44 protein-coding genes, 3 pseudogenes and 1 riboswitch (1 of these 48 running past the window's edge) are annotated in these 57,671 nt (G+C 63.6%); of the genes and pseudogenes, 28 read left to right on the top strand and 19 right to left on the bottom strand.

Translation table 11 applies throughout. The features are described from left to right. The 3 genes in view from HU766_RS22825 to HU766_RS22815 are tightly spaced (at most 25 nt apart) and all read left to right on the top strand, a layout consistent with a single transcriptional unit that may run on beyond the window. Positions 1-547 carry the 3' portion of a methionine synthase gene (locus HU766_RS22825; RefSeq protein ID WP_186660842.1) on the top strand. Its footprint begins 485 nt before the window's first position, so 547 of the gene's 1,032 nt are visible here — the last part of the coding sequence; the start codon falls outside the window, past its left edge; its stop codon occupies positions 545-547. A 25-nt stretch (positions 548-572) separates the two neighbouring features. Continuing rightward, positions 573-1,082 carry a flavin reductase family protein gene (locus HU766_RS22820; protein ID WP_186660840.1) on the top strand — a complete coding sequence of 170 codons (510 nt, stop codon included), beginning with the start codon at positions 573-575 and terminating at the stop codon, positions 1,080-1,082. A 16-nt stretch (positions 1,083-1,098) separates the two neighbouring features. Next, positions 1,099-2,013: a LysR family transcriptional regulator gene (locus tag HU766_RS22815; protein ID WP_186660839.1), complete on the top strand. Its 915-nt coding sequence runs from the start codon at positions 1,099-1,101 to the stop codon at positions 2,011-2,013. Positions 2,014-2,419: 406 nt separating this feature from the next. Here HU766_RS22815 and HU766_RS22810 read toward each other — a convergent pair whose 3' ends face one another. Next, a complete protein-coding gene (locus HU766_RS22810; protein ID WP_033698671.1) occupies positions 2,420-2,653 on the bottom strand; it encodes a hypothetical protein in 234 nt (77 codons plus the stop codon). 214 nt (positions 2,654-2,867) lie between these two features. Here HU766_RS22810 and HU766_RS22805 point away from each other — a divergent pair, with 214 nt between their 5' ends. After that, positions 2,868-3,773 (top strand): alpha/beta hydrolase, encoded by a 906-nt coding sequence (locus HU766_RS22805; protein ID WP_186660837.1) that lies wholly within the window; start codon positions 2,868-2,870, stop codon positions 3,771-3,773. Positions 3,774-3,789: 16 nt separating this feature from the next. Here the strand turns inward: HU766_RS22805 and HU766_RS22800 are convergent, their stop codons facing one another. From HU766_RS22800 to HU766_RS22785, 4 genes are read right to left on the bottom strand one after another with little or no spacing between them, the layout of a single operon-like run. Next, a complete protein-coding gene (locus tag HU766_RS22800) occupies positions 3,790-4,809 on the bottom strand; it encodes an iron ABC transporter permease (RefSeq protein WP_186660833.1) in 1,020 nt (339 codons plus the stop codon). Then, complete coding sequence (locus HU766_RS22795) at positions 4,806-5,774, bottom strand: ABC transporter substrate-binding protein (RefSeq protein WP_186660831.1); 969 nt, start codon at positions 5,772-5,774, stop codon at positions 4,806-4,808. The genes HU766_RS22800 and HU766_RS22795 overlap by 4 nt, the downstream gene beginning before the upstream one ends. Then, on the bottom strand, positions 5,771-6,556 hold the full coding sequence (locus tag HU766_RS22790; RefSeq protein ID WP_186660828.1) for an ABC transporter ATP-binding protein: 786 nt from the start codon (positions 6,554-6,556) through the stop codon (positions 5,771-5,773). The genes HU766_RS22795 and HU766_RS22790 overlap by 4 nt, the downstream gene beginning before the upstream one ends. 46 nt (positions 6,557-6,602) lie before the next feature. Next, positions 6,603-8,741: a TonB-dependent receptor gene (locus HU766_RS22785; protein WP_186660826.1), complete on the bottom strand. Its 2,139-nt coding sequence runs from the start codon at positions 8,739-8,741 to the stop codon at positions 6,603-6,605. 107 nt (positions 8,742-8,848) lie between these two features. Beyond that, a riboswitch (cobalamin riboswitch) is annotated at positions 8,849-9,056 on the bottom strand. A 149-nt stretch (positions 9,057-9,205) separates the two neighbouring features. Between HU766_RS22785 and HU766_RS26300 the strand changes: the two are divergent. After that, a pseudogene (locus tag HU766_RS26300) lies at positions 9,206-9,507 on the top strand (sodium:proton antiporter); the annotation flags it as partial. Between the two features lie 45 nt (positions 9,508-9,552). Here the strand turns inward: HU766_RS26300 and HU766_RS22780 are convergent. The 4 genes from HU766_RS22780 to HU766_RS22765 all read right to left on the bottom strand — a co-directional run bounded on the left by HU766_RS22780 (position 9,553) and on the right by HU766_RS22765 (position 12,394). Next, positions 9,553-10,359 (bottom strand): DUF3618 domain-containing protein, encoded by an 807-nt coding sequence (locus tag HU766_RS22780; RefSeq protein ID WP_033698680.1) that lies wholly within the window; start codon positions 10,357-10,359, stop codon positions 9,553-9,555. Next, on the bottom strand, positions 10,356-10,784 hold the full coding sequence (locus HU766_RS22775; protein ID WP_186660824.1) for a phage holin family protein: 429 nt from the start codon (positions 10,782-10,784) through the stop codon (positions 10,356-10,358). Before HU766_RS22775 ends, HU766_RS22780 begins: the two co-directional genes overlap by 4 nt. Next, on the bottom strand, positions 10,784-11,383 hold the full coding sequence (locus HU766_RS22770; protein ID WP_186660822.1) for a hypothetical protein: 600 nt from the start codon (positions 11,381-11,383) through the stop codon (positions 10,784-10,786). The genes HU766_RS22775 and HU766_RS22770 overlap by 1 nt, the downstream gene beginning before the upstream one ends. A gap of 240 nt (positions 11,384-11,623) precedes the next feature. Next, positions 11,624-12,394, bottom strand: coding sequence for an IclR family transcriptional regulator C-terminal domain-containing protein (locus HU766_RS22765; protein WP_186660820.1), 771 nt, complete (start codon positions 12,392-12,394; stop codon positions 11,624-11,626). Between the two features lie 172 nt (positions 12,395-12,566). On the opposite strand from HU766_RS22765, the gene HU766_RS22760 reads away from it, so the two are divergent. The 4 genes from HU766_RS22760 (at position 12,567) to HU766_RS22745 (ending at position 16,987) form a co-directional block, all read left to right on the top strand. Then, positions 12,567-13,376, top strand: a complete 810-nt coding sequence (locus HU766_RS22760) for a shikimate dehydrogenase (RefSeq protein ID WP_186660818.1) — start codon at positions 12,567-12,569, stop codon at positions 13,374-13,376. 86 nt (positions 13,377-13,462) lie between these two features. Next, on the top strand, positions 13,463-13,783 hold the full coding sequence (locus HU766_RS22755; protein WP_095065537.1) for an NIPSNAP family protein: 321 nt from the start codon (positions 13,463-13,465) through the stop codon (positions 13,781-13,783). 32 nt (positions 13,784-13,815) lie between these two features. Next, positions 13,816-15,495 (top strand): FAD-dependent oxidoreductase, encoded by a 1,680-nt coding sequence (locus HU766_RS22750; RefSeq protein ID WP_186660816.1) that lies wholly within the window; start codon positions 13,816-13,818, stop codon positions 15,493-15,495. 166 nt (positions 15,496-15,661) lie between these two features. Beyond that, positions 15,662-16,987 carry an MFS transporter gene (locus HU766_RS22745; RefSeq protein WP_033698689.1) on the top strand — a complete coding sequence of 442 codons (1,326 nt, stop codon included), beginning with the start codon at positions 15,662-15,664 and terminating at the stop codon, positions 16,985-16,987. Between the two features lie 111 nt (positions 16,988-17,098). Here the strand turns inward: HU766_RS22745 and HU766_RS22740 are convergent, their stop codons facing one another. The 3 genes from HU766_RS22740 to HU766_RS22730 form a co-directional block, all read right to left on the bottom strand. Further along, complete coding sequence (locus tag HU766_RS22740; protein WP_186660814.1) at positions 17,099-17,914, bottom strand: sugar phosphate isomerase/epimerase; 816 nt, start codon at positions 17,912-17,914, stop codon at positions 17,099-17,101. A 55-nt stretch (positions 17,915-17,969) separates the two neighbouring features. Beyond that, positions 17,970-19,022, bottom strand: coding sequence for a Gfo/Idh/MocA family oxidoreductase (locus HU766_RS22735; protein WP_186660812.1), 1,053 nt, complete (start codon positions 19,020-19,022; stop codon positions 17,970-17,972). Between the two features lie 154 nt (positions 19,023-19,176). Beyond that, positions 19,177-19,953: an IclR family transcriptional regulator gene (locus HU766_RS22730; protein ID WP_033698693.1), complete on the bottom strand. Its 777-nt coding sequence runs from the start codon at positions 19,951-19,953 to the stop codon at positions 19,177-19,179. Between the two features lie 184 nt (positions 19,954-20,137). Here HU766_RS22730 and HU766_RS22725 point away from each other — a divergent pair, with 184 nt between their 5' ends. From HU766_RS22725 to HU766_RS22715, 3 genes are all read left to right on the top strand, one after another. Continuing rightward, positions 20,138-21,838, top strand: coding sequence for an FAD-dependent oxidoreductase (locus HU766_RS22725; RefSeq protein WP_186660810.1), 1,701 nt, complete (start codon positions 20,138-20,140; stop codon positions 21,836-21,838). 90 nt (positions 21,839-21,928) lie between these two features. Next, complete coding sequence (locus HU766_RS22720) at positions 21,929-30,562, top strand: glucoamylase family protein (protein ID WP_186660809.1); 8,634 nt, start codon at positions 21,929-21,931, stop codon at positions 30,560-30,562. A gap of 75 nt (positions 30,563-30,637) precedes the next feature. Further along, positions 30,638-31,369, top strand: coding sequence for a Crp/Fnr family transcriptional regulator (locus tag HU766_RS22715; protein WP_186660807.1), 732 nt, complete (start codon positions 30,638-30,640; stop codon positions 31,367-31,369). A gap of 199 nt (positions 31,370-31,568) precedes the next feature. On the opposite strand, the gene HU766_RS22710 is transcribed toward HU766_RS22715, so the two are convergent. Beyond that, a complete protein-coding gene (locus HU766_RS22710; protein ID WP_033698701.1) occupies positions 31,569-31,817 on the bottom strand; it encodes a hypothetical protein in 249 nt (82 codons plus the stop codon). A 187-nt stretch (positions 31,818-32,004) separates the two neighbouring features. On the opposite strand from HU766_RS22710, the gene HU766_RS22705 reads away from it, so the two are divergent. From HU766_RS22705 to HU766_RS22695, 3 genes are all read left to right on the top strand, one after another. After that, positions 32,005-32,526 carry a sigma-70 family RNA polymerase sigma factor gene (locus HU766_RS22705; RefSeq protein WP_186660805.1) on the top strand — a complete coding sequence of 174 codons (522 nt, stop codon included), beginning with the start codon at positions 32,005-32,007 and terminating at the stop codon, positions 32,524-32,526. Further along, positions 32,523-33,497 (top strand): FecR family protein, encoded by a 975-nt coding sequence (locus HU766_RS22700; protein ID WP_186660803.1) that lies wholly within the window; start codon positions 32,523-32,525, stop codon positions 33,495-33,497. Before HU766_RS22705 ends, HU766_RS22700 begins: the two co-directional genes overlap by 4 nt. Before the next feature lie 199 nt (positions 33,498-33,696). After that, positions 33,697-36,012: a TonB-dependent receptor gene (locus HU766_RS22695; RefSeq protein WP_238338654.1), complete on the top strand. Its 2,316-nt coding sequence runs from the start codon at positions 33,697-33,699 to the stop codon at positions 36,010-36,012. A 40-nt stretch (positions 36,013-36,052) separates the two neighbouring features. On the opposite strand, the gene HU766_RS22690 is transcribed toward HU766_RS22695, so the two are convergent. The 3 genes and pseudogenes from HU766_RS22690 to HU766_RS22680 form a co-directional block, all read right to left on the bottom strand. Beyond that, complete coding sequence (locus tag HU766_RS22690) at positions 36,053-38,152, bottom strand: EAL domain-containing protein (protein ID WP_033698706.1); 2,100 nt, start codon at positions 38,150-38,152, stop codon at positions 36,053-36,055. A 112-nt stretch (positions 38,153-38,264) separates the two neighbouring features. Then, positions 38,265-38,786 (bottom strand): annotated as a pseudogene (locus tag HU766_RS26595) (hypothetical protein). 209 nt (positions 38,787-38,995) lie between these two features. Then, complete coding sequence (locus tag HU766_RS22680) at positions 38,996-39,625, bottom strand: glutathione S-transferase (protein ID WP_033697216.1); 630 nt, start codon at positions 39,623-39,625, stop codon at positions 38,996-38,998. A 191-nt stretch (positions 39,626-39,816) separates the two neighbouring features. Between HU766_RS22680 and HU766_RS22675 the strand changes: the two genes are divergently transcribed. Next, positions 39,817-41,136 carry an FAD-binding oxidoreductase gene (locus HU766_RS22675; RefSeq protein ID WP_186660799.1) on the top strand — a complete coding sequence of 440 codons (1,320 nt, stop codon included), beginning with the start codon at positions 39,817-39,819 and terminating at the stop codon, positions 41,134-41,136. A gap of 12 nt (positions 41,137-41,148) precedes the next feature. Further along, positions 41,149-41,919: an NAD(P)-binding domain-containing protein gene (locus HU766_RS22670; protein WP_186660797.1), complete on the top strand. Its 771-nt coding sequence runs from the start codon at positions 41,149-41,151 to the stop codon at positions 41,917-41,919. A gap of 7 nt (positions 41,920-41,926) precedes the next feature. Here the strand turns inward: HU766_RS22670 and tssM are convergent, their stop codons facing one another. The 3 genes from tssM to vasI are packed head-to-tail and all read right to left on the bottom strand — an operon-like array spanning position 41,927 to position 47,633. Beyond that, positions 41,927-45,526, bottom strand: a complete 3,600-nt coding sequence (gene tssM, locus HU766_RS22665) for a type VI secretion system membrane subunit TssM (RefSeq protein WP_186660793.1) — start codon at positions 45,524-45,526, stop codon at positions 41,927-41,929. Beyond that, a complete protein-coding gene (tssA, locus tag HU766_RS22660) occupies positions 45,523-46,995 on the bottom strand; it encodes a type VI secretion system protein TssA (RefSeq protein WP_186660784.1) in 1,473 nt (490 codons plus the stop codon). Before tssA ends, tssM begins: the two co-directional genes overlap by 4 nt. Then, positions 46,983-47,633 carry a type VI secretion system-associated protein VasI gene (gene vasI, locus HU766_RS22655; RefSeq protein ID WP_186660774.1) on the bottom strand — a complete coding sequence of 217 codons (651 nt, stop codon included), beginning with the start codon at positions 47,631-47,633 and terminating at the stop codon, positions 46,983-46,985. Before vasI ends, tssA begins: the two co-directional genes overlap by 13 nt. Before the next feature lie 340 nt (positions 47,634-47,973). Between vasI and tssB the strand changes: the two genes are divergently transcribed. The 11 genes and pseudogenes from tssB to HU766_RS26290 form a co-directional block, all read left to right on the top strand. Then, positions 47,974-48,477, top strand: coding sequence for a type VI secretion system contractile sheath small subunit (gene tssB, locus HU766_RS22650; RefSeq protein ID WP_186660765.1), 504 nt, complete (start codon positions 47,974-47,976; stop codon positions 48,475-48,477). 17 nt (positions 48,478-48,494) lie between these two features. Next, the gene (gene tssC, locus HU766_RS22645; RefSeq protein ID WP_186660756.1) at positions 48,495-49,985 is read left to right on the top strand and encodes a type VI secretion system contractile sheath large subunit; all 1,491 of its coding nucleotides are present in this window, start codon (positions 48,495-48,497) and stop codon (positions 49,983-49,985) included. Further along, positions 49,982-50,392 carry a type VI secretion system baseplate subunit TssE gene (tssE, locus tag HU766_RS22640; RefSeq protein ID WP_186660747.1) on the top strand — a complete coding sequence of 137 codons (411 nt, stop codon included), beginning with the start codon at positions 49,982-49,984 and terminating at the stop codon, positions 50,390-50,392. Before tssC ends, tssE begins: the two co-directional genes overlap by 4 nt. A gap of 3 nt (positions 50,393-50,395) precedes the next feature. Next, positions 50,396-52,162, top strand: a complete 1,767-nt coding sequence (gene tssF, locus HU766_RS22635) for a type VI secretion system baseplate subunit TssF (protein ID WP_186660745.1) — start codon at positions 50,396-50,398, stop codon at positions 52,160-52,162. Beyond that, entirely contained in the window at positions 52,126-53,142 is a 1,017-nt protein-coding gene (gene tssG, locus HU766_RS22630; protein ID WP_186660736.1) for a type VI secretion system baseplate subunit TssG, read from the top strand. The genes tssF and tssG overlap by 37 nt, the downstream gene beginning before the upstream one ends. Further along, positions 53,139-53,702: an FHA domain-containing protein gene (locus HU766_RS22625; protein ID WP_186660734.1), complete on the top strand. Its 564-nt coding sequence runs from the start codon at positions 53,139-53,141 to the stop codon at positions 53,700-53,702. The genes tssG and HU766_RS22625 overlap by 4 nt, the downstream gene beginning before the upstream one ends. Continuing rightward, a complete protein-coding gene (gene tssJ / locus HU766_RS22620; RefSeq protein WP_186660732.1) occupies positions 53,699-54,493 on the top strand; it encodes a type VI secretion system lipoprotein TssJ in 795 nt (264 codons plus the stop codon). The genes HU766_RS22625 and tssJ overlap by 4 nt, the downstream gene beginning before the upstream one ends. A gap of 55 nt (positions 54,494-54,548) precedes the next feature. After that, positions 54,549-55,886 (top strand): type VI secretion system baseplate subunit TssK, encoded by a 1,338-nt coding sequence (gene tssK / locus HU766_RS22615; protein ID WP_186660730.1) that lies wholly within the window; start codon positions 54,549-54,551, stop codon positions 55,884-55,886. A 43-nt stretch (positions 55,887-55,929) separates the two neighbouring features. Beyond that, positions 55,930-56,730, top strand: coding sequence for a type IVB secretion system protein IcmH/DotU (gene icmH, locus HU766_RS22610; protein WP_186660869.1), 801 nt, complete (start codon positions 55,930-55,932; stop codon positions 56,728-56,730). Between the two features lie 134 nt (positions 56,731-56,864). Beyond that, positions 56,865-57,389 (top strand): Hcp family type VI secretion system effector, encoded by a 525-nt coding sequence (locus HU766_RS22605; RefSeq protein ID WP_186660720.1) that lies wholly within the window; start codon positions 56,865-56,867, stop codon positions 57,387-57,389. Positions 57,390-57,463: 74 nt separating this feature from the next. Beyond that, a pseudogene (locus HU766_RS26290) lies at positions 57,464-57,671 on the top strand (type VI secretion system tip protein VgrG); the annotation flags it as partial.

Here is a 57,671-nt window from a genome sequence, read left to right as displayed (position 1 = left end):
GGAAGCCCGGGAGCTAGAGGCTGCCGGTGTGGACATCATCCAGTTCGATGAACCCGCCTTCAATGTCTTCTTCGACGAAGTCAATGACTGGGGTGTGGCCACGCTGGAAAGGGCCATTGAAGGCCTCACGTGTGAAACGGCCGTGCATATTTGTTATGGCTATGGCATCAAAGCCAACACCGACTGGAAAAAGACCCTGGGCAGCGAGTGGCGCCAATATGAAGAAGCGTTCCCCAAACTGCAAAAATCCAGCATCGATATCATCTCGCTGGAATGCCACAACTCGCACGTCCCGCTGGACCTGATGGCGCTCATTCGCGGTAAGAAAGTGATGGTAGGCGCCATTGACGTGGCGAACCACACCATTGAAACCCCCGAGGAAGTCGCCGCTACCCTGCGCAAAGCACTGCAATTTGTAGATGCCGACAAACTCTACCCGTGCACCAATTGTGGCATGGCCCCCTTACCCCGCCAGGTCGCCAGGGGCAAGCTGAATGCGCTGAGTGCAGGCGCAGACATCGTGCGCAGAGAACTCCTGGCCCATTAAAGGCCCCCTCACGTCAGGACCTACCATGTCACTTCCCAGTACTGCCATCGCGCCATCGAGCTTTCGCGAAGCGCTCGGGCACTACGCGTCCGGTATCACGGTGATCACCTCGCTCATCGATGGCGCGCCGATTGGCTTCACCTGCCAGTCGTTCTATAGCGTGTCGATGAGCCCGCCGCTGGTGTCATTCAGCGTGATGGCCAGTTCGGCCAGCTACCCCGGCATTCGCCAGGCGGGCCGCTTCGCGGTCAATATCCTTTCAGGTGAACAGGTGGGGATTTCCAACCAGTTCGCCCGCAGAGGCGCGGACAAATGGCATGGGGTCAAGTGGCAGGCGTCGCCGCTGGGTAATCCGGTCATTGCCGGCAGCCTGCACTGGCTGGATTGCGAGATTCACGCCGAACACGCAGCCGGTGACCACGTGATCGTGATTGGCGAAGTGAAAGCGCTGAACGTGCAGGACGCCGCAGCGACGCAACCCTTGCTGTATTTCAAAGGACAATATTGCAACCTCGCCGCGCATTGCGCGGTTTGAGCGTTGCGCTCTTCTCATGATCGACTTGAGACACCTACGCACCCTTCATGCCCTGCGCGAAACGGACAGCCTGCCCGAGGCCGCCGAGTTCCTGCACCTGACGCAATCGGCGCTCTCGCACCAGTTCCGGGAGCTGGAAAGTCGCCTCGGCATGCCCGTGTTCGTGCGCAAGTCCAAGCCGGTGCGCTTCACCACGGCCGGCCTCAAACTGCTGCAATTGGCCGACCAGGTGCTGCCACTGATTCGCACCACGGAGCGCAAGCTGAGCAAACTGGCTGGCGGTACGGCCGACCGGCTGCACATCGCCATCGAGTGCCACAGTTGCTACCAATGGTTGATGCCCTCGGTGGACGATTTCCGCGAGGCATGGCCAGAGGTTGAACTGGACCTGGCCTCAGGGTTGTCGTTCGCGCCACTGCCGGCCCTGGAACGGGGGGACCTCGACCTGGTGGTGACCTCCGACCCGGTGACCGTGCCAGGTATCACCTACGTGCCGCTGTTCGGCTACGAGGCAATGCTGGCCATCGACAAGCACCACCCCCTGCGCGAAAAGCCCTACCTGGAACCCGCCGACATCGCCAGCCAAACCCTGATCACGTACCCGATCGAGCGCAACCGCCTGGACATTTTCACCCGCTTCTTCGACCCCGCCGACCTCGAGCCCGCCCAGGTACGCACCGCCGAGATGACCGTGATGATGATGCAGCTGGTGGCCAGCGGCCGCGGGGTTTGCTGCCTGCCGAACTGGGCGGTGCATGAATACACCTCGCGCGGCTATGTCATTGTCAAGCGCCTGGGCGAGAAAGGGCTGCAAGCCACGCTATTCGCGGCGGTTCGCAGCGATATGCTGGAAATGCCTTACATGAGGGACTTCCTGCTTACAGCAAAAGACATTTCCTTTGCGACTTTGGAGGGTGTCAATGCGGTGTAAGGCCCGTTGCCTGATAGCTATGGCTCGTAAGCTGTTGCTCAACACAGGCTAGTGTGGTGTTTCAGAAATACCAATTAAGATTACTTACCTAGGGCCCGTTCCGCACGGGCGACTGAGGCCAAAATGACCTCGGCTTTTTTATGGTCTTCACGGAATGTTGGGGAAGTGGGGCTGCCATGTGCTTGTCGGGGTATAGGGTGAGGGCAGCTAGGTGCCCTCACCCTATACCCCGACACGGCTCACCATCGGCAGTCCATTTTGTGGGAGCGGGCTTGCCCCGCGAAGAGGCCGAGCCAGAAAATGGAGTTGACTGGCACGGGCTACGCCCGTGTTCGCGGGGCTAGCCCGCTCCCACAGACGGCAGGAAGAACGACTATGGCCAGGCGTAGGCAGCATGTGAGCCGCCCTAGCTGTCACCCTCCTGCACAGTAACCCTCACCCCCGTGCTTGCAATTTCGTACTCGGATTCAGAAATCCTACGCACCGCCCCACCAAACTGCATCTCGAAATGCTTCAGCCCTTCATGCCGAATCATGCCGTTTGGCGAGCGTTCAATCGTCTCGTCCTGATAAATGTTGATCACGTAGACCACGTTGTCCGTACCCACCCCGACGATCTTCCCAACATATTTATCTGCCATGTCCGCACTCCCTGAGTAAACCCCACAGTTGCTGCAACTGAGATGCTGACTGTTCAAGGATGTGCGCAATGGCGGTAGGGTCTGTACGCTACCGAACAGACCCCTCACGTCATTCTGCCAGCCGACGCCGAAGACGCAGGGCTGGATGTTATCCTCGACACTTCAACCCGTTTGGCGGTATTGGACGGCGAACGAAGGACAAAAGGAAAATGTCATGCGCACACGCACCCTCCTCGCGGCAATCGGTACCGCTTTCACCTTGATCTCAGCCCCGGCATCAGCCACCCAGCCCGCATCGCAGGCGTCGGCAACGTTGAGCAAAGACCGCATCTCGGTAACCGTTGAGGGCGCCGGCCCGGATGTCATCCTGATCCCAGGCTTGGCGTCTTCCCGCGAAGTGTGGCAAGACTTGGCCGCCAGGCTAAAGCATAGCTACCGCCTGCACCTGGTGCAGGTTGCAGGCTTTGCTGGAGCACCGGCCGTCTCCAACCCGCAAGGCAACGTGGCCGCCCCAACGGCCGAGGCCATCGCTGACTACATCCGCACCCAGCACCTCAAGGCCCCGGTGATCATTGGCCACTCGCTGGGTGGCGAGGTGGCGCTGATGCTCGGTGCGCGTCATCCCGACCAGGTCGCACGCCTGATGATCGTCGATGCCCTGCCCTTCTACACCCTGCTGATGGACCCCACCGCCACTCGCGAAACTGCCGCACCGCATGCGGCGGCGTTCCGTGATGCGCTGCTGGCGTCACCGCCGGCGCAAACCGAGGCCATGCAGCGCGCCTCCATAGCCCGCCTGGCAAAAAGCGAAGCGGCCAGGCCTGCACTGCTCGCGGCGGCATTAGGCTCGGACCGGCAGACCACGGCCGATGCCACCTATGAACTGATGACCACCGACCTGCGCCCTGAGCTCGGTCGCATCCAGGTGCCGGTAGAAGTCGTCTATGCCTACGACCCTCTCTACGGCATACCCGCTGCCAACGTCGAGGCCACCTTCCGAAACGCCTATGCCACCACCCCGCACATCCGCTTCAAGCGCATCGACGACAGCTTCCACTTCGTCATGCTCGACCAGCCACAGGCGTTCGCCAACGCGGTCACCGATTTTCTGAAACCGTAGCGTTTGCCGCAGCCGTTCAGCGCTTGAGCAGGGCAATGAAAAACAACCCGCCAAGCGCTGCGGTGGCAATGCCGATGGGCAAGTCTTGCGGGGCGATCAAGGTGCGTGCAGCCACATCCACCCAAACCAGAAAAATCGCCCCCAGCAGTGCACTCACCGGCATCAGCCGGCGGTTTTCCGCACCCACCAGCGCCCGCGCCATGTGCGGCACCATCAGGCCGACGAAGCCGATGGCGCCCGACAGCGATACCAGTACGCCGGTCAGCAGCGAGGTGCAGGTGAACACCTGCAGGCGCAGGCGTCGGCCGTTGAAACCCAGGCTCAGCGCCGTCTGCTCACCACTCATCAGCGCATTCAGGCCGCGCCCCAACATTTGCAGCGTGACCAGCCCCAGCACCACGCACAGCGCCGGCAGCCAGATGACATGCCAGCGCGCCGCGCCCAGGCCACCCAGCATCCAGAACACCACCGAAGCGGCGGCATGCTGATCGCCTGTGTACAACAGCAGGTTGACCACCGCCATCAGCACGAACGACACGGCGACGCCCGCCAGCAGCAGGCGGTCGGTTTCCATGCGGCCATTGCGCCGGGCCACGCCGATCACCAGCAACATGCTCGCCGCCGCGCCCATGAACGCCGCCAGTGGCAAGCTGAAGACCCCGATGAATTCGCCCAGGTAGAGCATCACCAGCACTGCCCCCAGCGCCGCCCCCGAGCTGACACCCAACAGGTGCGGGTCTGCCAGGGGGTTGCGGGTCACGGTTTGCAGCGCGCTGCCGACCAGCGCCAGGCCGGCACCCACCAAAGCCCCCAGCAACACCCGGGGCGCGCGGATCAGCCAAACGATATGGGCCTGGCTCTGGCTCCACTCACCCGGCATGTCGATGCCCAGTTGCTGGCCGACAATACCGGCAACCTTGGCCAGCGGCACCGACGCGGGGCCAAAGGCAAGCGCGATCAGGCACGACAGCAGCAACACGACACTCAGCAGCACGATCAGCCACCGGTACGCCGCAGTGCTGTGCCCGACCCTCATCGGGCAGCACCTTGGAGCAACGGGGGGTGCAATGCATCGGCAAGCTTTTCGATGGCCACTGCGTTCTCCACGGACGGTGTCACCTCTAGGTAGGTCAGCACAATGAAGCGCTGATCACGAATCGCCCGCACGTCTTTCAACGCAGGTTGGCGCAGCAGGAAGTCGCGCTTCTGCTGCCAACTGCTGGGGCCGTAGTCGACGATCAGAATGACCTCCGGGTCGCGCTCTACCACGCTTTCCCAGTTCACCTCGGTCCAGCTGGCGGCCACATCGTCCATCACGTTGCGCCCGCCGGCGGCTTCGATCAGGGCCTGGGGCACGCCAAGCCTTCCCGAGGTGGTGGGGCGGTCTTCGCCAGTGTCGTAAAGGAACACCCGTGGCATGTACCCCGCCTGCCCGACCCGATGCTGCACTTCACCGATACGCGCGCGCATGCTGGCGATCACGCGGTCGGCCTGGGGCTCGACCGAGAATATCCGCCCCAGGTTGCCCAGGTCGCGGTAGACATCGTCCAGGCTGGCCCGCTGCTGGGCCATGACCCACGAGCACGACTCGCTCAGCTCGTACACCGGGATGGCAAATGGCGCGAGGGTGCTGGGGGTCACCGGGCCGCCAACCTGCATGCCGTAGTTCCAGCCGGCAAAAAACAGATCGGCTTCAGCCGCCAGCAAGGTTTCGATGGCCGGGTAGCGGCTGGCCAGCTGCGGCACGCCCTGCAGCGCCGTGTCCAGCCACGGGTCGCGGTGCTTGCGGGCGCTGAAACCGGTGTAGCCGACGATGCGCTCGCGCAGCCCCAGGTGCAGCAGCATGGCGCTCATGTTCACATCGTGCACCACCACTCGCTGCGGTGCCTGGGTGAACGTCACGTCGCGGTCACAGCTGCGCACGCTCAAGGGGTAGTCGCTGGCCGTGGCAGGCAGCGCGGTCAGGATCGACAGCAAGCCGATCAGGTAGCGAAGGGTCATGGTCGTGTGATCCAGGTAATACGTGGGTAAGGGTGCAGAGGGTGGCGGTCGACCAGCGCCTCGACACCGAAGACCTGCCTGAGCAGGCCGGGGGTCAGCACCGCTTGCGGCGTACCGCTGGCAACAAGGCGCCCGCCGTCGATGACGTACAGCCGATCACAGAACGCGGCCGCCAAGTTAAGGTCATGAAAGCTGGCCAGAATGCTCAGGCCCAGGCTGCGCAGGTGCTGGAGCAGCTCCAGCTGGTAGCGTGGGTCCAGGTGGTTGGTTGGCTCATCGAGCATCAGCAACTGCGGTGCCTGCACCAAGGCCCGGGCCAGCAGCACGCGCTGTTTCTCGCCCCCGGACAGGCTGGCAAACGCTCGCTCGGCCTGCTCGGCAAGGCCCACCTGCGCAAGTGCCTGCACCACGTGCCGGGCATCCTCGGCACTGTCGCCATCGAACAGGCCCTTGTGCGGCGCGCGGCCCATGGCAACCACCTCGGCAACGCTCAAGCCGAACTCATCGGGAAACTCCTGCAGCACCACCGCGATGCGTTGTGCGCACCATCGCGCGCTGCGCTGCCAGATGTCATCCGCGCCAAGGCTCACCCGGCCTTGGTCAGGTGGGTTGGCGCGGTAGGCGCAGCGCAGCAGGCTGGTCTTGCCGCTGCCATTGGGGCCGATCAGGCCGACGAACTCACCCGGCCCCACGTGCAGGTCCACGCCTTGCAACAGCGGGCGCGGTGCCCGCCCCCGTTCCTGCGGGGCCCAGGCGAGGGCCTCGATGTGCAGTTGCGTCATGGGCATCACCTCCAGGAGGCACCGGCCAATGACCGGTGCGACAGGCTCAGAAGCTGTAATCAGCCGTGACGAAGAATGAGCGCGGCTCACCCAGGTACCACTGCCGGCCGTTGTTGCCGGTGGTGATGGCGTACTGGCGATCGAACAGGTTGTTCAACTGCAGGCCCAGGGTCAGGTCCGGTTGCACGTGCCAGTCAACAGTGGCGTCGACCACGGTGTAGCTGGGCACCTGAACGGTATTGGCATTGTCGGCGTAACGGCTGTCGACATAACGCGCCCCGGCACCGGCACTGAAGCGTTGGCCGAAATCCTTGCTCAACCACAGGTTGGCGGAACGGCGAGGCACCTCGGTGGGCTGGTTGCCGGAGTAGTCGTCGGTACCATTGGTAAATTCGTCATACTCTGCCCGCACCCAGGCGGCGTTGGCGGACAGCTGCACGTCGTAGGGCAGGCGCAGTTCGAGGGTGGCTTCGATACCGTCCGACGACTGCTGGCCGACCTGCTGTTGCAGCGTCGGGTTGAGCGGGTCGGTGCTTAGCAGCTTTTTCTTGACGATATGGTACGCCGCCAAGGTCCACTCCCCTCGCCCCTCGGGCAGCATCTGCTTGATGCCCACTTCGGTTTGCTTGGCGGTGCTCAGGTCCCACTGCTGCTGAGCGGCGTCGAGGGTCAGCAGGTCGCTTACGCCTTCGGTACTGGTGGCGTACTGGCCGTAGACCGACAGGTCCTCGGTAACCGCGAACACCAGCCCGGCGCGCCAGTTGTTGCCGGACAAGCTGCGGTCGGTGCGGGTATCGGTATCCAGGTCGTCGCTGTGCAAGTGCACCTGGTCGCGGCGCACGCCGGTGATCAGCGACAGGCGCTCGGTCAACTGCGTGCGGTTTTCGGCAAACAGCGAAAACTGCTTGGCCTGGTTGGCTTCGCGCGAGCGGAAGGGGTCGTTGCTGATGTATTCGCCACCCCCCGAACCCGACAACGGCACCGTATCGGTCAGGGTGTTGCCGAAGTCGTGTTTGCGCACGAAGCGGATCGTGTTGTAGTCGGCGCCCACCACGGTCTGGCTGTCCAGGCCGAACAGCGAGTGTTGCAAGGTGAACGACTGGCGGCCACCGAGCTGTTCCTGGGTCTGTTTGATGCTGATGAAGCTGCTACGGCGCACCTGGTCACCTGGCAACCAGGTGTAGGTCTCGGCGTTGCGCCAGCGACGCTGGGCCTTGAGGAAGTACAACTGGTTGCTGGCGGTCAGGTTGTCGTTGATCACCCAGTCGGTCACCAGGCGCGTGGACTGGTCGTTGTAATGCAGCTCGGCGTTGTCGACGTTGTAGTTGTGGTCGCGCAGCGACTCGCGGTAGTGCCCACCCACCAGCGGCGTACCCATGTACTGCTGCGGGTTCTGGTCACCGTAGTCGTGGCTGAGGGTGAAGCTCAGCTCATCACTGGGCTGCCAGCGCAGCGCGCCGCTGATGGCGAAGCTCTGCGAGTCGCCGCGGTCGACCCAGCCGTTGCTGGCCTGTTTGTTCAGGTTCAGGCGATAGCTCAAGGTATCGGTCAGCGAACCGCCGCTGTCCAGGGCCATCTGCCGGCGGTCATCCGAGCCGTAGCCCAGGCGCAGGTGGTTGCGGATTTCACCCTCGAACGGCTTCTTCGGCACCACGTTGATCACCGCGCCGGTGGCGCCCTCCCCGTACAGCACCGATGCCGGGCCACGCAGCACATCGATGCGTTCTACCGACCAGGTGTCCACCGGGAAGGTCACCGTGCCGGCGCCTACGTACAGCCGGGTGCCGTCGTACAACTGCATGGTCGAACTGTGCCCGGTAAAACCGCGGGCCGACAACGCCGTGCCGCCGTTGCCGGGGGTACCGATGAAGGTGATGCCGGGCGAACGGGTCACCGCGTCCTGAACCGTTGCGTTGTTGCGCTTGAGGATTTGCTCGGCACTGATGCTGGTCACGCTGGCGGGTGTTTCCAGCGGCGTCAGGCCAAGCCGCGAGCCACTGGTGCCTGGGGTATGCAGGTCGGGCTGCGGGTTACGCTCGGCCGTGCCGGTAATGTCCGTGGCCGGCAGCGCCAGGGCGTTGTCCGCCTCGGCGGCGTGGGCGGCAACGCTAAGGAAAACACAGGGCAGCAGGCTTGCATGCAACAGCGAGCCTGGCAGAAAACTGAACAGCGAATAACGGGACATGTCGTTCCACTTGAAGCAGGAATGAGAGAATCCCGGGGGAACAACGCAAAGGGGCAGCGCAGGCGCACACGCCTACGGAAACCGGCCTGCGCCCGCCCACCGCGGGTTTGCCAAACGATGCTTCAGGCCGGTCTCCGGGCTCGCGAGGGGCATGAAGCATTCACCTTCCCATGCCGAGGCACAGTGGTGTCTTGAATGCTTCTCTCGCATACCGTTGCGGGGGCAGCGCCGGACTGATCATCGCGCGATGACGAACCGGCTTCCCGTTTCACCCCATGCACGGCGGCAGGGGGCACCTGAAACAGGCGCGCAGATGACCATCAAAATGCCGCTACGTCAACCGCCCTGTGCAGCGCAAAGGCGCCGCTACGCGACAGCAACGGCTAGACTGGCTGTCTGTACCCGCGTCACAACCCGACTCGCTGGCGGCACCTGCGCACATGAGTTTCATTGTCTGGGTGGCCATGCTCGGCGACATGCTCTCTTTTGGCGGGCTGGTGGAGCGGGCGATGGAGGTCTTTCTGGTGACCTTGCTCGGGGTCGTGTTGATCGAGCACTGGGACTGGCGAGCGCTGGTCGTCGGCGCGGCATCGGTAGCCTCTACTGCCTGTTCTACGCGCTCAATCACCAGATGCTGCCCAGCGTTGCCGCGTCGAGTACCAACCTCACGTTGTCGGTGGTGGCGCTGAGCATCGTGGCGCATGGGCTAAGCGTCCAGCCCCTGCTGGCGCGCTACGAAACCGGCCGAAAACGCCGCGGCCAATAGCCCCTCAGGGGCGTCGCCCGCTGGCAGCGACGCCCCCTGAGGTTTTCAGGACGGGAAGCCCAACCCCGAAGACAAGTCAGTGTCCGCTGTTCGATGCGTGCCCGTGGGCGCCTCTTTCGCGGTGGCTTCCCTTACCGACTCTTTTACCGCCTCCTTGGCTTGCTCACCCTTGGCCTTCAGCGTGTCGGTCAAGCGGTCACTGCTGGCGCCCATCAGCTCATCCTCTTTACGGGTGCCGGGCAATGCCGCGCCCAAGGCTGCACCCAAGGCGATGCCTAGCGCCGCCAGCACCAAAGGCTGCTCCTTGAGCAACTGATCGAACTGGCCTTTCAGAGCGGTGGCCTGGTCACCGATCTGCTGGGCGCTGCCGCGCAGGCTGTCAGCCGACCCGTGTACCGTATCGCGCGCGCCCTGCCCCAGCTCGCCAGCCCGGTCACGCAGGTCATGGGCCTTGCTGCTCACCGCGTGGCCGGCATCGTGCAGCGCCTCTGTGGCATGGGCAAAAGCCCCCTTCACACTGTCGACCGCATCACCCAGTTTTTCGCCCAGGCCTGGGCCGGTGTGCGCAGGGCCAGGGTTGAACGGGCGATTCTGATTGAAGCCAAGCCACGCCAGGCCAAGCACCGTGAGGGTGGTCGGCACCGGGTTGTTTTTCAAGGTGGTGCCCAGGTTATGGAAGAACTCCCCGCCGCTGCCCTTGCTGTAAGCCAGCACCTGGTCCATCAGCTGGCCCGGGCTCAGGCGCTGTTCCAGGGCATCGACCAGGTCACTGATATGCTCGCGCTTGGCATTGATCTGTTGCTCGAGCAGGTCAGGGTCTTTCTGCGTTTCTTGTTCGAAAGAAGTGCTCATGGCAGTTTCCTCTTCAGCGCATCCTTGTCCTGCTGCAGGGCATGCAGCGTGCGATCCGGGGCCAGTTGAGCGGGCTCGAACTGCTTCTTGCCGGCCTGCAGCATGATGAACCCGATGATCACCGTTACCGCACCGACGATAAGCGCTGCAAGCCAGGGCACGAGCACCATCGACAAGGCATACACCGCTGCCAGCAGCAGGATGATGAAGCCCGCCAATAGCACGATGGCGCCTACCGCCACCGCTGCCGTACCGGCCTTCACGGCGTTGAGATTACGCTGCAGTTCGGCCTTGGCCAGGGCCAGCTCCTGGGTGAACAGCTCTGGGATTTCGCGCATCAACTGACGCAGCAAACCGCCCACCCCGACCGTGTCCTCTGCCGGGGTATGTAGCCCCGGCGCAGGTTGTAGAGGGTCTTTGTTCATCATTCACCTCCTTTGAGCGGGTCACGCTCCAATGGGCCACCGCTTACCGGCGTGCCGCCGCCCATGCCGACAGGGTCGACCGGGGTGTAGGGTTTGTGCGTGGACACGTCGCTGGCGCGGTCCGGCATCGGCGCAGCGGCGTGCCTGGGCTCGCTGCTGCCTTGCCCTGGCACCGGCGACGGCGCCGTAGTGGCGTGGCTGGCGCTGGCGCGCAGAAAGCGGGACAAGGCAAACCCTGCCGCCACACTGCCAGCCAGGAACAGCGCCGGGTTGTCCCGCGCCAGGCGAGACCCTCGGTGCAGCAGGTCCTCAGCACTTTCATGGCGGATTTGTTCGGCAAAATTGCCCATCCACTCGGCAGCTTCGCCCAGGTAGTGGGAAAGCCCCAGGCTGTCGTTGCCCTGCAACGCGGATGCAGCCGAGCGTGCACCTTGTTGCAAGGAGTCAAGTTGCTCGGCGGCTGTGGTGCGGTAGTGCTCGTACTGCTCGGTGCCCTGGTGCTTTGCCTCGCTCAGTAGGGCGCCGGCCTCGTCGGTAATGGCGTGCAGGTGATCCTGGGGGCTGCTCGGCGGTGCCGCCGAGCCTTGATTGCGTTCCATGGTCATATCCCTCGCAAATGAACAACCGGCAGGTGCCGGACTGTGTGCCTTCATTCGGGGGACGTAGCGCTGGGGCCGGGAGTTCAGTCAGAGTGATCGGCAGCCATTGCCCTCTGCACCAATGGCCTGCACGGGGTTTACTGGGGGGCAAAGCTTAAGTTTGTCTGGGCCGCCAGGTGCTTGGCTTGGTTTATCCGCCCCCCTGAACAAACCAAGCCAAGCACCTAGTCAGACTGCAGATCAACCAACCACTGGCCTCAACAACACCTGCGCTTCATACAGCGGCGGCAAATAGCGCAGCCGTATCTCGTCAACGCTCAACCGTGAGGCGTGGGTGGTGACCGTCAGGGTCGCCTTCAATTCACCGCTGCGGTCCAGCAGCGGCACGCCCAGCACACGCATGCCGACTTCATACTCCTGGTCGACGATGCAGAAGCCCTGCTGGCGTACCCGTTGCAGCGCTTGCTCCAGTAGCGCCCTGTCTGTCTGCGTGTAGGGCGTGAGCTGGCGTAACGGGTTGCGCGAGAAATACGCGTCGCGCGCTGCCTCGCTCAGCGCGGCCAGCCAGATTCGCCCCCCGGCCGTGCAGTACATTGGCACCCGTGAACCGGGCCTGATCGACAACGAGGCGATGTGGCTGTAGCGGCTGCGCACCAGGTGGATGATTTCATCGCCGTCTCGGGTGCCGACCGAGACATGTTCCTGGGTCTGCCGGGCAACCTGCTCGACGATGGGCCGCAGCATGCGCGGCAGTTGCGCCGAATCCACGTAGGCCTGGCCAATGCGCAGCGCCTTGGGCGTGAGCCAGTAATGGCGGCTGTCGGTGTCGGCAAAGCCTTCGTGTACCAGGGTCAGCAGGAAGCGCCGCGCAGCGCTGGGGGTAAGGCCTGACTGACTGGCCGCCTGCGGCACGGTCAGGCGCGGCTGATCGACGCTGAACAGCTGCATCAACGCCAGGCCTTTCTGCAAGCCGGCGATCAGGTCGCGGGGGTGGATCTGCGGTTTGTCCATGCCTTCACCTCGTGCGGTCTGTCGTGATCCGGGCTGTACATTGTTCAGCACTCTGGTTCGATAATCGCCAGGCCACTGCGATTATCGCACTACTTGCCCGACAAGCGCATTGTCCCCCATCCCCTCGCACGCCACCCTTGCCTGCACAACAACAGCAAGCACGGAGGTCAGCATGATTCGGGGTTCGACAGAACTGGTCGCCATCGTCGGTTCACCCATCGCCCAGGTGAAATCGCCTGAAAACTTCAACACCTGGTTCGCCAGCCATGGCTGCGACCTGGCGATGCTTCCCATCGACTTGCAGGAAACGGCGCTGGACGCCTTCGTCGACAGCCTGCGTGGCTGGCGCAACCTGCGCGGTTGCGTGGTCACCGTGCCCTACAAACAGGCGCTGGCCACGCGCCTGGACGGCCTGAGCGAACGCGCTGGCGCACTGGGCTCGGTCAATGTGGTGCGGCGTGGCAGCGACGGGTGCCTGCTGGGCGACAACGTCGACGGCGCAGGCTTCCTCAGCGCCGCGCGCAAGCAGGGCTTTCAGCCGGCGGGCAAACGCGCACTGGTGATCGGCTGTGGTGGGGTCGGCAGCGCCATCGCTTATGCCCTGGGTGAGGCTGGCGTGGGCCAGGTCACCCTGAGCGACCCCTGCTCGGCACGGGCGGGCGCGCTTTGCGAACTGCTTGGCAACACCTTCCCCAACCTCGAAGTCGCTACCCAATACCACTCGCTGGAGGCGTTCGACCTGCTGGTCAACGCTTCGCCCATCGGCATGGGCGGCAGCGACGAACTGCCTGTGCCTGGCGCCCTGCTGGACACCCTGCAGCCCTGCACCCTGGTTGCCGACGTGGTCACCTCGCCAGAGATCACCCCCTTGCTGCACAGGGCACGCCAGCTCGGTTGTGCGATCCAGACCGGGCCACAGATGGCCTTTGCCCAACTCGGACTGCTCGGCGCCTTCATGGGCGTCACCCCGCTGGAGATCTGAGGCACTGCCCTCACCGTCGGCTGGCTCGTCGCCAGCCCTATTGCCGAACGCCTGCAGGCGTCGGCCCCTCACCCGGAGACTGTCGCATGTACTTTGAACTGAGAACCTACACCCTCGACCCGCTGAAAATGGCCGACTGGCTGGCCCTGTACCAGAGCCATGCGCTGGCGGTGCAGAGCGAACACCTGGGCAACCTGGTCGGCTTCTTCACCAGCGAATTCGGCGAGGTCAACCAGGTGGTGCACCTGTGGGGCTATGCCAGCCTCGACGAGCGCATGCAGCGCCGCGCAGCGATGGCTGCGGACCCGCGCTGGGCGGAGTTCTCCAAGCGCAATCGCGAACTGGGCGCCGTGCTGCGGTTGCAATCGCGGCTAATGCGCCCGACCGGCTTTTCGCCGCTGCAGTGAATGCCTTGCCCCCACCTGACCGGAGCGCACCCATGCAATCCCTGGAATGTGACGTACTTGTCCTCGGCTCCGGTGCCTCTGGCCTGGCTGCCGCAGTAACCGCCGCGCATCATGGCCTGAAGGTGATCGTCGCCGAAAAGGCCAGCCAGTTCGGCGGCACCAGCGCCTGGTCGGGGGGCTGGTTGTGGATACCCCGCAACCCGCTGGCCATCGCCGAAGGCTACGTCGAAACCGACGATGCGCCCGAACGCTACCTGCGCGCGCAAACCCACGTCGCCGAGCTGGACTTGCGCCAGCAGGCGTTCTTGCGCCATGGGCCGGAAATGGTGGCGTTCTTCCAACAGCACACCGCTGTGCAGTTCCAGTCCGGCACAAAGATGCCCGACATGCACGAGGGCGACGGCAGCGCACCGGGTGGGCGCTCCCTGTGCGCGCGGCCATTCGACGGGCGCCTGCTCGGGCACTGGGTGCACCGCCTTCGCCCCCCTTTGGACATCGTCAGCCTGGCCGGCATGGGCATCGCCGGTGGGGCGGACATGGCCGCGTTCTTCAATGCCAGCCGTTCGCCCAAGGCCGCCTGGCACGTCGGCAAGCGCCTGCTGCGCCATGGGCGCGACTTGCTGCTGCATCGTCGCGGCCTGCACCTGGTCAACGGCAATGCGCTGGTGGCGCGCCTGCTGCGCAGCGCCCTCGACCTGGGCGTGACGCTGCTGCATGCGCGACAGGCCACAGGGTTGCTCAGGGATGGGCGCATCACTGGCGTTCAGTTCAGCGATGGTCAGGTGATCCACACACGACGCGGTGTGGTGCTGGCCTGCGGCGGATTCCCGCATGACCGCCAGCGCATCGCGCAACTGATACCCCATGCGCCCGAAGGCGATCGCCACTACTCCGCTGCACCCTTACAAAACAGCGGCGACGGCCTGCGCCTGGGCGAGCAGGTTGGCGCACAAGTCGCCACCTCGGCGGCCCACGCCGGGGCCTGGGCGCCGGTGTCACAGGTGCCACGAAGCGACGGTAGCCTCGGCCATTTTCCGCACCTGATCGACCGTGCGAAGCCCGGTTTCATTGCCGTGCGCCGTGACGGCCGGCGGTTCGTCAACGAGGCCGACAGCTACCATGCCTTCATGAATGCGCTGTTCGCGGCCACGCCGCCAGGCGAGGCACCTGAGGCCTGGCTGATCTGCGATCACGCCGCGCAGCGCCGCCATGGCATCGGCTGGGCCAAGCCGTTCCCCTTCCCTACCGGCTTCTATGAACGGCGTGGCTACCTGTTCAGCAGCCCTAACCTGGCGCAGTTGGCCGCACGCTGTGGGATCGACGCCCAGCAACTGCAGCGCAGCGTGGCCCGTTTCAACCACTACGCAACGCAGGGCACAGACCCGGACTACCAGCGCGGCGCCTCGCGCTACAACCGCGCGCAGGGCGACCCGCTGCAAGCGCCCAACCCGTCACTGCGGCCCCTGCTGCACGGCCCCTTTCATGCGGTGAAGCTGCTGCCGGGCAGCCTGGGGACGTTCGCCGGCCTGTGCACGGAGGCGTCTGCCCAGGTCCTGGACAGCGAACAGCACCCGATACCCGGCCTCTATGCAGTCGGCAACGATATGCACAGCATCATGGGCGGGCACTACCCAAGCGGCGGCATCACCCTTGGCCCCGGCATGACCTTCGGCTACCTGGCGGGCAAAGCGCTGTGCGGCCCCGCAACTTAGCGCAGCAGCACTTTTGTTCGATCAGCGAACAGTAGCCCCATCTTTGAATTGACGCTCAATCATTCACTGCTCACCATTAAATGACCTTGCGTGCCCATCCTTGCCATGGGCAAAACCGCATTCCAGACGCACTGCCGTTCAAAACAATTTCAAGAAACGACCTCACATGACCCCTTCCAAGTTCAACACTGCCACCCCCCGCCTCGCCCATGGCTCCATCGGCGACAAGGTGCGTGGCGCCTTCGCCGTCGGCAAGACCCGCTGGGGGATGCTGGCCCTGGTGTTCTTCGCCACCACCCTCAACTACATCGACCGCGCCGCCCTCGGCATCATGCAACCGGTCCTGGCCAAGGACATGGGCTGGACGGCGATGGACTACGCCAACATCAACTTCTGGTTCCAGGTCGGCTACGCGATCGGCTTTCTGCTGCAGGGCCGGTTGATCGACAGGGTTGGGGTCAAGCACGCCTTCTTCGTTGCGGTGCTGCTGTGGAGCCTGGCCACCGGCGCCCACGGCCTGGCCACCTCGGCGGCCGGCTTCATGGTCTGCCGCTTCATCCTCGGCCTGACCGAGGCGGCCAACTACCCAGCCTGCGTGAAGACCACACGGTTGTGGTTCCCTGCCGGCGAACGCGCCATCGCCACCGGCCTGTTCAACGCCGGCACCAACGTCGGTGCCATGGTCACCCCGGCGCTGCTGCCGCTGATCCTGGCCGCCTGGGGCTGGCAGGCCGCGTTCATTGCCATGGGCAGCCTTGGCCTGGTGTGGGTGGTGTTGTGGGGGTTGAAGTACTTCAACCCGGAAGCGCACCCGCACGTGCGCCAAAGCGAGCTGGACTATATCCAGCAGGATGACGAGCCGGAAGCGAAGCCGATGCCGTTTCGCCGCATCTTGCGCCAGCGCGGCACCTGGGCCTTCGCCGTGGCTTACTCGATCACCGCGCCGGTGTTCTGGTTCTACCTCTACTGGCTGCCACCGTTTCTGAACCAGCAGTACGCGCTGGGCATCAGCGTGACGCAGATGGGTATCCCGTTGATCCTGATCTGGTTGACTGCGGATTTCGGCAGCATTGGCGGCGGGATACTTTCGTCGTGGCTGATCGGCCGCGGCGTGCGTGCGATCCGCGCACGGCTGATCTCGATGCTGATCTTTGCCTGCACCATTGTCAGTGTGGTCTTTGCTGCCCACGCCAGTGGCCTGTGGGTCGCAGTGCTCGCCATTGCCGTGGCGGTCGGCGCGCACCAGGCCTGGACCGCGAATATCTGGAGCCTGGTCATGGACTACACACCCAAGCACCTGGTGAGCACGGTGTTCGGCTTTGGCAGCATGTGTGCGGCCATTGGTGGGATGTTCATGACGCAGATCGTCGGCAGCGTGCTGACGGTCACCCACAACAATTATGCGGTGCTGTTTACCATGATCCCGGTGATGTACTTCCTGGCGCTGGTGTGGATGTACTTCATGGCGCCGCGTGGGGTTGAGGGGGCTTAGTGCCTGGCATTGGATGTGTGTTGGTGCATAGATCGAGCGCCCCGCGGGCGGCGCTCGATATCCACCCCACCTCAAAACCCAAGCCAGGCACTTGGCCGCCCCTACCCTATCTCACACCCGCGCCAGCACCGCCTTGGCCCTCTCCAGCGCCAGCCGCGCCCGCTGCTCGCCGCTGACACCTTGCTCCAGCAACTGCCGCGTCGGAATCTCCAGGCTCAGCGGCACGCTTGCCGGCAAGCCGCGCAACAACCCGACCAGGTCAGCATCGCCATCACCGGGGAAGCGCCGTTCATTGCGCGCCTGGCGCAATATCTCGCCCATATCCTCCGGCACCGGGCCAGCCACGTCGCACAACTGGGCGTAACGCATGCGCTGTGGTGCCAGGCGCGCCAGGTCGTCGAGCGAGGAGACAGAGCGGTTGAAATGGAACGCGTCCACCAGCACACAGCCATTTTCCCGGCCAGCGTTGGCTACCACACGCATGGCCTGGCGCAAGTCGCGAACGTCGGTCCAGGGCATGAACTCCAGGTGCGGATGGATACCGTAACCCGCCGCCAGGTCGCACAGCTCGGCAAAGCGCTCAGTAAGGCGGGCCTCGTCCGGGTCGTTGCCGGCAACCAGCAGTTCGGTACCCCCCAACTCGGCACCCACCGCCAGAATGGCCTCGAAATCAGCCACACAGGTTTCAGGCTTGAGGCGCAGGATTTCCAGGTCGAGCACCTTGATACCGGTGTCGCGCAGTCGCGCCTGGGTCTGGCGACGCAACTCGGCATCGGCAACCAGCGGGAAGTGCTGTTCCTCCGGGGTGGCCGCGACCAGGCGCAGGCCAACGTGGCTGTAGCCGGCTCGGGCGGCAGCTTCCACCATGGCGGGCGGCGAAAGCTCGAGCACCGTCAGCGCGGCAAGGGAAAAAATACGGTCAGTCATGTTCGTTACCTGAAAGCAAAAAAGGTGTGATCGAAGGTCGCGCTTTGCTCGCGTGTCAGGCAATGATCGCGGGGGCACACGCTCGGCCGCTTTCGGCGGCCTGGCGGATCGCCTCGATCAGGGCCAAGGTACGGGCGCCGTCTGCGGCGTCGGTCAGCGGTGCTTCTTCACCGCGGGCAACGCGCACGAAGTGCTGCAGTTGCAAGGTCAATGCCTCGCCCGCCGGGGTGCCAGCCTCGCTTTGCAGCAACGGTGTATGCCAACCCGAGCCGGCTTCGGCGTACTGCCAGCGCTTGAGCTGCGGAATACTCAGCGCACCCTGGGTGCCCGCCAGCAGGAAGCAGGGCTGGCCATCCTGGCGCGGGTAGATCGGGCTCTCGCCAGACGTCAGCTCCCAGCTCCAGGGTGCAGCCACCGCGTCGGAGCCCGTCAGGCTGCCCAGCGCGCCGTTGGCGAACTGCAGCAGTACCGCCGCGCTGTCTTCATTGGCATAACCGCGTACATCGTTGCGGGTGAACGCCTGTACCTGCACTACCTCGCCGCACAGATAACGCAGCAGATCCAGGTCGTGGATCAGGTTGGTCAACAAGAAACCAGCGCCTGGCTCACGGCGCCAGGGGGTGTCGAAGTAGCTGTCGGGCTTCTGCAACTGCCACAGCGCGGTGACGTTGATCAGCCTGCCCAGGGCGCCGTCGGCGATCATCCCACGGGCACTGGCGATCAAAGGGTTATGCCGTCGGTGGTGGCCGACCAGCACGGGCACGCCACAGCGCCGAGACGCCTCCACCAGCGCACGGACTTCATCCAGGTGCACGCCCACCGGTTTTTCCAACAGCACCGGCACACCGGCCTCGATGCAATCGAGCGCGGTGGCCACATGCAGGTTATTGGGGTTGGCGACGATCACCGCCTCGGGCTGGACTACCTCCAGCATGCGGCGGTGGTCAGCAAAACAAGGTACCGCGCATTCGGCCGCGAAGGCCTCGGCCTGCGGGCCAGGGTCTGCCACCGCGCACAACTGGGCTTGTGGGACCTGGCGCAGGTGCTGGTAATGCTGGCGGCCCATGATGCCGGCGCCAATCAGGGCGATACGAAGCGGTGCGTTCAACGGATTGTCCTCTTGTCATTGTTGTCGGTTCACGGATTACGGAACACTGTTCCAGAATCCACAATCGACAATTTAGAACCCCGTTCCGCTTTACAGAAGCACCGCACGCACAGACTGTGCGGTTATCGACCACAAACGCACAGGCGTGCGCATGTCAGGCAAACAGTTCGCTGGCCTGGCTGGCGGCGGACAGCTCGTCGGCTGCGGCCAACAGCTGCGCCGCCAGTTCAGGCAAACGCGTAGGCGCCAGCCGTGCGCTGGGGCCTGCAATGCTCAGCACGCCAATCACTTCGTCGGTACGGGGGCGCCGCACCACGGCGGCCAACGCCGACGTGCCCACTGCCGAGGTTTGCTCGACCCAGGCATAGCCCCGCTCGCGTGCCCGTTGCAGGTAGCCCAGCAGCTCGTCCGTGGAGCGCGGTGCATTCGGGCCGAACTGCGCGGGGTCGGCAATGCCCTGGCGCAACACCATCTGCACGGCATCGGCATCGCTCAGGCTGGCCAGCCAGGCATGCCCGGAGGCGGTGTAGAACAAGGGCGCATCGCGGCCCATGTCGGGGTCGTAGCGCAAACCCGAGCGCGCGCCCTGGGACTTGGCGATCCAAGTCTGGCGGCTACCGTCGATCACACCGAGGCGCACCAGCTCGCCGCTGTCCTGGGCCAGGCGGTCGAGAATCGGCTGGATGATGTCGGCACCACTGCTGGAGAGGTAGCGAAAGCCCAGCGCCACCAGCTTGGCAGACAACTGGTAGCGGCTGTTATCGCGGTTCTGCCGCACGTAGCCCAGGCGAATCAGCTCGGCCAGCATGCGGTGGGTGGCGCTTTTGGGAATCTCCAGGCGCTCGGCCAGGGTCTGCAGGGCAAGGCCCTCTGGCTCGCCGGTAAGGCTTTCTACAAGACTGAAGGCGCGTTCGATCTGACTACCAGCCATGACTAAGGTCCCTGAAAATGTGGCGAATTCTGGAAGATGATTCCACAACCAAGGCTACCGTGCAGCAGCGCTACGCTGAAGTGTCCGGTAATCGACCATTACCACGCGGCGCGGCTTGCATCTTAAGTCGTCACACACGAAGAATATGGAATCATATTCCAATAATAGCCCCGGAGACCCTGCAATGCCCACCGACACCTTGCAAGCCGAATACGACGTACTGGTCATTGGCTCCGGCGCAGCCGGCCTGGCTGCGGCGGTAACGGCTGCCTGGCATGGGCAACGCGTGCTGCTGGTAGAGAAGGCGCCAGTGTTCGGCGGCGCCACCGCCTGGTCCGGCGGTTGGGCCTGGGTGCCACGCAACCCGCTGGCGCGCCGCGCCGGTATCGAAGAAGACATTGAGCAGCCACGCACCTACCTGCGCAACGAACTAGGCGTGCATTATGACGCTGAACGGGTGGATGCCTTCCTCCAGGCCTGCCCGCACATGGTCGCCTTTTTCGAGCAACACACCGCCCTGCAGTTCGTCGACGGCAACGCTATCCCCGACATGCACGGCGCCGCCACTGGCGGCCACCAGGTCATCGCCGCCCCCTATGATGCCCGTGAGGTGGGCGCGCTGTTGCCGCGCCTGCGCAAGACCCTGCGTGAAACCTCGTTCATGGGCATGCCGATCATGGCCGGTGCCGACCTGGCCGCCTTCCTCAACATGACCCGCTCGCCACGGGCCTTTGTGCAGGTGTGCAAGCGCTTTGGCCGCCACCTGTACCACCTCGCCCGTTATGGCCGGGCCATGCACCTGGTCAACGGCGTGGCGCTGGTGGCGCGCCTGGCCAAGTCGGCCGAAGACCTTGGCGTGCACCTGCTGGAGTCTGCCCCAGCCAAGCGCCTGCTGATCGAGGACGGCCAGGTGCGCGGGGCTGTGATAGGCACACCGCAGGGCGCTATGACGGTGCGGGCGAAAGCCGTGGTACTCGCCGCCGGTGGCTTCCCCCACGACAGTGCGCGGCGCCAGCAGCTGTTTGCCGGTGACGCCACCGGCCATGACAACCTCGCCCTGCCCCCGCCGTCCTGCTCGGGCGATGGCCTGCGCCTTGGCGAGTCGGCTGGCGGCGTCGTCGCCACCGACCTGAAATCAGCGGTGGCCTGGGCACCGGTCTCCAAGGTGCCGCACCGCGACGGCAGTGTCGGCCACTTCCCGCACATCATCGAGCGCGGCAAGCCGGGGGTTATCGGGGTACTGGCCAGTGGCAAACGCTTCGTCAACGAGGCGCACGGTTACTACGACTATGTATCGGCCATGCTCGAGGCGGTGCCGCAGGGCGAGCAAGCCTGCTCGTGGCTGGTCTGCGACCACCGCTTCTTGCGTCGCTACGGCCTCGGCCACGCTCGCCCCGCGCCGCTGCCGGTATGGCCGCACCTGCGCAGCGGCTACCTCAAGCGCGGCGCCAGCCTCGAACAATTGGCCAGCGCCTGTGGCATCGACCCAGCCGGGTTGAGTGCCACCGTCGCTGAGTACAACCGCTATGCGCGCCTGGGCCAGGACCCGGCATTTGGCCGCGGCTCCACGCCGTTCAACCGCAAGCAGGGTGACCCGGCTTACAGCGGGCCTAACCCCTGCGTCGCACCGATCGAACAAGGGCCGTTCTACGCGGTGAAGGTGCAGCCAGGTTGCTTTGGCACCTTCGCCGGCCTGCGCACCGACGGTCACGCCCGCGTGCTGGATGACCAGGGCCAACCGATCGGCGGGCTGTATGCGGCGGGTACCGACATGGCCAGCGTGTTTGGCGGCTGGTACCCCTCCGGCGGTATCAATCTGGGCCCGGCGCTGACCTTCGGCTACGTGGCCGGGCGGCATATTGCCGGGGCTCACGCACCGCAATGAGGCGGGTCTGTACGCTACCGAACAGACCGGCACTGCCTGGCCGGCGCACACTGCCCACCTGACCGGCCAGCTCACGGCACCCGACTCACCATGGACAACCCTTGGCTTCGCGCACTCACCTACGTGCAACGCCTGGCCAACCGTGCCCGGCGCTGGCGTGCGCCGCGCCACACGTTCACCTACGAAAGCCTGCTGCGCTCGGAGCTCTACAGCGCCCAGCAACTGGCCGACCATGGCAGCTGGCTGGCCAGCCAGCACCGTTTGAGCAAACTGCCGGCCGACGACTCGCTGCTCGAACGCCTGGCCGACAACGAACGCATGCTCTACGCCAGCTGTTCGGCCCTCGCCAGCGCGCTGCCCGACGCGCGCCCGACCTTGCCTGCAGCGCAGTGGCTGCTCGACAACTTCTACCTGGTCGAAAGCCATATCCGCATTGCCAAACGCCACCTGCCGGCCGACTACAGCCTGCAGCTGCCACGCCTGGACACCGGTGCTTCGAGCGGCTTGCCGCGGGTCTATGACATTGCCCTGGAAACCATCTGCCACGGCGATGGCCGGGTCGATGCCGAGAGCCTGAGCCATTTCGTCGAGGCGTATCAGCACACCGCCACGCTGACCCTCGGCGAGCTGTGGGCGATCCCGATCATGCTCAGGCTGGCGCTGATCGAAAACCTGCGCCGCGTCGCCGCCCGGGTCATGGCCAGCCTGGCAGACCGCGACCTGGCCAATGACTGGGCCGACAAGCTTGGCGAAACCGCCGAACGCGATGCCAAGAGCGTGGTGCTGGTGGTGGCCGACATGGCCCGCTCGGACCCACCCATGACCACCGCCTTCGTCGCCGAACTGGCCAGGCGACTACAGGGCCACAGCAGCACGCTCACCCAGCCGCTGGCCTGGATCGAGCAGTTGCTCAGCGAGTCGTCCTTGAGTATCGAGCGCCATGTGCAGCTCGATGCGCAGCAGCAGGCCATCGACCAGGTGTCGATCAGCAACAGCATCGGCAGCCTGCGCCTGCTGTCGACCATTGACTGGCGGCTGTTCGTCGAACACCTGAGCCACGTCGAACACATCCTCGGCGAAGACCCGGCGGCAGTGTATGCCGCCATGGACTTCGCCAGCCGCGATCACTATCGGCACATCGTCGAACAGCTGGCACGGCATAGCGCCTTCAGTGAAGAACAGGTGGCGCGCACGGCAATCGAGCTGGCGCAGGCCGCACACGCACAACCACGCGAGCAGGCAGCGCATGTCGGTTATTACCTGGCTGGCGATGGCTTGCTGCTGCTCGAACGGCAGCTGGCTGCGCGGGTGGCACTTGCCGAGCGTTGGCAGCGCCTGTTGCACCGGGCGCCGCTGGCCTTCTACCTGGTGCCGGCGGCGCTGCTGTCGTGCCTGCTGGCCTGGGGCTTCGTGGCTGGCATTGCCGCCGAAGGCTGGCCCATCTGGGTGGCAGCGGCCATGGCGTTGCCGGTGCTGCTGACCACCAGCCGGCTCGCCCTCGGCCTGGTCAACTGGCTGGTGACGCTGACCGTGAAGCCTGCGTTCCTGCCCCGGCTGGACTACACCGAAGGGATTCCCGTCGAGGCCCGTACCCTGGTCGTGGTGCCCAGCATGCTGGGCGCTGCCGGCGACGTCGAGGAACTGGTCGAAGGCCTTGAGGTGCACTTTCTGGCCAACCGTGACGAGCACCTGCATTTCGCCCTGTTGACTGACTTCATGGATGCCCCCGAGCAGACCCGGCCCGACGACATGGCCCTGCTCGACCTTGCCAGCGACGGTATTCGCGCGTTGAACGCGAAGTACCCGAGCGGCGCTGAGCGCTTCTTCCTGCTGCATCGCCCCAGGGAGTGGAACGCCACTGAGCGCTGCTGGATGGGCCGTGAGCGCAAGCGCGGCAAGCTGGCTGAGCTCAATGCCCTGCTGCGTGGGCGCGGCGCCGAGCGTTTCATGCGCATCGTCGGCGACCTGCGCGCGCTGGACCGGGTGCGCTATGTCATCACCCTGGACACCGACACCCAGTTGCCGCGCGATGTGGCGCAAAAGTTCGTCGGCGCCATGCAGCACCCGCTGAACCGCGCACGTTTCGATGCCACGAGCGGTCGCCTGCAGTCAGGCTACGCGATCCTGCAACCGCGGGTGGGCATCAGCCTGCCCAGCGTGTCGCGCTCAACCTACGCACGGCTGTTCGGCAGCGATGCCGGGGTCGACCCCTACACCCTGGCCGTGTCGGATGTGTACCAGGACCTGTTCCTCAGTGGCTCGTTCATTGGCAAAGGCATCTACGCAGTGGATGCCTTCGAACGCGCACTGGAGGGGCGCTTTGCCGACAACCGTGTACTGAGCCACGACTTGATCGAGGGCTGCTACGCCCATGCCGGCCTGCTCAGTGACGTGCAGTTGTTCGAGGCCTACCCGGCACGCTACAGCGCCGATGTGAAGCGCCGCCACCGCTGGATACGGGGTGATTGGCAACTGCTGCCCTGGCTGCTGCCGTGGCCGCGCACCGGGCTGCAAGGCCAGGCGCAAAGCGGGCTGAGCGCGCTGTCGCGATGGAAGATTGTCGACAACCTGCGCCGCAGCCTGGAGCCGGCCGCCCTGCTGAGCGCGCTGCTGTGGGGCTGGCTGGCCAGCGCCTCGCCGCTGCTGTGGACGCTCGCGCTGCTGGGCCTGCTACTGACCCGCCCTGTGCTCGATTCGCTGCTCGAACTGCTACGCAAGACCATCGATGTGCCGCTGGCCGAACACCTGCTGGCGGCCCTGCACACCTCAAGCATCTATTTCGTGCGGGCTGGGTTGTCGCTGGCCTGGTTGCCGTTCGAGACCCTCTACAACCTGGACGCCATTTGCCGCACGCTGTGGCGCCTGGCCGTGAGCAAACGCCGGCTGCTGCAATGGAACCCCTCGCGGGATGACGAACGCACCAGTGCCGATACCCTGCAAGCGTTCTATCGCGAACAATGGGTACAACCCGGGCTGGTGCTGTTGCTGGTGGGGGCATTGGCGATGCGTCCGAGTGTGCTGTTGCTGGCCGCCCCCATCCTTGCCCTGTGGCTGCTTGGCCCGGCCCTGGCCTGGTGGCTCAGCCGCACGCGGGGGCGCAGCGCGTTCGCGCCGCAGGCACAGGAGCTGCGGTTTCTGCATCGGCTGGCCCGGCGCAACTGGGCTTTTTTCGACCGGCATGTCGGGCCTGATGATAACTGGCTGCCACCTGACAACCTGCAGGAGCCGCCTTTCCCCAGCATCGCCCACCGCACGTCGCCGACCAACATCGGCATGGCCCTGCTCTCGCACCTGGCGGCCCATGATTTCGGTTACTTGACTGCCGACCGACTGTTCCAGCGCCTGACCCAGATGATCGACAGCATGGGCCAGTTGGAGCGCTACAAGGGGCACTTCTACAACTGGTACGACACTCAGACCCGAACGCCATTGTACCCGCTCTACATCTCTGCAGTGGACAGCGGCAACCTGGCCGCCCTGCTGCTGACGCTAAGGCCAGGGCTGCTGGCGATGGCCGATACCCCTGTGCTGGACCGCCGCCTGAGCCAGGGCCTGCTGGACACCCTGGACATCCTGCGCGAAGCGTTCACCACCGCGGGCCGTGCCGACGAGCCGCTCCAGGCCCTGGGCAAACAGCTCTGGCAAGCCCATGAACAGCCAGGCCCGCTGCCCGCCTCGCTGCTGGAACAGCTCGCCGAGCAGCTACAGGGGCTGATCCAGCAGTACGCGCCTCGCGCGGGCGAGGCCGACGACTGCCTGTTCTGGTTGCAGGCGATGCACCAGCAATGCCTGGACCTGGGCGGCGAGGTGCACGCCTTCCAGTTGCCACCCGGCAACGACTCCACGCTTCAGGCACCGTTGAGCTGGCGCCAGCTGGCCGAACTGCTGCCAGAGCAGTGGCCTGCCGCCGAACGTCCGGCCGTGGCCGACATACGCACGCTGGCCCGCCAGCGCATCGCCCAGTCGCAAAGCCTGGCGCTGCGCATCGCCGCCATGGCCGACATGGACTTCACCTTCCTCTACGACAACCAGCGTGACCTGTTCGCCATCGGTTACAACGCCGATGAACATCGCCTCGATTCAGCCTTCTATGACTTGCTGGCATCGGAGATGCGCCTGACCAACTTCGTGGTCATCGCCCAGGGCCAGGTGCCCCAGGCCAGCTGGTTCGCCCTGGGCCGGCTGCTGACCAGCAATGCCGGGGTGCCGGTGCTGTTGTCCTGGTCGGGTTCGATGTTCGAATACCTGATGCCGCTGCTGGTGATGCCGAGCTACGAAGGCACCCTGCTTGACCAGACCTGCCAGGCCGCCGTCGAGCGGCAGATCGACCACGGCAATGTGCTGGGCATCCCCTGGGGCGTTTCAGAGTCGGCCTACAACGCCCTGGACGCTCACCTGAACTACCAATACCGGGCGTTTGGCGTACCGGGCCTGGGCCTCAAGCGCGGCCTGGGTGAAGAACGGGTGGTCGCCCCCTACGCCAGTGCACTCGCCCTGCTGGTGGCGCCAGGCGCCGCCTGCCGAAACCTGCAACGCCTGTGCACCCTGGGGCTGGCCGGCCGCTTCGGGTTGTACGAGGCCATTGACTACAGCGAGTCACGGCTGCCCCCCGGCCAGCACGCCGTGGTGATCCGCTCGTTCATGGCCCACCACCAGGGCATGAGCTTGCTGGCCCTGACCGCCCTGCTGCTGGACAAACCCATGCAACGGCGCTTCGCCTCAGACCCGCAATTTCAGGCGAGCATGCTGCTGTTACAGGAGCGCGTACCGAAAACGGCCGCGCCCTACCTGCACACCCTGCAGGCCCCGGCTGTGGACGCTGCGGGCCAATCCGGCGAAACACGCTTGCGGGTGTTCAGCGAGCCGAATCGGCGCCACCCCGCCGTGCAGTTACTGTCCAACGGCCGCTACCACGTCATGGTCAACCATGTCGGCAGTGGCTACAGCAAGCGCGACGCGATGGCGCTGACACGGTGGCGCGAGGACGCCAGCTGCGACGCCCTGGGCAGCTTCTGTTACCTGCGTGACGTCGCCAGCGCAGCGTTCTGGTCTACCACCTACCAACCGACGCGGCATCGCGGCAAGAACCAGGAGGCGATCTTCAGTGATGGCCGCGCCGAGTTCCGCATCCGTGAAGGCGACTTCGACTGCCACACCGAAATAGCCGTTTCCCCCGAGGACGACATCGAACTGCGGCGCCTGCACCTGACCAACCATGGTGACCAACAGCGCACCCTGGAGCTGACCAGCTACGCCGAGGTGGTGCTGGCACCCGCCCTTGCCGATGCGTTGCACCCGGCGTTCAGCAAGCTGTTCGTGCAGACCGAACTGGTCCGCCCGCTGCAGGCCATCATCTGTTCCAGGCGGCCGCGCTCGCAGCAGGACGCCGTGCCGTGGATGTGCCATGTGCTCGCGGTGCATGGCGCCGACATCGATGCCGTGTCCTACGAAACCGACCGCGCCCGCTTCATAGGGCGCGGCCGCACGCTGGTCGCCCCGGCGGCTCTGGACGCGCAGACAGAGGCCTTGTCCGACAGCGCCGGGGCGGTGCTTGACCCGATCGTGGCGATCCGCTGCCGTATCAGCCTGGCACCCGGCCAGAACGCCACGGTCGACCTGGTCACAGGGGTGTCCGACAGCCGCGACGCCTGCCTGCAGCAGATCGCCAAGTACCGCGACCGGCACCTGGCCGACCGGGTGTTCGACCTCGCCTGGCCACACAGCCAGGTGCAGTTGCGCCAGCTCAACGGCTCGCTCAACGATGCCAGGCTGTTCGAGCAGATGGCCGCTTCGGTGATCTACCCCAACGCGGCGCTACGGCCCCGCGGCGTCCCGCTGGCCGACGACCGGCGCAGCCAGTCAGGCCTGTGGGGCCAAGGGCTGTCGGGGGACCTGCCAATCGTGCTGGTGCAGATCAGCGACCCGGCCAACATCAACCTGGTCAAGCAGATGGTGCTTGCCCATGCCTATTGGCGACAGAAGGGCCTGGCGCTGGACCTGGTGATCTGGAACGAAGACCAGGCCGGTTACCGCCAGCAATTGCAGGATCTGATCATGGGCATCGTCACCTCCGGCAGCGAGGCGGCGCTGCTCGACCGCCCCGGGGGCATCTTTGTGCGCCCCGCACAGCAGCTGTCGGCAGAGGACCGCACCCTGACCCTTTCGGTAGCGCGGCTGGTGCTCAGCGACAGCCTTGGCACCCTCGCCGAACAACTGCACCACCGCCGCACACCGCCCGCACCCGCCGCGTTCGAGCCAGCTCCGGCAGCCCCGCAGGCGAAAGCCGATGGCCACGCGCCGGCCCCCGCACCCGCGCTGATGCTTGCCAACCGCTACGGGGGGTACAGCAGCGACGGCCAGGAATACGTCATCCACCACGACCAGGCTCAGCCATCCCCGGCGCCCTGGGCCAATATCCTTGCCAACCCGCAGTTTGGCAGCGTGCTGTCGGAGGCCGGCAGTGCCTATACCTGGTACGAGAACGCGCACGAGTATCGGCTGACACCCTGGCACAACGACCCAGTCTGCGACCCCAGTGGCGAAACCCTCTACCTGCGTGACGAGGACAGCGGCCAGTACTGGTCACCCACGCCGATGCCGTGCCCCGGCCCTGGCCGCTATCGCACCCGCCATGGCTTTGGCTACAGCGTCTTCGAATACACCGACGACGGCCTGGACAGTGAGTTATGGGTACATGTCGCGCTGGATGCACCAATCAAGTTCAGCCGGCTCAAGCTGCACAACCGCTCGGCGCAGGCGCGGCGGTTGTCACTGACCTGCTACGTCGAGTGGGTGCTGGGCGATCTGCGCAGCAAGTCGGCCCTGCATGTAGTCAGCGAGATCGACCCGGTCAGCGGCGCCTTGTTTGCCCGCAATAGCTATGCCGAGGGGTTTTCCAGGCATGTGGGGTTTGTCGATTGCGACCTGCCCTTTTACGGTATTACCTGCGACCGCAGCGAGTTCCTTGGGCGCAATGGCGATTGCCAGGCGCCGGCCGGCATGCACCAGGCACGGTTGTCGGGGCGCACGGGCGCGAGGCTGGACCCATGCGCGGCGGTGCAGGTCAACGTGCTGCTACAGCCTGGCGAACGCCGAGAGGTGGTGTTTCGCCTGGGTGCCGGGCCCAACGCCGAAGCCGCCAGCCGCTGTGTACAGCAATACCGCGGGCTGCGCGCGGCCATGGATGCGCTGGAGAAGGTGCGGGCCTACTGGCGCGAGACCTTGGGCAGCGTGCAGATCGAAACCCCGGAGCCGTCGCTGGACGTGCTGGCCAACGGCTGGTTGCTGTACCAGGTGATTGCCTGCCGCTTCTGGGCGCGCAGCGGTTACTACCAGTCGGGCGGCGCCATTGGCTTTCGCGATCAGTTGCAAGACAGCATGGCCATGCTCCACGCCGCCCCGGCCCTGGCGCGCCAGCACCTGCTCGACTGCGCCGGTCACCAGTATGCCGAAGGCGATGTGCAGCACTGGTGGCACCCACCCCTGCAACGGGGTGTACGCACCCGCTGCTCGGATGACCTGTTGTGGCTGCCACTGGCAACCAGCCGCTACGTGGCGCTGACCGGTGACCGCTCGGTGCTCGACGAGCCGGTCGGCTACCTGGAGGGGCGTGCGCTGAACGCGGGTGAAGAGTCCTATTACGACTTGCCCACCCAGGCGAACCTGGTCGAGAGCCTGTTCCAGCATTGCCAGCGCGCCCTCGGGCATGCCCTGCAGTATGGCGCCCACGGCCTGCCGTTGATGGGCAGCGGGGACTGGAATGACGGCATGAACCGCGTCGGTGAACAAGGCCTTGGCGAAAGCGTGTGGCTGGGGTTCTTCGGCCACGAGGTGTTGCGGGCATTCGCCAGCGTTGCCCTGCGCCACGGCGACAGCACCTTCGCTCTGCAGTGCAGCCGGCAGGCGGCCACCCTGGCCGAGCACCTGGAGCAGCATGCCTGGGACGGTGACTGGTACCGCCGCGCCTGGTTCGACAACGGCCAGCTACTCGGCTCGGCAAGCAACCAGGAATGCCGCATCGACTCCGTGGCGCAGAGCTGGGCGGTGCTTTCCGGGGTTGCCCCGCCGGCACGCGCGCAGGCCGCCATGGCGGCGCTGGACAAGCACCTGGTGCGCCGCGACATCGGTATCGTCACACTGCTCGACCCACCCTTCGACCACGGCGACCTGGACCCCGGCTACATCAAGGGCTACCTGCCCGGCGTGCGCGAAAATGGCGGCCAGTACACCCACGCGGCCATCTGGGCGAGCATGGCCTATGCCCGCCTGGGCGATGCCGCCAAGGCCTGGGAACTGCTGCGCTTGATCAACCCGGTGCGCCAGGGTGCTAGCGGGCTGATAGAAACCTACAAGGTCGAACCCTATGTGATGGCCGCCGATGTCTATGCCGTCGCCCCCCATGCAGGGCGCGCTGGCTGGAGCTGGTACACAGGCTCGGCGGGCTGGATGTACCGGCTGATCGTGGAAAGCCTGCTGGGCCTGCAACGCTGCGGTGACACCCTGCGGATCGAGCCACTGCTGCCAGCGGACTGGCCCGGTTATACCCTGCACTACCGTTTTGGCAGCACCCTGTACCGCATAGAAGTGCGCAACGGCGCTGACACCGAACTGACCCTGACCCTCGACGGCCAGCAACTGGCCCAAGCGGTGCTGCCACTCAAGGATGATGGCGTGTTGCACCAGGTGATCGCCGAGTACCAGCCGTCAGCCTTGCCCACCCATTGAGGCCTGCCGCACGGCAGCACCTGCGCGCTGGGCTAACCTTGTTGCTTCAGCTGCAGCCCTCGACGGTGCCAAGCAATGCCCCCTACGTCCAGCCCCTTGCACAATCACTTGCTGGCCGCGCTTTCGGCAGAAACGTTCGACCGCCTGCAACCGCACCTGGAACGCAGCAACCTGCCGCTCGGCAAGGCGCTCTATGAGTCCGGCGACACCCTGCGCCATGTCTACTTCCCAACCGATGCAATCGTCTCGCTGCTGTATGTGATGGAGAACGGCGCCTCAGCGGAAATCTCGGTGGTGGGCAATGAAGGGCTGGTCGGCATCGCCGTGTTCATGGGCGGCGAGAGCACCCCCAGCCGGGCGATCGTGCAAAGTGCTGGGCATGCCTACCGCCTGCCCGGGCAGCACCTGAAGGACGAGTTCAACCGTCATGGCGAGCTGATGATGCTGATGCTGCGCTACACCCAGGCGCTGATTACCCAGATGGCGCAGACGGCGGTGTGCAACCGGCATCACTCCATCGACCAGCAACTGTGCCGCTGGCTGCTGCTATCGCTGGATCGGCTGCCGGGTGACCGGCTGTGCATGACCCAGGAGCTGATCGCCAACATGCTGGGCGTACGTCGCGAGGGGGTGACCGATGCCGCTGGCAAACTCCAGCGGCTGGGGGTGATCGAATACAATCGAGGGCACATCAGGGTGCTCGACAGGGCGCACCTGGAACAGCTCAGTTGCGAATGCTACGCCGTGGTCAGGAAGGAGACCGAGCGCCTGCTCCCCTATCTGCCACAAGCACGCCCCACCGTTTAGCTAAGGGTCACGGATAACAGGCCTATGGCCCAATGCTGTCCACTCAAGATCGCCAACGCCGCTCTGCGGCCCTTTCGCGGCACAAGGCCACTCCTACAGTATCCGCGTGAGGCCTGTACATGTTGGCTTGCGCGGTCGTTGTAGGAGCGGCCTTGTGCCGCGATGGGCTGCGAAGCAGCCCTAAGTGAGCAGCATTAGCCTATGGCCTTATCTTTTGCTGTGGCTGATAGCTGTAGCGCTCAGCCGCCGAGGCTCTGGAGGGGTCGGGACGACCTGAACCTTTTTCGCTTTCCCTGGGCGACTCGTCGAGGTAGTCATCGCGATCTTCGGGTCGAGAACGCTTGACGTCCTCGCTATCGTCTTCATCTTTCCCGGTTGGCCAGTCTTCGTCTTGCCCAGGTTCGACACCCGTGGCATCGACATCTGTGAAGCGCTTGCCAGTGGTCATACGCACCTCTCAATGCTCAGAAGTCCTGAGCTAAGACGAGTGTGCGCCTTCCAGGCTCGGCGCAGTTTTATATCGGACCAGTTGCCGTCGCGGCATTTGTCGCGCGCGCGTGTTGCAGGGCCGCCAGGCATGTATATATGATAAGCATTATCGTTTGCAGTAATGACTCACCTGGCGGCCGCACACCATGCTCCCTTCCCCTGATCCCCTTTTGTGCGATGTCGCGCTGCTCTACCGCCAGCAGCACAGCTGGTTGACGCGCTGGCTCAGGCAGCGCCTGAATTGCTCACAAAGCGCAGCGGACCTGGCCCAAGACACCTTCATCCGGCTGTTGAACAAGGAGCAGGTGCCGCAACTGCATGCGCCGCGTACCTTTCTGGCCAAGGTGGCGCAGAGCGTGTTGTGCAACCACTACCGGCGGCAAAAGCTCGAACGCGCCTACCTTGAGGCGCTGGCGACGCTGCCTGAGCCGGTGGTGCCAAGCCTGGAGACCCAGGCGATCCTGCTGGAAACCCTGATCGCCCTCGACGCGGCCCTCGATGGCCTGGAGCGCCCGGTGCGTGAGGCGTTCCTGTTGTCGCAGGTGGATGGCCTGGGGCACGCCGAAATCGCGCAACGGCTGGCCGTGTCGGTCACCACGGTCAAGCGCTACATCATCAAGGCAGGTGCACTGTGCATCATGCTCGACCACAGCCTGGACCTGCCATGAACGGCCAGGACGCAACGTCGATCCCAGGCGAGGTCGCCGAGCAGGCCATGCACTGGCACCTCGAACTGCAAGAGCCGGCCGTCAGTGCCGCCACCTTGGCCGCCTGCATGAGCTGGCGCCAGGCGCACCCGCTACATGAACATGCCTGGCAACGGACCCAAGTGTTTGCCCAACGCCTGCGCGAAATGCGCAGCCCGGGCCAGCGCCCCTTGGCCCATGCGGCGCTGCGGCCACAGCAGTCGCGGCGCACTGCGCTCAAGCAATTGTCGCTGCTGATGGCCGCCGGCGCAGGGGCCTGGTACCTGAAGGACGCTGCGCTGGTACAAGACTGGCGCGCTGATTACCACAGCCGCATCGGCGAGCAGCGGCGCCTGACCCTGGCCGATGGCACCCAGGTACAGCTGAACACCGACAGCGCCCTCAATGTGGCATTCGACCAGCAGGCACGCCGCCTGAGGCTGCTGCGCGGCGAGATGCTGATCACCCGCCCCGCCCTCGCCGATAGCCGCCCGCTGTGGGTAGACACCGAGCACGGCCGCCTTGAGTCGACGCTGGCGCAGTTCAATGTGCGGCTGCACGGCCAACACACCCAGGCCACCGTGTATCAGGGCAGCGTGGCGCTGCAACCAGCCCTGCATGCCCACCCGCCCATCCTGCTGGGCGCCGGTGAACAGGCCAGTTTCAACCAGCAGGGCTTGCTGGCGCGACAGGCCGTGGCCGCTGTCGCCCCCGCCTGGAGCCAAGGCATGCTGGTTGCTCAAGGCCAGCCCCTGGCTGCGTTTATCGAAGACCTGGCCCGCTATCGCCGCGGACACCTGGCCTGCGACCCGGCCTTGGCCGGCCTGCGTGTATCCGGCACGTTCCCGCTGGAAAACACCGACAAGATCATTGCTGCCGTGGCGGAAACCTTGCAGTTGGAGGTGCAGCATTTCACCCGCTACTGGGTGACATTGAAGCCGCGCATGGCCTGACGCAAAAAAAGTTGCGCAGGGGTGGTCCGATTTCGCGCCTCACGAGACTTAACCCTCAGCACTTCAAATCAATGGGGGAACACTTGTGAATCGCACCGCACGCAAACGCCAGGGCTGGCAACGCTCAGTCTCGCAGAAACTCGCCGGCGCCGTGGTCCAGGGCATCGCTTGCATGGGCGCAAGCGCCCCACTGCTGCTGATGCCCGCCTGGGCCACGGCCGCCGCACAGGCGCAGGCAGACTTCGACATCCCCGCAGGCCCCCTGGCGCCGGCATTGGCCCGCTTCGGCCAGAGTGCGCACATTCTGCTGTCCTACCCCACTGCATTGACCGAGGGCCGCAGCACTTCCGGGCTTGCTGGCCGCTTCGACATCGACCAGGGCCTGGCGATACTGCTCGCCGGCACAGGGCTTGAGGCCAGCCGCGGCGCCAACGGCAGCTATTCGCTGCAAGCCAGTGCCAGCACAGGCGCCCTGGAGCTGAGCGCGGTGTCCATTTCTGGCAAGGCGCCAGGCTCGACCACAGAAGGCACCGGGCTCTACACCACCTACTCGTCGAGCAGCTCGACGCGCCTCAACCTCACCCCACGCGAGACGCCGCAATCGCTGACAGTGATGACCCGCCAGCGCCTGGACGACCAACGCCTGACCAACCTCACTGACACACTGGAAGCCACCCCAGGCATCACCGTGGTGCGCGATGGCCTTGGCTCGGAAAGCGACTCGTACTGGTCGCGCGGCTTTGCCATTCAGAACTACGAGGTCGACGGTGTTCCGACCAGCACCCGCCTGGACAACTACTCGCAAAGCATGGCGATGTTCGACCGTGTCGAAATCGTGCGTGGCGCCACCGGCCTGATCAGCGGCATGGGCAACCCTTCGGCGACGATCAACCTCATCCGTAAACGCCCGACTGCCGAGGCCCAGGCCAGCATCACCGGCGAGGCCGGTAACTGGGAGCGCTACGGCACAGGTTTCGACGTGTCCGGGCCGCTGACCGAAACCGGCAACATTCGCGGGCGCTTCGTCGCCGACTACAAAACCGAAAAAGCCTGGATCGACCGCTACAACCAGCAGTCGCAGCTGATGTATGGCATTACCGAATTCGACCTCAGCGAAGACACCTTGCTGACGGTGGGCTTCAGCTACCTGCGCAGCGACATCGACTCGCCCCTGCGCTCCGGCCTGCCCACACGCTTCTCGACCGGTGAGCGCACCAACCTCAAACGTTCGCTCAACGCCGCGCCGGACTGGTCCTACAACGACCACGAGCAAACCAGCTTCTTCACCTCCATCGAACAGCAACTGGGCAACGGCTGGAGCGGCAAGATCGAGCTCACCCATGCCGAGAACAAGTTCGACGAACTGTTCAACTTTGCCATGGGTGAGCTGAACCCGGATGGCAGCGGCCTGTCGCAGTTGCCGGTGCGCTTCTCGGGCACGCCGCGCCAGGACAACCTCGACCTGTACGCTACCGGGCCGTTCAGCCTGTTCGGCCGCGAGCATGAACTGATCACCGGCATGACCCTGTCCCAGTACCGGGAAAACACCCCGAGCTGGGGCGGCTGGCGTTATGACTACGCAGGCTCGCCCGCTGGGGCCATCGACAACCTGTTCAACTGGGACGGCAAGTCGGCCAAGCCGGCCTTCGTCGAAAGTGGCAAGTCGTCGATCGACGAAGACCAGTATGCGGCGTACCTGACCTCGCGTTTCAGCGTCACCGACGACCTCAGCCTGATCCTCGGCAGCCGCCTGATCAACTGGAAACGCGACACCTCGGACCGGCCTTATGGCGGCGACGAAACCGAAGTGAATCGCGAGGAAAACGGCGTCTTCATCCCCTATGCCGGCGTGGTCTACGACCTGGACGACACCTGGTCGCTGTACGCCAGCTACACCAAGATCTTCAACCCGCAAGGGTCGTGGGTCACCGACGAGAGCAACAAACCGCTCGACCCCATGGAAGGCGTAGGCTACGAGCTCGGCATCAAGGGCACTCACCTGGATGGCAAGCTCAACTCCAGCCTCGCGGTGTTCAAGCTGGAGCAGGACAACCTGGCCATCTGGCAACACGACAACGTCTACAGCGCCGAACAGGACACCACCTCCAAGGGCATCGAGCTGGAGCTGAACGGGGAACTGGCCGAGGGCTGGCAAGCGTCGGCCGGTTACGCCTACTCGGTCACCACCGATGCCGACGACCAGCGCATCAACACCAACCTGCCGCGCAACAGCTTCAAGACCTTCACCAGCTACCGGCTGCATGGGCCGCTGGACAAGATCACCATCGGTGGTGGGGTGAACTGGCAGAGCAAGGTCGGTGCCGACCTGCATACCTTCAGCCAGGGCAGCTACGCGGTCACCAACCTGATGGCGCGCTACGACATCAACCAGCACTTGAGTGCATCGGTGAACCTGAACAACGTGTTCGATCGCGAGTACTACAGCCAATCGGGCTTGTACGGGGTTTATGGTACGCCGCGCAATGTGATGACCAGCTTCAAGTACAGCTTCTGAACCCAGTGAAGCCGGGGCGCAAAAGCGCCCCCGGCTTCAGCTAGTCCGCAATCACTACCACCTCTTTCAAGCGCTCGCTCGCCGGCGCCGGGCGCCCGTACAGATACCCCTGAAAATGCGAGCAGCCCTCCGCTGCTAGCCGCCGCATCTGCTCTTCCGACTCCACGCCCTCGGCCGTGGTCTTGATCATCAAGCTGTTGGACAAATCGGTAATGGCCCGAATGATCGACATCGCCTCACGGCTGTCGCACATGTCGTGCACGAACGACTTGTCGATCTTGATCCGGTCGAACGGGAACGAGCGCAGGTACCCCAGCGACGAATAACCAGTGCCGAAATCATCCAGCGAAATGGACACGCCCAGGTCTTTCAGTGCCCGCAGGGTGCGCACATTTTCTTCACTGTTGCCCAGCAACACCGACTCGGTGATCTCCAGCTCCAGGCGCCGCGCCGGCAACCCCGAATCGGCCAGGGCCAAGGCCACGGTGTGGACCAGGTTGGCATTCTTGAACTGCACCGGTGACAGGTTGACCGACACCGTCTGCTCACTGTCCCAGCTGGCCGCCTCCTGGCAGGCCAGGTTCAACGCGCGGATGCCCAGTTCATGGATCAGCCCGGTCTCTTCGGCGATGGGGATGAAGTCCATGGGCATGACCATGCCGCGGGTCGGGTGCTCCCAGCGCAGCAGCGCCTCGTAGCCCGTCACGCTGCTGGTCTGCTGGTCGACCACTGGCTGGTAATGCAGCTCCAGTTGGCCCAGGTGCAACGCCGTGCGCAGGTCGGTTTCGACCAGGCGGCGCTGGCGGGCGGCGACGTCCAGCTCGACGTTGAAGCACTCGTAGCGGTTGCGGCCATTGCGCTTGGCCTCGTACAAGGCCATGTCGGCATAGCCGAGCAGTTGCTCTGCCTGGTCGTTGTCGTCCGGGGCGATGGCCACACCGATACTCACACCCACGGTGAACTGGTGCCCCTCGATCTGAAACGGCGGGCAGATCGCGTTGATGAGGCGCTGGGCGGTGTTGCACGCGGCATCGCGGCCATCCAGGCCGGTGAGCACCACGGCAAACTCGTCACCGCCCAGGCGGGCCAGGGTGTCGTGCTCGCGCAGTTCGCGCCGCAGGCGCTTGCCCAAGGCACGCAGCAGCTTGTCGCCGAACGCATGGCCGAGTGAATCGTTGATGTTCTTGAAGTTGTCCAGGTCCAGGCACAGGGCTGCGGTCAGCTTGGCGTTCTCGTCACCGCGCACCAAGGCTTGGCGCAGGCGCTCATGGAACAGCGTGCGGTTGGGCAACCCGGTGAGGGCGTCGTGGTGCGCCATATGGTGGATCTGCGCATGGGCGGCCAACTCTTCGGTGGCATCTTCGGCCACGAACAGCACGTAGTCGGCCTGGCCCTCCCGGTTCTGGCTGAGCAGCGTACGGCTGCGCAGGGTGCGTGGGCCACGCAGGGTGTCGACCCGGGTCTCGGCGGCGTAGCCTTTGCTGCTGCGCGCGCCCCGGGCGAGCTGCTGCTCCAGGTACTCGGCAGCGGCCGGCGCCAGGCTGTCGGCGGGCCGTTGCCCGATCATGCGCGTGCCTGGCCCACCGAACAGGCGCTCGGCCTGCTGGTTGGCCAACAGGATGCGTTGGCTCTCCAGGTCCTGCACGATGACACTGGCGGGGATGTTGGCAATCACCGAGTCGAGAAACTGCGACAGCTTGGCCATTTCCTGGCTGTACTGCTCGGCCAGTTCCTTGGCCTTGAGCAGCTCCAGCTCCTGGTGGTGGCGTTCGGAGATGTCACGGGTGACCTTGGCGAACCCCACCAGGCGGCCGTCATCGTCGTGCACCGCGTCAATCACTACATGCGCATGGAACGCCGAGCCATCTTTGCGCAGGCGCGAGCCGACCTCTTCGAAACGCCCCGTGCATCGCGCCTGCTCAAGGTTGTATTCGGGCAGCCCGGCAGCCCGTTCGGCATCGTTGTAGAACACCGAATAGTGCTGGCCGACGATCTCGTCGGCATGGTACCCCTTGGCCCGCTGGGCGCCGGGGTTCCAGTTGGCGACGATGCCTTCGGGGGTGAGCAGGTAGATGGCATAGTCCACCACGCTCTGGATCAGAAACCGGTACATGATGTCGGGGCTTGCGACTAGCGACATGAAATTAACCTGAACCTTCGACGGGTACGAAAAGGAACCCCGGCAGTTGCGCGGCGGGGTCTTGTACAGAGGTAGTGGCATTATGCCGCCAACCTGGATTTTGTGAAGTGGCTCACAAAATTTTGCTGCACGGTTCTTTGGTGTTTGAAGGTTTGGAGGCGGCTAGGTGCTTGTCTTGGGTTTGGAAGTGGGGCGGATACTGGCAACTCACAAGCTAAGTACGGTCACCTCCATGATCGTCTCCGACATCATGGTCGGGACCGTCGTCCGCGCCATGCCCTACACCGTGGGCCTCACCCACATTGTGGTTGGCCTCATGGTTGGCACCATCATCGGCCCCGTTACGTCCGCTGTCACCCCGGCCTGAGCTGGCATGTCCGCCGCCGTCGCCACTGTGTCCGCTGCCACTGCCGCCATGGCCACCACCACCGCCACCGCCGCCACTGCCGCCGCCACCGCCGTGGCCTCCACCTCCACCTCCGCCGCCATGGCCGCCACCATGACCGCCACCTCCACCGCCGCCATCCTTCGCATACGCACTGGACGCACCGCCCATGGAGTCAGGCACCAACACTGCCGACGCTGACAAAACCGCGCCGATCGCCAAAGCCAACAAGCATTTCTTGAGCATGATGTGCCTCCGCTTGGAGTAGCACGGGGTTGCACAGGGCACCCCGTGAGTTCCGGCCCCCGTGGGGCGACCTGCAACCAGTGCGGCCTTCCATCTGCAGCGAGTGAGCGAGGTCCTTCAGGGCCAGCTGGCCAGTTAGTGCAAAATGTTTCTTACGTCCTGAGCGTAGCCATGCCGCCCGGCTTGTCGCCGACCAGTCATCCGAATGGCGCCTAAACGGTCGCTGTGCGCGGCATCAGGTCATACGGGTGCTTCCAACCGGGTGTGCCCTTGATACGCGCTTTCCAGGCCTCGATATGGGTGAATTCGGCCAGCGCGATACCGGTGTCTTCAGGCATGAACACATACCCTGCCAGCGACAGGTCGGCGATGGTCAACCGCCCGCCGACCATGAAGGGGGTTTTGGCCAAGTGCGCATCGACGATGCGATAGGCCGCCGTGGCGCGATCACGCAAGAACTTGGTCACCTCCGTTTCGCCCATCTTTTTCAGGCAGTAGATGAACCGCAGCGCCGCGTAGTAGCTGGTGAACTTGTGGTTGTCGAACAGCATCCAGCGCCAGATTTCGCGTTTCTCGTCCTCATCGCGCGGGCCAAACTGGCCGGTCTGTTCGGCCAGGTATTCGAGGATCAGCGCAGATTGGGTGAGCGACTTGCCAGCGTGCTCCAACACCGGCACCTCGCCTTGCTCGTTCACGTCATCGCGCCAGGATTGCTCGCGGGTCTGGCCGTTGAAGAAGTCGACGAACACCGGCTGCCAGGCCTGGCCGGTGAGTTCGAGCATGAGGGCGACTTTGTAGGCATTACCGGATTCTGCGAAGCAGTGGAGTTTGTATTCGGACATGGCAGACCTTCAGTTTACTTTGAATGATCGTTGGCTGCTGGGGGCCGTTGCATGGGCCAATCACCGGCCAACCGAGCAAATCACGAGCAACTCGCAAAGGTCAATTCAAAACCTCCCACGACCCGTCACTCCCGTTATATGCCCGCCGCGTGCGTCGTGCGACAGTGAGGAAAACAACACGGATAAACCCCATGTACATAAACACCTCTACCCCTGCGGACGACAACGGTTGCGGCTGGTTCCACCTCAGCCCCCGGCGCCAGCCTTGCGCCGCGCATCGGGGGCGGAGCGAAGCGCGCTGGGTGGTGCTCGGTGCCGGCTTCACCGGCCTTGCGGCAGCACGGCAACTGGCGCTGCATCACCCCGACGACGAGATCGTCCTGGTGGAGGCCCAGGAAGTCGGCTTCGGCGCCTCGGGGCGCAATTCGGGCTTTGCCATCGACCTACCCCACGACATCGGTGCGCCTGACTACATCGGTGAGCTGGCCACTGCGCGAATGAACCTCAAGTTGAACCTGCGCGCGCAGTCGATACTGCACAAGCTGATCGGCCAACACGGCATCGACTGCCAGTTACGCCCGGACGGCAAGTACCAGGCCGCCGTCGAAGACAAGGGCTTGGCCGTGCTGGAAGCCTACCGCAGCGGCCTGGAAAAACTCGGCCAGCCCTACCAGATGATCGATGCCCATGACCTGCCGGCACACCTCGGCACGTCGTTCTACCGCAAGGCGCTGTACACGCCCGGCACCCAGTTGCTGCAGCCGGCCGCCCTGGCCAAAGGCCTGGCGCAAAGCCTGCCCGGCAACGTGACGCTGTACGAACACACCACCATCACCCGCCTTGAACAGGGCTCGCGCATCACCCTCAAGCACGCCCACGGCGAAATCGTTGCCGACCAATTGCTGCTGACCAACAACGCCTTCGCCTCGTACTTCGGCTTTTTGCCGGGCCGGCTGCTGCCGATCTTCACCTACGCCAGCATGACCCGCCCCCTGAGCGACGACGAGCAGGCACGCCTGGGCGGCAAGGCAAGCTGGGGCATCATCCCAGCCGACCCGTTCGGCAGCACCCTGCGGCGCACCCCGGACCAGCGCCTGCTGGTGCGCAACAGCTTCAGCTTCAACGCCGACGGCCGTGCCAATCAGCGCCACTTGCAGCGGGCCGCTCGACAGCACCGGGTGTCGTTCGAACGGCGCTTCCCGATGCTCTCGGGTACGCCGTTCGAGTTCACCTGGGGCGGCGCGATGTGCCTGTCGCGCAACCACCTGTCGCACTTCGGCACACTGGCACCCAATATCCATGCTGCGCTGTGCTGCAACGGCCTGGGGATTACCCGGGGCACCGCTACCGGTACCTTGCTGGCCGACTGGCTGAGCGGTGAGCGCGACGAACTGATCGACTTCCTGCTGGGCTCGGCGGGGCCTAACCGCAACCCACCGGAACCGCTGCTGAGCATGGGCGTGAACCTGAACCTGCACTGGGGCCAGCGCCGTGCCGGCCTGGAAAGCTGACAAGGAGGCATCATGCATAGTCTGGGTATTCTCGGGGTCGGCGAGCTGACCGAAAAAGTGGTGATGGGCCTGCGCCGCAGTGGTTTCGACGGCGCGATCCTGCTGTCGCCACGCAACGCCCAGCGCGCCGAAGCGCTGGCCCACACCCAAGGTTGCCAGGTACTGCCGAGCAACCAGGCGGTGGTCGATCAGGCCGAGCTGGTGATGCTGGGCGTGCGCCCGGCAGCGCTGGCACAACTCGCCAGCGAGGTGCGCCTGCGCCCCGGGCAACGCTTGCTGTCGTTGGCGGCGGGTGTGGGCTTGGCACAGTTGCAAGCGGCCTTCCCTGCGGCCCACTGCGTGCGCGTGATGCTGTCTTACGCGGCGCAACACAACCAGGCCACCGTGGTGGTCTGCCCGCCGGACGTGCCTACCGAGCAGGGCCTGGGCGCGCTGGGCAACCTGGTGGTGCTGCAGGATGAAGCCGCGTTCGAGCTGGCCACGGTTGCCGCGTGCATGAACGGCTGGTTCTACTTCCTGTTGCACGATTTGCAGCAGTGGCTGACCGACAAGGGCCTGCCGGCTGCCGAAGCGCGTGCTCTGGTGCTGGGCAACCTGCACGACTGTGTGACCAGTGCCCAGCGCCAGCCCGAGCACACGCTGAAGGCGTTGGGGCAGGCGATTGCCACGCCAGGCACCTTTACCGCCGATGGGCTGGCGGTACTGATGCATCAGCCAGTGAGTGCCAGCTGGGGCGCGGCCTGCGAGGTGGTGCTGGATGGGCTGTTGACGCGGTCCAGGTAACGTCCTCTTACGTACCGTCCGCTTGCCCGGCCAGTGCAACCTTGGGTGGCAGCTGCAACAAGCCACGCGGCAAGCGGAAGCCTTTGAAAGGCTGTTGGGTAATCGGGTTGAAGGCTTTTTCAGCATTCAGCCGATAGCGCATCACGCCGTCTCCGGTCCTGAAGCTCAGGTCCACGCTGGTTGCGGTGCGCCCATTGAGCGAGCCGCGGCTAAGCAAGCGGAACATCGACCAAGGCCCGCGGTACTCCAGGCTGCTGCTATTGCCGTTCTGCCGGAGCAACGTAAGGTTGCTGCGCACTTTGCGCCCCAGGGTATTGGGCCAGACAACCCCGCTGATCTGGCTTGGACCATGGGTGTAAGCAATCAACTGGCCATCCAGGTCCAGCAGACTGGTGCGCTGATTGGCGCTGAGCCCCAACGGCTCAATGCTGAATTGCACACTCAGGTTGCCACGCTGGTCGAAGAAGGTCTCGCGGATGCGGTCTGCCAGCGCCAACTGTTCGATCACGTCGCTGCGGATCAAGGACTGCCCCTGACCTGACTGCAGGGCTTCGAGGTTGTCGTTCAGGAACACCTTCAGGTACTGATCATTGAACTGTTGCAGGCGACCCTTCGGCCCAAAGAACGCCTCGAAGTCTTCCAGAGAGGCATCGGGCGCTTTCACCACGAAGGGGTAGCGACCCGCCAGGCGTTGCTGGAAGAAGCTGTACACTTCAACGTCCCAGCGTCGCTCCAGTTCACGCAACGCTTCCACGTTCAACACCCGCGCGGTTTGATCCGCGACTTTTCTTACCTGGAAGTTGAGGGGTTCCGGCAACCCCGTCGCAACACGCTGCAAGGTACCGATCGGGTCGTGCCCCGTCATCGAGAAGCGCTGATGCACCGCTTGCAGGGCTGCCTTACCTCGATCGGGGCTGTCCTGCACCGCCTTGGCATAGTCGTGGACGGCGGCAATGGCGGCGAGCGTTTCATCGTAGTAACTCGGTTTATCGCCTGTTGCCTGCAACATGGCACTGAGGCCCGCGAATGCCCGCTGAATCGCTAACGTCTGTTGTTGCGCGGGTGGGCGACTTGCAGGCTGCAGCGCAGCAGCCTCACTCGGCGCTTCAATGCCTGCTGCCGAGGACAGCGACGTGTTTTCGCGCACGGTATCCAGCAGCCGCTGCAGCGGCGCTGCTGGCCCCGTCATCTGTTGCAGGATCACGACAGCATGATCCAGGTCGCGAAAGTCAGCCACCGCAAACGCATTCAGGGCACGCCGCCAGCTGTCGATGTAGTCGGTGCTGTACAGATTGCGCAAGCGTTCGCTCAGCGCCTCCCGGTCGGCGTCCGAATAGTCAAGTTGCGCGCGTTCGCCGAGTGCCCACTGGTCGATCATCGCCATTTCGGCGAACCGCTGGCTGCGCGGTTCAAAATACGCCGTGTAGCCTTTGGCGGTCAGCATGGGGGCCAGCAGAAGGTTATCCTCCCGTCCGGCCCCTGCAGACGGCTGGTAAACCACATCGAACGCCGGGCCCACTTGGTGACGCAGGTCCAAGCCGATGTGTAGCTGCTCCTGGGCCTGTTGCTTGAGGCCTGCATACACCCGCTGTGGCAACGGCACCTTGCGCAATGCCTGCTGCACTTCACTGACCCGCTGGCGGAACTGCGGCAGATCTGCATCGGCATACGCCAAGGCATATTCTAGGTGCTGCATGAGGTCGCGCTGCAGCTGCCCCTGGCCTGGAAACGCCTGTTGCCACTGCCGTGCCATCCACTCCTCGACCCATTCAGGCCGGCGGCTCTTGCGGTCTTCGAGCATACGGTAAACCCTGAGCGCCGCCATTTGCTGCTCACTGCCGGGGGGCGCCGCGTTCATGGCATCGATCACTCCGCTGGCCAAGGCCGGCAAGAAGCGCTTGGAGAGCAAGCTCAGGTAGGCTTCGTCCACCCGGGGCCCGATGGCGCGGCCCTGATACAGGCCCAAATCCGCCACACCAGGCCACGCAGCACGGTAATCGCCAAACACCGATACCGCATCACGGATCTGGTCCAGTGGCTCCAGCAAATTGCGGCCGGTCGGGTCCAGGCGCTGATCCACTTCGTGATGGCTGTACTCCTGGCTCTTGGCAAGCACCCCGGCGGCCTTGGTGCCATTGATATCGAAGTAGCGTTGCCAACTGGCAATGGCGATGCAGAACGCAAGCAGGCCTACGCCAGAACCCACCCACAGCAATTGGCGCTTGCTGCGAGCCACCTTGACATTGTCCCCGGCAAGGCCGGCCTCCTGGAAGATCACCCGCGCAAAAGCCCGTTGGACGAAGTAGACCAGTGCCTTGCCTGGCGCCTTACCTTCACGCAAGGGAAGCTTCGTTTTATAGGGCTGAGCCGCTTCTCGGATGAATGCATTACGCATTTCGCCTTGCTGCGTGACGGATGACCAATACACACCACGGACCAAGGCCGGTGTGGTGAAACGGTCACTTGCCAAGGCCTCGCGTAGAAACCCTAGCAATATCGGCCGCAGCCCGATCAACTGCGCATGCAAGGAAAACAGCCGTGCGCGCAGGGGTGCACTGCCCACTGAATCGATACGGTCCACGACCTGCTCGAACAGCTGGCAAATCAAGCGATCGTAGTGTTCAGCGTATTCGTCCAGCCAGGCGTCGAACGCTTCGACCGCATCCAGCTTGAACGTGAACCCCAGCATGTTTGCGCGGCTGGCCGCTGAGAGCTTGCTGTAGAAAGGATCAAAACCATCGAGCAGATCGAATTTGCTGAGCACCACATACAGTGGCAAGCGCGAACCCAGCTGACTGCTTACCTCGTGCAAGCGTGTGCGCAACACATGGGCCAATGCCGTGCGTTGCTCAGGTGACCCATGCAACAGCCCGGGCAGGTCGACAACCAGCAACAAGCCATTGAGCGCTCTCTGGCTTCTATTGCGCAGCAACCAGCCCAACAGATGGCTCCACAACTTGCCCTGGGTGCCTTCAGATACCGCGGGCTCACTGTTCGGCGAGCTTGCCAGCGCGCCCTGACTGATGAAGGCGCCGGGTGGGTCGATGATCACTGCATCATTGCTGATCCACCACCCCACCGGGTATGCAAGCGCTTCAGCCTGCCGGCCGCGTGCTTGGGCCTTGTCGATACGCGTCAGGGAAAAACTCTGATCGGTGCAATCGATGAAGCTGCTCTTCCCGGCATGCTCATCGCCCAGTACCAGATACCACGGCAACCGATACAAAGCCCGTCGACCGCCTGCATTGTCCAGATACCGCGCAAGGCCCTGGTTCAACGCCTTCTCTTGGGCGTGGACGAAGGGCAGCGCAGGGTCCGACTCAGCAGCCGTTGCCAGAGCCTGCTCAGCTTGCAGGCGGCGAAAGCGCGCACGCAGTATGACCAGCCAGCACACCAAGGGCACCAGCACGAGCACCAGGCTCGCCAGACTGCGATGGGCCACGCTCGCCAGTGGCTGTTGTTCACGCCATGTCCAGTGCGGGCCAAGCCACCAGATGGCAACCAACATCAGCGCAGCGCCAATAGCCAACAGCAGCGGCAGTGCCAGGCCAATGCGCGTAGCCACCGGCAAGCCCCAGCGTTTGAGTTGCTTCCATAGTTGATTCATGAGGGCTCCTGGTCCTTGTTCTGGTTGGCCAACGCTGGGGCTGTGGCGTACTGCTGGAGCCGCTGGAACACCTCGGGCTCCCAGGCGTCGGCGGTGGTTTGCTGCATCGTGCGGGCCACACCGGCGCACAGGTCCTGGGCCAGCCAGGACACGCCCCGCGCCGCCAGCAAGTCAGCAGCAATCACGGTGGTATGGCAGCGATCACGAGGGGCACGAAAATCCGCCTGCAGCGCTTGCAAGCGGAGCAGAACCGGCTCTACACCGCCACTTTCCAGTTGGCTGACCAACTCCTCGCGCAAGCCGCTGAACTCATGAGTGGGGGCACCCTGCTCGCCCTGCCCCTGACCGCCCTTGAGCCAAGCCAGGCATTGGTCATCGACAAACACCCTGCCGTCGCTGAAGCCCAGCTGCTGCAGGGCGGGCATACGCTGTACGAACCGCGCGGTGGTCGCGCGGATCGCCTCAGCGACCTCGCCCATCGCCAGCCGCGAAGCGGTAGTCGCGGCCAGAAAACTGCCGCGAATCCAGAAGGGGCATGCCGCCACACTCTTTTCGATCCGCTGCAGTAACCCCGGGTCAATCACCGTGCCGGCGATAGCGTCTTCGTAGGCCCCTGCTATATCCAACGGAACCGCCATCAGTTCCGTACGGTTGCCGCCCTGCCTGGCTTGGGGTGCTGCCTGGAGGTGCGCCCACAAGCCAAAACGACGTAACTGATAGCCGGTCGGGTCGTACGGGTCCTGTTGATTGATGAGCTCGGCCATGGTCAACACGGCCCGTCGTGTCTCTCGTTCGTTGCCCATCGACACACGTGGCATAGGCGTGGCGATGACTTCGGCCAGCGGCGCAACATCAATGCTTGCCGCAGGCGCCTTGGGCGACGCATCAGGCTCGCCGATGCCGTCGGCAACCGCCGTGTGTTTACTAAGCAAGCGCTGCAGTTCGCCCAGCAGGCCCGCGTCCAGTTGGGCGATGCCCTGCTGCTGTTGCAGGCACGTCAACGCTTGCTGCGCCGCCGCCGCAAGCGCCGGCGTATAGGTGAAGCGGTCAAGGCGCGGCAACGCTTCGATCAAGCGGTTGAGCATCAAGGCCGCCAGCTTGCGTTTGCCCAGGAAACCTTTAGGGCCGGGCTTTGGATGGGCGGGTTCCCAGTAGTGTTCGACCATGCCGGCCAACAACGCCAACGTGTAGCCCCAGCGCTCCCAGCAGCCACTGCGCAACCACGCAACACTGAGGTGAGAGACGATGCGCAGGTGCTTGCATTGCTGGCTCAGGTAAAGCCGGGACGCCTCTTCAATGTAAACCCAGTCGATCGAAGCTTCCTGCAGCCCGCCCAGCTTGACCATCTCCTGGTCAATGGCCTGGTAGGTTTCGTCCTCCACATCGAACAGCCCAGCAGGGACCGCCGGATCAATCGGTGCAAGCAACCCAGTGATGTGCTGCGCAGGCACTTGCGCTACCACCGGCATGTGCTTCGCACCTGGCGGATCAAAGGGTCCAGACCTTGCGCATCAAAAATCAGCCCATCGACTTCGTTGTGATCACTCACAACTTCGATGCGCTGCGCCCCTATCAGATGCTTGATCTGCTCGATCGCCGGCAAACCTCGCCCCGCGTCGAGCACTTGCCCGTTCTCCATCACCTGCCAGGGCGTCGCATTCGTAGACCCGCCTTCCCCCTTCAGGCGCACAGTCACCCAGCTGGCGCCGATGGGCTGCCTGGCAATCAACTGCAGCCGGGAGATGTGCTGTATGCAACTGATGGCCAGATAGGAAGGGTCATCGCCTGAGGCAATGGCGGGGGCCGAAATGACCCATTCAGGTGCGCGTTCACTGCCCTCGCTTTGGCTGCCAATGCGAAACGTCAGGTCATCTGCCGTACGTGTGGCCTCATTTGCCATCACCCGTAACACGCTGGTTGCCTCCAGCTCCGGTGCTGACCACTGTTTTTTCGCCTTGTGCGCAGGTGTGCCGGCCGCCTGGTCGAAACAGGCCAACCGCTCGATGTTAGACACGATCGCGGGGCAGTCCTGAATAGGGCTTGCCAGCACCGGCTGCAGGAAAAACACCAACGAAAGACCGGCGACATATGCACAGCGAATTATCATTCCAAGTTCACTCTCTACAAACAGAACAAATGCCCTACATGGCCGTGCGCACTTTTCCTACAAGCACGCACCAATAAACGCACTCACACACAGCCGACCCAAATAAAATCCCCACGAGCCTAGTACATAGAACCAACTGCACACAAACAAATATTCGCTTACATTTTCCCGCTCGACCAAAAGACATTATTTACTGCATGGTTTTTATAGGCCACCGACAATTATATAGAGCCAACCATTGAAACTTAGGAAATTTCCTACAAACAAGTATCGTAATTAAACACGCGACAATACGGACCTTGCAGAAAACGATCAAAAACAACCAACGAGTTAAACGCCAATGTCAAAAAACACAGGCTCTGTAGCGCCTAAAGAGCGCATAAACATCAAGTATGTTCCTGCCACCGGGGACGAACAGGCCGAAGTAGAGCTGCCGCACAAAATGCTCGTCCTGGGCGATTTCGGCTTGGATGACAGCCGGGCGCTAGAAGACCGCGCGGTCATGCGCATTGATAAACACAGCTTCAACAACGTCCTGAGCGAAGCCGACGTGCGCCTGAATATGTCAGTGCCCTCCCTGCTCAGCACCGCCCCCGACGCCGAGCTGGCGGTCAGCCTGCAGTTCAAGTCCATCCATGACTTCGGGCCGGACCAGATCGCTCGACAGGTACCCGAACTGAACAAGCTATTGGAGCTGCGCGAGGCGCTGGTCGCCCTGAAGGGCCCGCTGGGCAACGTGCCGACATTCCGCAAGCAACTGCAACACCTGTTGAGCAATGAGCAAACCCGCAAGCAGCTCGCCAAAGAACTGGACCTGGTGCTTGAGGCGCCAAAAGAAGACTGAGACAACGGAGCGAACCCATGCCAAAGCAAAACAGCACTACCGTCGCCGTTGATACCCCTGCCGAAACGTTGAGCCCAACCACGCTGCTTGACCAGATCATGGCGCAAACCAAATTGGTGCCTGCGCAAGAAGGCTATCAGGTCGCCCGGCAGGGTGTATCTGCCTTTATTGCCGACATCCTCAAAAACCATGACCCAGAGCAACTTATCAATAAGCACCGTGTCGACCAGATGATTGCGGAACTGGACCGGGTGCTCAGCAAGCAGATGGACGCCATCGTGCATCAGCCCGCGTTCCAGCAGCTTGAGTCTTCCTGGCGCGGGCTGAAACTTCTGGTCGACCGCACGGACTTCCGCGAAAACATCAAGCTCGAAGTGTTGCATGTCAGCAAAGCCGATTTGCTCGATGATTTCGAACATGCGGCTGATATCACATCCAGCGGCATGTACAAACACGTTTACACGGCCGGTTACGGCCAATTCGGTGGCGAACCGGTTGCGGCCATGGTGAGTGACTATAACTTCGGCCCGTCCTCACCGGACATCAAACTGCTGAGCTACATGGCCTCGGTGGGCGCCATGTCGCATGCGCCCTTTCTCGCAGCGCCGTCCCCCGAATTCTTTAACTTGAGCAGTTTCGAAGAGCTGCCCAATCTCAAGGAAATCAAAGACATTTTTGCAGGGCCTCGGCATGCCAAGTGGCGGGCTTTCCGTGAAAGCGAGGACGCCCGTCACGTGGCCCTGACCGGGCCGCGGTTCATGCTTCGCTCCGTCTACCACCATCAGGACCAGCCGATCAGCAGCTTCAACTACGACGAGAACATCGACGGCCGGCATGACAATTATCTCTGGGGCAGTTCCGCGTTCCTGCTGGCCAGTTGCATCAACGACAGCTTTGCCCGCTACCGCTGGTGCCCGAATATCATCGGCCCGCAGTCGGGTGGCGCCGTCGAAGACCTGCCGGTTCATTTGTACGAATCCTTGGGCCAGTTGCAGGCCAAGATCCCGACCGAAGTGCTGATCTCCGATCGCAAGGAATTCGAGCTGGCTGAAGAAGGCTTCATCGCCCTGACCATGCGCAAAGACAGCGATAACGCGGCGTTCTTCTCCGCCAACTCGGTGCAGAAACCCAAGCACTTCCCGAAAACCGCTGAGGGCGTGCAGGCCCAGACCAACTACAAGCTTGGCACCCAGTTGCCCTACCTGTTCATCGTCAACCGGCTTGCCCACTACATCAAGGTGCTGCAGCGCGAACAGATCGGCAGCTGGAAGGAACGGCGGGACCTTGAATCCGAGCTCAACAAATGGATCAAGCAATACGTCGCCGACCAGGAAAACCCTTGCGCCGATGTTCGCAGCCGCCGCCCGCTGCGTGCAGCCAGGGTTGAAGTCTCGGACGTTGCCGGTGACCCGGGTTGGTACCAGGTTTCACTCGCCGTGCGCCCGCACTTCAAATACATGGGTGCGAATTTCGAGATTTCCCTGGTCGGGCGGCTCGACACGCAATGAGCGCCCTTTTCGATCGCTTGATGGCGGACCAGTCCACTCCCCGAGAGCCGTCCCGGCGGGAGAGCGCTTCGCAAAAATTCGCCGCCATCAAACGCCACCTTGAAACCTTGCTCAACGCCCGCCAGGGGTGCTCGCAGAGCAGCCCTGACCTGGGCCTGCGTGACTTCAACGGGCATGACGTGAGCAGCGGCGAATTGCTTGCGCAAGTGAGCGCGGATATTCGCCGCACCCTTCAACGCTACGAGCCACGCATACAGCTGCGCACCCTTAAAGCCGTACCCGATGTTCACGCCCCACTGGACTTGCATTTCAGGTTGGATTGCCACGTACAGGTCAACAACCACACGGAGCAGCTGCAACTCGAGCTGCTGGTCAACGGGCACAACCGTTACACCCGAGTGAGGTGACCCATGTCACTAAAGGACCGATTCAGCGAAGAGTTGCACTACCTGCGCGAGCTGGGGAACGACTTTGCCAAGGACAATCCACAGCTCGCCCGGCTGCTAGGCAAGGGAGGTAGCGACCCCGATGTGGAACGCCTGATGGAAGCCTTCGCGTTCCTGACGGCCAAGCTGCGGCTCAAGCTGGAAGACGACCTGCCAGAGCTGACCCACCCCATGCTGCAGTTGCTGTGGCCGAATTATCTGCGGCCCCTGCCCAGCGCGACGATCATCCAGTTCACGCCGCTCAAGCAGTCCCTCAGCCAGTCACAGCACATCCCCAAAGGTTCAAGGCTGTTCTCGAAGCCAGTAGACAGTGTGGCCTGCGAATTTCGCACCTGTACTGCGGTGAATATCCATCCGTTCGAGATCGAGGCGGTGGGCGCAACCCAGACATTGGACAGTTCGGTGGTTCGCATCGACCTTCAAGCATTGGTTGAGCGGCCACTGAACAGCCTGGGCTGCTCCAGCCTCGACTTCCACCTCAGCGGCGATAGCAGTAACGCCCGCACGCTGTACTTGTGGCTTTCCCAGTACCTGAAGCAAGTCAGCGTGACCATCAACGGTGAGGTGCGCCGGCTACCGGCCAGCAGCGTCCTCTTCCCGGGGTTCAGCCCCGACGACGCCTTGTTGCCCTACCCGCAGAACGTCTTTGACGGCTATCGCATCCTGCAGGAGTACTTCGTCTTCCCCCAGCGGTTTCACTTCTTCAGCGTGACCGGGCTGGAAAAACTGTGGCCCGTTCATGCCAGCCAACAGGTGAGCATGGCGTTTCACTTCACGCGTCAACTACCTGACTCACTGCGTGTCGGCAAAGCAGACTTCAGCCTGTATTGCACACCGGCGGTCAACCTGTTCGCGCACAGCGCCGAACCGATCGACCTGTCCAACGAGCACGCCCAGGTCCAACTGAAGCCTAAAGGCTCAGAGCAGTCCGTTTACGAAATTTTCAGTGTCGACCACGTCATCAGTACCCGAGCGACGACAGATGGGGGTAGCGGCGAGTACCTGCGGACCTTCCGCCCATTCGAGTCGTTTGCGCATGAAATCGAGCACGTGCAAGGGCGCACCGCGCTGTATTACCGCTACCAGCTCGAAGACTCGCTGCGCGGTGATGGCGTCACCCATCGCATCTCGTTCGTCCGCGCCGATGCCAACGCCTACATTGGCCAGCTGGAAACAGCGTCGATAGACCTGACCTGCACCAATCGGGACCTGCCGCTGGCGTTGGGCGTCAATGACATCAACGTGCTCACCGAGGTCACGCCGCCGCTCGCCGCCTATACCAACATCTGCGCGCCTACCCGCCCCTATCGCCCCGTGCTGGACGGTCAGTTGCAGTGGGCATTGGTCTCCAACATGTCGCTCAACTACCTGTCGCTGCTCTCGGTAGAGCCGTTGAAAGCGGTCATCCGTACCTACGACTTCGCAGCCTTGCACGATATCCAGCAAGCACGCACCACCGCTAAACGCCTCGACGGCATCCGTGAAATTCACACCGAACCTATGGATTGGCTGATCAAGGGGCAGCCCATCCGCGGCCTGCACACCCGGTTGAAGCTGGACCAGGCCGCCTTCCTCTGCGAAGGCGACTTGTACCTGTTCAGCTGCGTGCTCGCCCACTTCTTCGCGCTGTACGCGAGCATCAATTCCTTCCATCAACTGGAAGTGATCAACACCACCAACAACGAGCACTACACATGGCCAATCCAGACCGGCAAGCAACCGCTGATCTAGCCGACAGGCTGCTCGCCGACGCGCACCAGTACAACTTCTTCCAGTTGCTGGAGCGCTTGCACGGCTTGCACGGTGATGACCTGGAACCGCGCTGGCCAGACGAGGCCACCCGGCTGCGCGTGCGCCTGGCCAGCGATCCGCGGCTGACCTTCCCTGTGTCGGACGTATACAAAGCCGAACGCGTGCCCGGTGAACAGCCGCGCTATCGCGTTTGCACCACCTTCATGGGCTTGCATGGCACGGACTCACCGTTGCCCACCTATTACCTGGAGCAGCTGGCTTATGAACATGCGCAGGGTATTGGCGTGCGGCCGGCCTTCTTCGACTTCTTCAACCATTATGTGCTCAGCCTGCTGCATCGCATCTGGCGCAAATACCGCTACTACATCCGTTTTCAGCCGGGTGCCAGCGATGAATTCTCGCAGTACGTGTTCGCCCTGCTCGGGCTGAACAACAAGCAACTTCGAGGTGACACAGCGCTGCCCTGGAGCCGGCTGCTCAGCTTTGCCGGCGTCATCGCCAGCCGCAGCCGCGCGCCGGGCACCGTCGCCGGCATCATTGCCCATTGCTTCGATCTGAAGCACGTGCATATCCGTGAATTCGAAACGCGCTCGGTGCCCACTACGGGCAAACAGCGGGTCAGCCTCGGGCGTAGCAACGGCGAGCTGGGCAGCAGCTTCATGGTCGGCAGCCGCACGCGCACCCGCAGCAGCAAGTTCACCCTGGTGATCAGTGAGCTAGACCAGGCCCAGTTGCGAGACCTGCTGCCCAGCGGCATCAACTTCGGCCGCGTGCGGGCATTGATCGACTTTCTACTGCGTGATGGCCTGGCTTATGACCTGGAACTGCGGTTGAAGCAGAACGCGCTGCCACCTTTCTGCCTGCACCGTAACCAAGGCGCCTATCTGGGCTGGACCAGTTTTGTCGATGACCGCCATGGCGAGATCAGCCCCGTCGTGCGCTTTCGGGGGCGCGCATGAGCACATTGATCTTGAGCATCTCCAACCTCGACCAGTTGCAGCACGGCGTCACTGCTCGGCATGCGTTCGATTGCAAGGGCGGCACCATCGGCAGCGAAGGCGCCAATTGGCTGATCGATGACCGTCACCATACCGTTGCAGCGATCCACTGCGAAATCCGTTGGCTAGAGGGCGGCTTCTGCGTGATCGACCGCTGCAACCGCACCTACCTGAACGACAGCATCAACAGTCTGGGAGCACTACCCCCCAGGCGCCTTCTGGAAGGCGACCAACTGCGTATTGGCGCTTATCGGCTGCACATTCAGTACGCGCTCACCCATGCGCAGTCGCTGGAGGACCTGTTCAGCCCTGCCCCGCGCGTGCTCGACCAACTGATAGCCGATGGTCCAACCCAGGCTTGGCAACCGAGGCATTCAGCCCCCCACGCAGCCGTCGAGATCTGCTCGGTGTTCGAGCCTGCCAGTGGCAATGACCCTCTGGCAGCACTGAATGCCGTGCCGGATGCGAGGGCGTCGGAAGACAACCTGCTGCAACGTTTGATTGCAGGAGAACGCCCATGACGCGTCATCCGTTGGTAATCGCCCTGCTGGTCGCAATGGTTGGGCTCTCCGCCTGCACGTCCTTGAGCAGAGTAAGGCAAGTGGTCATGGACCCTTCACTGCCCATTGGGCCGCCCAAGGATCATCCCACCGAGGTCGCGTTCAGCATTAATGCCAGCCCCACGCTGAATGGCAACCCGAACAGCATCGACCTGCCGACTGAACACGAGAGCGTCCTGGAGCCCAGCCCCTATGGGGTCAGCTTGAGCGCGGGCGACCCTTATGCACTGACAGAGAAAGTGGCGAGCCTGTTCGCGTTCTTGCAGGCGCAATTTCCAGCGATGTCCCCCGTCGAAATGGCCGAGGACGACGAAGCTGACCTGCAACGCTCCCCCTTGGAAGAGAGCACACCCGGCAGCTATGACGACCCAACGGTAGTCCTTACGTTGCCACGCACAACGGCCGTCGCCGCAGAACCTGTTGCGACCCCCATCGCCATCAAGATCCTGCAACTGCGCGACGACTCACTGCTGCGTAACAGCGTGTATCGACTGCTAGACGAAGACCCGGCCACGGCCCTGCGCAGCACCTATATCCGCGATGACGATTACCTGCTGCGCCCCGGCCAGTTCAAGTTCATCCCCTTCGCGCCCATCGAGCCCGAGACCCGTTTCGTCGCAGTCATCGGCGACTACCAAAACCAGGAAAACGCCACCTGGCAGCAGGTGCTGCGCATTCCCCCACGGGGCCGCCAGATCATCCTTTCGGTGCTGGTCAACGACACACAGATCCTGCTCAAGGAGGAAGACTGATGACGCTTGCACACCTGTTGCCCCTCTCGCTTACCCACGCTGACATGGAGCCCTCATGAGTTCACGTAACCCCGTCCTGTGGCCCGAGGGCCTGTTCGTCAAGCCGCAACATTTTCAGCAGGCGGCCCGGGCCACGGAAGCGGCGCTGCACCAGCGCCTTGGCAGCCTCAGCGCAGCCTTTTATGGCTTCAGCGAACTGCAGTTGAACGATGAGTACCTGAGCCTGGGCAAGATCGCCATCACCCGGGCGCGGGGCATCATGCCGGACGGCACGGTGTTCGATATACCCGCAGACCTGCCGCCGCCGCCGCCGCTGGAAATCGATGATGATGGCGCCAAAGACAGTGAGGTGTACCTGTGCCTGCCGCTGCGCACCGAGGGCGGCCGCGAAGTGAGCTGGCCCGACAACACCGCCAACTTCCGTTACATCGCCCAGGCGTATGAGATCAAGGACACCCACACCGCCGACGGTGATTTGGCTCAGGTCGACCTCGCCATGCCCAACCTGCAGCTCAAACGCAAAGCCGAAGACAGCAGCGCCTACACCCGCCTGGCCCTGGCCCGTATTCTCGAACGGCGCCCCGACGGCAGCCTGCAGCTGGATGAAGCGTTTTACCCCACCAGCATATCGGTGCGCGCGGTGCCGGCGCTGCAGCGCTTTCTCGAAGAAATCTGCAATACCCTACGCGAACGGGCACGCAACCTCGCCACCCGCATTGGTGCATCGGGCCAGTCCGGGATCGCCGACATCCGCGACTTCAACCTCTTGCAAGCCATGAACCGCTGGTGGCCCTGCTTCCGCCACCTGGCCAGGCAAGCGCAGACGCACCCTGAGCAGCTCTACCTGTGCATGAGCCAGGCCTGTGGCGAGCTGGTGACCTTCACCGACGAGACCCGGCTGGCGCAGGAATACCCTGCGTATCACCACACCGCGCTGCACACCTCATTCAAACCGCTGCAAGAGACCTTGCGCCGGGCACTGAGCACAGTCCTGCAACCACGCGCCGTGTCGCTGCCGTTGGAGTCCCTGGACTATGGCGTGATGACGACGACGCTGGAAGATCGCCGCCTGATCGACGAAGCCGACTTCATCCTCGCCGTGCGCGCCAATCTGCCGCCACAGTCGCTGCGCCAGATGTTTGTGCAGAAAGCCAAGGTTACCTCGCTGGAATCATTGAATGACCTGGTGCCACTGCAACTGCCCGGTATCCCCTTGAACCCCTTGCCCGTGGCGCCTCGCGACCTGCCCTTCCATGCAGGGTTCAGCTACTTCGAACTGGACCGGCGAGACCCGGCCTGGGCCTGCATGACAAAGGCCAATGGGTTCGGCATCCACATTGCGGGTGAATTCCCGGGGCTTGAATTGCAGTTCTGGGCGATCAGGAGCGAATGAGATGACAGAGAACAGTCAAGACAGTGTGGGTGAACATTTCGGCATGCCAGGCAAGGCGCCTATAGAGGGCAAGCGGTCTGCAGGAAACGCCGAGCCAGAGAGGGAACAGGCTGAGCCTACCTTCGAGGGTTATGCCGCTGATCCCGACTTCAAGCTACGGGGCGGCTACGCAAACCTGATGCTGGATGCTGCTGCCCCCCTGTTCGGCCTGGTCATGCGCCTGCGCACCCTCGATAGATTGCCCAACATCAAGGACGTGCACGGGCAAGTACGCAACCAGATCGCTAACATCCAGGAAGAAATGCGCCAGCACGGCTATGACCCCGCTCAGTTGCTGGCGTACTCGTATGGCCTGTGCCTTTACATTGATGAAGCCGTCATGGAAAGGCCCTGGGGCAAGAACAGCTGTTGGAGCCAGGAGCCACTGCTCAGCATCTTCCACCACGAAACCTGGGGTGGGGAGAAATTCTTCACCGTGCTTTCCCGCCTGATGCAAGAACCCCAGCGGTATCAGGACGTACTGGAGTTCATGTACTTCGCACTGGCCCTTGGCCTGAAAGGCAAGTACGCCATCGCCCCGAAGGGCGAAGAAACGCTCAATGCCTTGATTCACCAACTCCACGGGATCATCCGCGAGCTCCGCGGCCCTACGCCGGAAGACGTCTGCGACCCCTACACCCACGTGGCCCCGCGCAACTTTCGCATGAACCGGCAATGGCCGTGGTGGAGCCCTCTGCTGGCGTGCGCCTTTGCCATGGCGGTGGCCTATGGGATCTACAGCTACCGCCTGCACCTGGTCACCACCGAGGTACTGGAGTCGCTCAACGGCATTTTGCAGCAATAACCAACCGCCACACGGCGCCACTGAATTCAACGAATTAGCGGGGTTGCTGCCTCGCTGACAAGCCCATCGTTTCCGATGGCCACGCCACCTTGGGGTGCGCGTGTTTTATCCAAATGGACGCAGGAGAAACTGCCATGCCAACACCCGCTTACATCACAATTGAAGGTACGTCTCAAGGCCTGATTACGAAAGACGCTTTCACACCTGACTCTGTAGGTAATGTTTATGTCGAAGGCCACGAGAACGAGATCCTCGCTCAGGAAATCAAGCATCAGGTAACCGTGCCTACTGACCCACAGAGCGGACAACCCTCTGGGCAACGCGTTCACAAGCCCTTTGTGTTTACGTGCGCGCTGAACAAAGCAGTTCCTCTGTTGTATCAGGCACTAGTACGCGGTGAAGTACTACCTATGACCACTATCCGGTGGTATCGAACATCGGTTGAAGGGAAGCAAGAGCATTTCTTCACAACAGAGCTAGTTGACGGAATCATTGTCGACATCAACAGCGTACTCCCCCATGCACAGAATAAAGTGAACGAAAATTATACTCAGCTCATTGAGGTATCGATGAGTTATCGCAAAATTAGCTGGGAGCATAGAGTAGCCGGGACGTCGGCTATTGACGATTGGCGCAAACCCATAGAAACCGCCGTTTGATCTAGCACGCTTGCAGCCGGGCGGGCAATTATGCCCGGCTGTCAGAACTACCAGGCGGCCGACAAGGATCTCTTATGCCTCGCCAATCCGATCTGCATTACAGCTTTCAACCCCTCGTGGGCGGTGCTCAATTCGACGTCATGTCGTTCACGCTCAAGGAAGGCATCAGCCACCCTTCTCGCTCGAGCTGGAACTGATCAGCTACCAGGACGACATCGACTTCGGCCAGCTGCTCGACCAACCTGTGCTGTTCACCCTCTGGGACCGCGAACGCCCCGTGCG

This window comes from Pseudomonas sp. SWRI77 (genome assembly GCF_014269105.1).
Classification (GTDB): Bacteria; Pseudomonadota; Gammaproteobacteria; order Pseudomonadales; family Pseudomonadaceae; genus Aquipseudomonas; species Aquipseudomonas capeferrum.
The sequence above is the reverse complement of the archived record's forward strand: the minus strand, read 5'-3'. Positions and strand labels throughout refer to the sequence as shown.

Bases quoted from the DNA above. Each gene is read 5' to 3' on its own strand.
- HU766_RS22710 (WP_033698701.1), bottom strand. From the start codon at position 31,817: ATGACCACTGGCAAGCGCTTCACAGATGTCGATGCCACGGGTGTCGAA.
- HU766_RS22720 (WP_186660809.1), top strand. From the start codon at position 21,929: ATGGACAACCCTTGGCTTCGCGCACTCACCTACGTGCAACGCCTGGCC.
- HU766_RS22730 (WP_033698693.1), bottom strand. From the start codon at position 19,953: ATGGCTGGTAGTCAGATCGAACGCGCCTTCAGTCTTGTAGAAAGCCTT.
- HU766_RS22760 (WP_186660818.1), top strand. From the start codon at position 12,567: ATGATTCGGGGTTCGACAGAACTGGTCGCCATCGTCGGTTCACCCATC.
- HU766_RS22795 (WP_186660831.1), bottom strand. From the start codon at position 5,774: ATGACCCTTCGCTACCTGATCGGCTTGCTGTCGATCCTGACCGCGCTG.
- HU766_RS22740 (WP_186660814.1), bottom strand. From the start codon at position 17,914: ATGACTGACCGTATTTTTTCCCTTGCCGCGCTGACGGTGCTCGAGCTT.
- HU766_RS22625 (WP_186660734.1), top strand. From the start codon at position 53,139: ATGAGCACATTGATCTTGAGCATCTCCAACCTCGACCAGTTGCAGCAC.
- tssM (WP_186660793.1), bottom strand. From the start codon at position 45,526: ATGAATCAACTATGGAAGCAACTCAAACGCTGGGGCTTGCCGGTGGCT.
- tssF (WP_186660745.1), top strand. From the start codon at position 50,396: ATGTCACTAAAGGACCGATTCAGCGAAGAGTTGCACTACCTGCGCGAG.
- HU766_RS22780 (WP_033698680.1), bottom strand. From the start codon at position 10,359: ATGAGCACTTCTTTCGAACAAGAAACGCAGAAAGACCCTGACCTGCTC.
- HU766_RS22690 (WP_033698706.1), bottom strand. From the start codon at position 38,152: ATGTCGCTAGTCGCAAGCCCCGACATCATGTACCGGTTTCTGATCCAG.
- HU766_RS22775 (WP_186660824.1), bottom strand. From the start codon at position 10,784: ATGAACAAAGACCCTCTACAACCTGCGCCGGGGCTACATACCCCGGCA.
- HU766_RS22705 (WP_186660805.1), top strand. From the start codon at position 32,005: ATGCTCCCTTCCCCTGATCCCCTTTTGTGCGATGTCGCGCTGCTCTAC.
- HU766_RS22790 (WP_186660828.1), bottom strand. From the start codon at position 6,556: ATGACGCAACTGCACATCGAGGCCCTCGCCTGGGCCCCGCAGGAACGG.
- HU766_RS22750 (WP_186660816.1), top strand. From the start codon at position 13,816: ATGCAATCCCTGGAATGTGACGTACTTGTCCTCGGCTCCGGTGCCTCT.
- tssE (WP_186660747.1), top strand. From the start codon at position 49,982: ATGAGCGCCCTTTTCGATCGCTTGATGGCGGACCAGTCCACTCCCCGA.
- HU766_RS22800 (WP_186660833.1), bottom strand. From the start codon at position 4,809: ATGAGGGTCGGGCACAGCACTGCGGCGTACCGGTGGCTGATCGTGCTG.
- vasI (WP_186660774.1), bottom strand. From the start codon at position 47,633: ATGATAATTCGCTGTGCATATGTCGCCGGTCTTTCGTTGGTGTTTTTC.
- HU766_RS22820 (WP_186660840.1), top strand. From the start codon at position 573: ATGTCACTTCCCAGTACTGCCATCGCGCCATCGAGCTTTCGCGAAGCG.
- HU766_RS22725 (WP_186660810.1), top strand. From the start codon at position 20,138: ATGCCCACCGACACCTTGCAAGCCGAATACGACGTACTGGTCATTGGC.
- icmH (WP_186660869.1), top strand. From the start codon at position 55,930: ATGCCAGGCAAGGCGCCTATAGAGGGCAAGCGGTCTGCAGGAAACGCC.
- tssC (WP_186660756.1), top strand. From the start codon at position 48,495: ATGCCAAAGCAAAACAGCACTACCGTCGCCGTTGATACCCCTGCCGAA.
- HU766_RS22680 (WP_033697216.1), bottom strand. From the start codon at position 39,625: ATGTCCGAATACAAACTCCACTGCTTCGCAGAATCCGGTAATGCCTAC.
- tssB (WP_186660765.1), top strand. From the start codon at position 47,974: ATGTCAAAAAACACAGGCTCTGTAGCGCCTAAAGAGCGCATAAACATC.
- HU766_RS22755 (WP_095065537.1), top strand. From the start codon at position 13,463: ATGTACTTTGAACTGAGAACCTACACCCTCGACCCGCTGAAAATGGCC.
- HU766_RS22810 (WP_033698671.1), bottom strand. From the start codon at position 2,653: ATGGCAGATAAATATGTTGGGAAGATCGTCGGGGTGGGTACGGACAAC.
- tssJ (WP_186660732.1), top strand. From the start codon at position 53,699: ATGACGCGTCATCCGTTGGTAATCGCCCTGCTGGTCGCAATGGTTGGG.
- HU766_RS22815 (WP_186660839.1), top strand. From the start codon at position 1,099: ATGATCGACTTGAGACACCTACGCACCCTTCATGCCCTGCGCGAAACG.
- HU766_RS22695 (WP_238338654.1), top strand. From the start codon at position 33,697: ATGCCCGCCTGGGCCACGGCCGCCGCACAGGCGCAGGCAGACTTCGAC.
- HU766_RS22805 (WP_186660837.1), top strand. From the start codon at position 2,868: ATGCGCACACGCACCCTCCTCGCGGCAATCGGTACCGCTTTCACCTTG.
- HU766_RS22605 (WP_186660720.1), top strand. From the start codon at position 56,865: ATGCCAACACCCGCTTACATCACAATTGAAGGTACGTCTCAAGGCCTG.
- HU766_RS22765 (WP_186660820.1), bottom strand. From the start codon at position 12,394: ATGGACAAACCGCAGATCCACCCCCGCGACCTGATCGCCGGCTTGCAG.
- tssK (WP_186660730.1), top strand. From the start codon at position 54,549: ATGAGTTCACGTAACCCCGTCCTGTGGCCCGAGGGCCTGTTCGTCAAG.
- HU766_RS22715 (WP_186660807.1), top strand. From the start codon at position 30,638: ATGCCCCCTACGTCCAGCCCCTTGCACAATCACTTGCTGGCCGCGCTT.
- HU766_RS22745 (WP_033698689.1), top strand. From the start codon at position 15,662: ATGACCCCTTCCAAGTTCAACACTGCCACCCCCCGCCTCGCCCATGGC.
- tssA (WP_186660784.1), bottom strand. From the start codon at position 46,995: ATGCCGGTGGTAGCGCAAGTGCCTGCGCAGCACATCACTGGGTTGCTT.
- tssG (WP_186660736.1), top strand. From the start codon at position 52,126: ATGGCCAATCCAGACCGGCAAGCAACCGCTGATCTAGCCGACAGGCTG.
- HU766_RS22700 (WP_186660803.1), top strand. From the start codon at position 32,523: ATGAACGGCCAGGACGCAACGTCGATCCCAGGCGAGGTCGCCGAGCAG.
- HU766_RS22670 (WP_186660797.1), top strand. From the start codon at position 41,149: ATGCATAGTCTGGGTATTCTCGGGGTCGGCGAGCTGACCGAAAAAGTG.
- HU766_RS22785 (WP_186660826.1), bottom strand. From the start codon at position 8,741: ATGTCCCGTTATTCGCTGTTCAGTTTTCTGCCAGGCTCGCTGTTGCAT.
- HU766_RS22675 (WP_186660799.1), top strand. From the start codon at position 39,817: ATGTACATAAACACCTCTACCCCTGCGGACGACAACGGTTGCGGCTGG.
- HU766_RS22770 (WP_186660822.1), bottom strand. From the start codon at position 11,383: ATGGAACGCAATCAAGGCTCGGCGGCACCGCCGAGCAGCCCCCAGGAT.